Source organism: Escherichia sp. MOD1-EC6098 (assembly GCF_002965865.1).
Classification (GTDB): domain Bacteria; phylum Pseudomonadota; class Gammaproteobacteria; order Enterobacterales; family Enterobacteriaceae; genus Escherichia; species Escherichia marmotae.
In genome coordinates this window covers 1-56809 of sequence record NZ_PTSN01000025.1, presented here as the reverse complement: position 1 = coordinate 56809, position 56809 = coordinate 1, and the positions used below count along the sequence as shown (strand labels likewise).

Genomic DNA, 56809 nt, shown 5'->3' with positions numbered 1-56809 from the left:
GCCATTTCATCGCCATCCCGCCGAGCATACAGGCCTCGGAAGAACCAATGGTGTTGGTGCCAACGGCCTGACCGTTTTTCGGCGCAGGCGCGTGCCACAGATCAGCAACCATGTTTACGCAACGCAGATCAATTGCTGCGGACTGCGGATATTCTTCTTTATCGATCCAGTTTTTATTGATCGACAGATCCATCAGCTTATGAACATTTTCATCGTCCCAGGTCTGACAAAATGTGGCGAGGTTTTGTCGGGCATTGCCATCCAGGTATAATTCATCATTGATAATCTGGAAGGCGATATCATCGCGCATTTCATGCAGCGGAAAACGTTTCGATTCCGCGATAGTGGAAATTGCCTTTGCGCCAAAACGTGAATCGAGTAGTTCAGACCTTAAATCCGTTACTTGCTTCTTATCCATTTCAAACTCCTTAAAATGATTGGAACGCATTAAAAAAAGTAGGATTTATTGATAAAGTAAGCAAGCGTAAAGGCCTCGGTTTCAAATAACAAAATCCTAATTTTATTTTGTTGTTTGAAAATGGATTTTTTATTTTAACAAGTAAAAACAATAAGATAGGAAGATAATCAATGATAATATCACTCTTTTTATTGTTATTTTAGTCCGTTCTCTTACCCTCCGAAATTATCACATAAAAATTGGCCTTTAAAATATCATTATTAGTTCGCGGTTAATTTTTTGAAAAACTTTCAAAGGTTGTCAAACAAACACGTTAATTATACAGAATACCCCGCCAACAAAGTTGGCGGGGGTAAGTTATTATTTTGGCAGCAATACTCCAGTGTGGGTATTCGCGGGTTTACTCAGATATTCTTTAACTGTAGCATTAACATTTTCCACAGTCATATTCTTTAACACTTTCTCCTGCGTCATCCACACAGCAGGATCATCATATTGAATAATACTATTCACAATAGTGTTCGCTAATTGCTGAACGCTATTTTGCTGAATATCGAGGCTGCGTTGAATATTTTGCTGATATTCGTCCAGCTCTTGCTGACTGATCCCTTTAGTCAGACGTTTAGTCATTACCTCATTCGCCAATGTTAACAGTTCGCTATGACGTTCAGGTTGACAGGTGAAAGCCAGCAAATGGCTGATATCTTTGGCCTTAGGATCAACCGAGAGACGAGAAGAAACGCTGTATGCTCCGGATGCCTGTTCACGAATATTTATCCGCAGATCTTTTGCCAATGCGACGTTGAATGCATCCAGTGCCATGCGTGTCGCCAGGTTAATAGGTGTCCGGGGATCATACCGCGTCCACTGTGAAACTTGTGCTACAGGTTCATTTTGTTCTTTTACAGTAACAGCCGCGTTATCCGTCGCGCGGGTTAATGGTTTACCTGCTGCCAATGCTGAATCAGAACGTTTGATTGATCCTAAGTAACGCGTAATTAACGGCAGGAGTTTGTCTTCTGCCACATTACCGACAATCACAAAAGTGATATCTGCTGGGGAAGAAAACAACTGACGATCGGCAGCCAATGCGTCTGCGGCAGAAAACTGTGCAATCTGTTTTTCTTGCAGTAATTTCGTGCGCTCATCGGCATAGCGTGTTTCGTACATCTGCTGAGCGAATTTCTCTGCCGGGCGTTGATCGAGCGTTCTCAACGCTTGAATTTGAGCATTTTGTAACGATGACCAAATGTTGTCGTTAATTGTGCTGCGGGTGATCCGCTGGTTAATTAACTGAAAACCGGGTTCAGGATTATTAGCCCGTGCGCTAACAGACAGTAGTGTATTCAAGCCACTGACTTTACTGCTCATGGTCACTGAGTTTTCTGCGCTCCAGCGTTTCAGGCTGGAAGAGGAGAGATCGCCAACTCCGCTACCGCTAACGGCTTTATTTGCCAGCGCAATAAGTGATTTTTGTTCCGCAGGAAAACTCAAATCGCCTTTATCAGAGACGGCAATAATTTGCAGCTTTTCTTCTTCGCCCGTAGATTTTGCCAGAATGACGTTTGCGCCATTAGAAAGGGTCAGTGACGTCAGATTTTCAGCCAGTCTTTTTTGGCTGGTTATTTTTGCTTGCGGATCAGCGTTTACCGTTAAAGATAAATTTCTGCCAGGGAAGACATAAGCCGCCAGTTTTTTGTTGGCATATTCATTTTCCAGCGCCGTAATGGCTGCAGGAGATAATGCATTTTGGGCTGCAGTATCATTGTTGACCATTTGTTCCCAAAATGTGTCCTGGTTCTTTCTTAATTGCTGCCATTTTTTCGCCAGGCTTTGCACGGTAATTTGTGGCCACAGGCGTTTAGAAAGCTGGTATGTCTCTTCCGGTGAAAGGAATGGCGTATTATTTAACGAGCTGGATGCCAGGCGGCTGGTCAGCATCCGCAGATCGCGTTCAGCCTGTTGCTCAGCCGCATTTTTCAGCCAGGTCAGACGGGTGGCTTTTACATCATCAAGCTCTGCAACGGAAAAACCATGTTGGTCGATAGTTGCCAGTTCTGCCATTAATGCATTCGCAGCATCCTGCATATTATCGTCCCGCGCATTTACACGGAAAAACAGCGACTGATAATCAGGCGCAATTTTAATACTGCGCGCGGTGCCACCGGAAATAGTCTTCAACTCACCGGACTGGATCCGTTCCAGTAATCGCTGATTAAACAACTGAACCAACATGCTCCATTCTGCCTGTTCGACAAAGCTTTGTTCATCGGTCACCTGAACCATTGGCATGCGATAATAGAGTGCGATACCGTTCACCCGATTTTCTTTATCATTAATGATATTAAAGCGCCGGCGGTTTTCTGCTTCCGTTGGCCATACGCGATTTTCAGCCGCTTTGTTTGCCGGAAGTTTACCTAAATTTTCCTTTATCAACGCCAGCGCTTCTTTACTGTCGATATCACCAACGACGATAAAGGTCATATTATTCGGCTGATACCAGCGTTGATAAAATTGGCGCAGTTGTTCCGGCGCGACCGTTGCGACAATATCCATCAAACCGATCGGTTCACGGTCTAAATTGCGTGTATTTGCCAACAGGAAAGGGCGACGCGCCTGAGATGTGCGCCATTTAACATCCTGATGCGCGCGCCATTCCTCGGTAATTACGCCACGTTCAGCGTCTACTTCGTGTTTTTCAAAGGTGGCGGCATTGCTCCATTCACTGAAGATTGCCATCACTTTTTGCAAATTTTGTTTCTGCGTTGTTGGCAAACTTACCTGATACACCGTTTCGTCATAGCTGGTATAGGCATTAACATCGCGGCCAAAACGCAGCCCCATCGATTCAAAAGTTTCGATGACTTTATTACCAGGCCAGCTTTTTGTACCGTTAAACATCATATGCTCAACAAAATGCGCCACGCCGCGCTCGTTGTCCTCTTCCTGCAATGAACCGGTATGAATTTGCAGCCACAAATTCACTTGATCCTTAGGGTGTGAATGTGGATAGATCATATATCGCAAGCCATTTTCCAGTTGCCCGGTAATTAACTTGTCATCCTGTGGTAATGCCGCGGCAATAAGTCGTCCAGGAAGCAACAACAGTGTTGCCACTAAAGTCAGTAAGAAACAGAGGTTTCTCATAATCATCTCCATGCGAAAACCAGGTGAATTTACCCGGTAAAGTAAAATCCGAAGTTTTAAAATTTCATGCTGACATCAAGCCAGAAAGTACGACCGCTGGCGTAAGTCGCCACACCGGCGGTTGTTGTATCAACAGCGGTTTTGCTATCCAGCACATTCAGAATGTCGGCGCTAATCGTCAGGTTTTGCTGCTTAAGAAATTGGGGTGTCCAGGATAAACGGGTATCCCAGGTCAGGCTGTTATCCAGTTTCTCGTCAACGTACTGCTTGTAATCTGAATATTCGCTGATGTATTGCGCATTCGTCTTACTCAGAATGATGCGAGCTTTGCGTGCTTCTTGCCAGGCCAGTGTATTCGCCCACACCAGTCCGCTTGGTTGATGAGTGAAATCCATATTTAAGGAAATCTTTAACGGGTTATTAAAATCCGCCACCGGGACGCTGTCATAAGAGACAAGTTTACCGTTGTAAACTACCTTGTTATCATCGGTATTGCTCTCTTCATAACCATTATTCAATGACAAATTGCCTTTGCTCTTGATATAGCTGAAGACAATTTGCGGATTAATAGCCACCTGGCTGACATGCAGAGGTTCTGTCAGTTCAAAACTCACGTTGAACGAATGGGTTTTAGTTTTACCGTCATTGTTATACTCAGTAATCGTTGTTTTCGTTGTGCTGTCGGTACGACTACTTTTACTGATTTGATCATGCGCCTCACGGTAAACATAGTTTGCCCGCGCAATAACGTTATTACCGATCTTTTGCTGCAAACCTATTGCCAGTTCGTCATTATAGGGTGTTTTCAAATCCTGATAACGGGTGAGCGTTTTATTGCCTGAAATTGATTCTGTCCAACTATTACGGATGTCTCGTAACCCCATATCGAGAATATTTCCGCCATAATAGCGGTTATATCCGGCGGTAATTATTGAGGTTTGATCAGCGAAAATATCCCATTCCGTCATAAAGCGGGGAGAGATATTGTGGTTTGACAGGTAGTTGTCATAGTCATAACGCACGCCAGGCATCAGCGACACATTGCGCCAGCTAATACGATCCGCGATGTACAGCGTGTAGTTGTCAATTCCAAGGCTACCTTTACCTTTATGGTAAATGGTATGGTTAGTTTTCTTTCCTGCGGCATTAATTACATAAGATTCAGACTGATTATGGCGTTCAGTCCATGCATCGGAATAGATGTATTCCACACCGAAGTAAGGCTGATGCGAGAAATTGCCCATTTCAACTTTTTGCCAGTCAAGTCGTGTTTTGAAGGTGTAATTATCAACAGCCTGCGAAATATGCCCCAGCCCGCCACGGGTGCAACGTCCTGTAATATCACCATATGTGCATGAGAGTTCGGTGTACCAAATGTCATGGTCGTGACGGGTATAGTCACTGATATGATCCCAGCCGACAGTGGTATGCAGTTTGGCCCATACGAGTTGTGTGTCCATATCCCATGCCAGGCCATAAGATTTGTTGCCCATTTCGCGGTCAGACTCGGGGAAGGTGCTGGTATTATAATCCCGGCGAGAACCGGTATATTTAAAGGTTAAATCGTGGGTAAAACGCTCACTGGCAAACCAGGTAAATTTACTTAATGCTGTATCGATAACGTTTTTATACTGCGCCCGACCTGCAACAATACCGTCATTCGAAACATAATCTGCGCGGATAATGTCAGACTGGCGGCGGGAGAAACCAGCAGTCACGCCAAAGTTATCAGTGAGTTCCTGATTAAATGACAAGGTGTAAAAGTTCTTTTTAAAGTCGGGAGAATAATAAGTACTTCCTGAAGACCCCTGGTTAAATGCATTCTTGTTATTCTCATCGATATGAGACGTTAACCAGTCCGAACGCGTTGTGCGATAACTCAGCTTTACGCTGTCATCATCAGCATTAAAGCGTTTGATCCTTGCATCTATCACCCCACCATTAAAGTGACCAAATTCAACCGGAACAAAACTGTCATAAAGCGTGACATTGTCCAGTAAGCTGACATCAAGATAATAACCCTGTGACATCCCGCTAATATTGGTTGCACTGCTGGCATCCGATTCATTCGCCGGGTTCAGGTTATTGGTGGCGCTAATACCATCAATCAAATAGGCATTCTGGTAGGGCGATGCACCGTGAATGGATATTTTCTCCGGGCGGATCTCCCCCTGATTCAACGAGGTGCTTTGCGTTGAATCCATACGCACCGCTGGGTTTGTTTTTAATAAATCGCTGATATTGCCATTACCTGTCGGTAAACGCTCGATGCTTTCACTGGTGTAATGCGTGTTACCGTTTACGGGCACAGGGACAGGGGCATAGACTGTCATCTCTTCAAAAACAGGCATATACTTGTCTTTGTCGTCGACGGCCTGCGCCATATCAGCGCCAGCGCCACATAAAATGACGCCAGAAATAAGAACTCGCTTCATTTATTTTTATCTCCGTATAGCAGGGCATTTATCGTTTTTATAAAACCGCGCTAATGTCACAAATATCATCCGCCAGATCCCAAACACCAGGCTGATGGGTCACCATAATCACACCGCTTTCAGGTAATTTTTCGCGCACTAAACGCAGTAAACGGATAGCCTCTTGCTCCTCCAGATGTGACGTTGCTTCGTCGAGAAATATCCATTTCGGACGTCGTAAAATTAACCGAGCCAGCGCAATACGTTGTTTTTCGCCGCTGGAAAGAATATCTCCCCAACGATCGTGGTTATTAATGCGCGTAGCCAATTTACCCAGCCCAACCTGATGCAACACCTCGCTCAACGGCTCATCGTCTATAGGGTGCGGAAGTGCTTTACAAATGTTCTCTTTCAGTAAGCCGGTTTTGATTAACGGCGTTTGTGACACATACCAACTGTCTGCAGGAGAAGAAATATCACCTTTAAACCACGGCCAGCAGTGGGATAATGTTTTAAGCAGCGTTGTTTTTCCCGCACCAGAGTATCCTTTCAGCAGTAGCCATTTGCCTGGAGAAACATGAAAGTTCAGGTTTTCTAATATGACTTTATTATCGGGGGTACGGATACTGGCATCAGCAACCTGAACGGCATGATCGCAATTTTTGGGTTTATTTGTCGGGCGCTGTTCAGTAAGTTGATGAAATTCATACAACCGGTCGATAACCGCTGCCAGCTCTGCAAGTTCATCGTATTTATAAATAAACCAACTCAGATTGTTGGATACCAACATAAATGCCTGACGTGATTTCATCAGCCCACCTAAATTGATCTGCCCGCTGATAAACTGCGGTAGCAATAGAAAGTAGGGGAGAACACTAAGCGAGCGTGAATAAACATTCTGCCAATAGTCAAGCCAACGCTGACGATTCATTAAACGGTGCCAGTTGTCTTTTATTGTATGAAAATTGTCGCTCAACTCCTGACGTTGCAGCGTTTCAGCATTGTTTAATGCAATTAACTCCGCTTGCTTATTATGCTGCACAAGGTTAGTTCGAAAAGTCGCTTCGCTACGTTGCTTCTCCACATTAAGCGGGCGGATACGTTTACCCACTTTATGGGTAAACAACGTGCCACCAATAACAATGAGCACGACGGTATAAACCATATAACCCTGGATATTCCACTCCGTTCCTTTCATGCCCTTGATTATCAAGAGTATTGCAAAAGCATGTCTGAAGACGCTCCTCCAGAACAACAGATAATGATGGCTGAACCCCCCGGCCTGAGTCTGTGCCGGGTGTTCTGCTGAAGTCGTAAGAAGGATGATATGACCGGAGTGAATGCAGGAGTATTATTTATTACTCTCCATTCGTTTTGCGACATCCATAATGTGATAAAGGGGGACTTTATTTTTAGCGAGTTCAACCATTGCATTCATATATGGCACCATAGTTGTAAATAGGATTTTATAACCTTCACAGAAGTACGATACTACCTCATTATTCACTTTTGTGATGCGATGTTTAGGACAACCACCATTACAAATTGGCTTGTAAACACATTGCTGGCATTTTTTTGATATCAACTTTTTTTGTGCAGTCAACTGCACGCTTTTCATCGTTTTTAGTGCAGCGTTATTGATGTTGCCAATTTTATATTGCGGGTAGACAAAATGATCGCATTCATAAATATCACCATTACTTTCCACTACCAGATTGTCTTTACATGACTCCTGGAAAATACAGCTAGTATGCCCATTTCCCAGAAAACGGCTGACAAAACTTTCAAACTGGCGAATGAATATTTCACCAACATCATTTTTAACCCACTGCATAAAAATAGCTGACATAAACTTGCCATAGGCGGTGGGTGGAACAGAAAAATCGATGATACTGAACGTATTCTCACCATTGCCCGTAAAATCTACATTCGGTGTCCCCGTCTCCAGTAGTTCTATAAACTGCATATGCTTACTACCGATAGATTTTAAAAAGTTATAAACCTCAAGAGGATGTTGGACGTTAATATTGTTAATGACAGTTAGCGTATTAAACTCAACCTTATACTTCTTCAGACGATCAATTGCCGTCATGACTTTTTCAAATGTCCCATTACCAGAATTACTGCGTCTGTAACGATCATGTAATTCTTGCGGGCCATCAATTGAAATACCGACCAGAAACTTATGCTCTTTGAGAAAGGCGCACCATTCATTATTCAATAAAATACCATTGGTTTGTAACGCATTATGAATACCTTTTCCCCCAGCATAGCGTTGTTGGTAGTGAATAACCTTACGAAAAAAATCAAGACCCGCGAGAGTAGGTTCGCCGCCTTGCCAGGTAAAATAGACCTGATCACCTGAGGCAGCAATGTATTGTTTAATGAACTCTTTCAGAGTGCTGTCATCCATCCATTTTTCATGACTAAATTGCGACTCTTTTTCAAGATAAAAACAGTAATCACATTTGAGATTACATTGAAAACTGGAGGGCTTGGCTGTCACGTGCATTGCTATCTCACTCAATAAGGCGGCGGAAAATCTCCGCCGCATAAGGGGTTAGTTATTTGGCATCGCTAAGTGCTTTCTTAATATTGTTAAACTTCTCCTGATTCACCTGACTAAGCGGCGGTTGGCTGCTGTTGATAAACTCGCTTACCACACCTTGCATCTCTTTAACAACTTGTGGTTTAGCTGCAGCGAGATTCTCTTTTTGTTGTAGATCGGTGAGTTTGTACAAACCTAACTGGTTATTTTCCACGGTATAGACAAGAGAGTAATCATTATTTCTCACCGTATAAGAGAACTGGCTTAAGTCCTCGGTATTCGGATTGTGAGGATAATCATCTGACTCATGGCGGACAAATTTATGGTAATTATCCCAGAATGGAATATTTTCCTCATCAAACCAGTGAGAGTAGGACGTTACCCAGGTCAGGTTTTTATGGGGTTCGCCTTGCTTCTTATCTTGCAACCACGGGAGTAATGAAACGCCGTCCAGTTTAAGATCTTTTGGAATGTTGATATCGGCAGCATCCAGAGCAGTAGGGTAGAAATCCATAGCAGAAATTAACTTGTCATAATTTCCTGGCTGAAGTTTTCCTTTCCACCACATGAACATCGGCGTATGCGTTCCGCCAGGATAAGTCTGACTCTTATAGCCTTTTTGCGCACCATTTAGCGGTAGTGGGCCATCGATGACCGCACCATTATCAGACGTAAAGAGAATAATGGTGTTGTCGTACTGACCATTTTTCTTCAACTGTTCGAGAATCCGTTTTACACCTTGATCGACGGAGTAAACCGATGCGTAGTAATTATCTGCAGTTTGGCTACCGGTATTGAATTGCTTCTGATATTGCTCCGGTGCTGGATTGTCATTCGGCAGATGCGGCGCGTTATAAGCCAGATAAAGCATAAATGGTTGGTCGAGTGCTTTAGCCCGGTCAACAACACCAATTGCTTCGTCCGTTAACTGATCGCTGATATAACCCTTTGCAGGTACGCGTTCACGATTTTTGAACAGCGAAGGTGAGTTGTAATAGGCTGTTCCCGCTGCATGGAACCCCATAAAGTAATCGAAGCCGCGGTTTTGTGGTTGCCATTCTTCCGCGGAGAATGTGTTGAAGTTGTCATGATAGTCACGGGTTTGTTTATCTTCCGGAACCGGGACATTACTGATTTTAGACAGATGCCATTTACCCACAGCCGCGGTGTAATAGCCATGATTCTGGAATAATTCGGGCAGGAAAGTTTCTGTCAGGGGAATACCATCCTGAGCATCGGTATTGGAGTAAACACCAAAACGGGCAGGCGCTCGGCCCGTCATAATTGCAGCACGGGATGGACCAGAAACACCGTGAGCGACATAACCATTAGTAAAACGTACACCTTCATCCATTAAAGAAAGAAGAGTTGGCGTTGATTTTTGAGCCGCTTCGATGGCTTTATCAATACCTATTTTGTAGGTATTGACAACTTCCCTGTTTTCCATTGTTTTTGGATCAAAAGACCCTTTATCAAACGGTAGTTGTCCATACCCAAGATCATCCATGGTCAGTACGATAATATTCGGCTTTCCTTCGGTACTGTATTCAGTCGGCGTAAAATCCGAAAAAGCCACGTTAGTTTTTGTTGCTTTCAGTTTTACATCTTCTGCTGCATGAGCCGCGAATCCGGCCATACCTGATGCCAGTATTAAGGATATGGATGTGCTCACAACACTTTTTTTTAGTGCAGACGTCATAAAATTTCCTCTTTTTATTGTACTTAATTCCAAAGTAATTTTACGAAGAAAAATAAGTGAATGTAAGTGAAGTAAGTCACATTAAGGGACAGTAGATTTGACTAAAAATAAGCAAACTAAAGGCCATAATTGGTTGACAAATGAAAGATGTTAACTAAGTAAATTCTGATCGCCAAATAACTATCATATTGAAAAGATTAGACATTTTTGGTGTTGAGCGCAATACAAACATTATTGCTTCATATTTTTTATTGCAACTTTCCACTCCGGTGCATAAAGTTGTGATGTTCATCACAATATAAACTGATGCGTCGGGAAGATAAAAAGAGGGGCGCTTATAGATACTTTATTAATTAAGCGTTCTAATGCATGCTTTTATTTTATAATTTAAATGTTCTTGCTATTTTATCTCCTTATCACTGTGAAATATATTTCTATCAATAAAAGCCAAATTAGCTCTACCACAAAAAATATTTCATCTCACGCTGTTTAAATAATGAAGTTGCTTTGATTTTTTAGCAAAAAATAGAACGTAAGAATCTATTTTACGGCTTGCACAAAAAGCTAAATTTGCACTCACAAACAAAAATATAATCCCGGCCCTGTCATCCGGCGAGTAGTCGCAACCACTGAATATTCAGGGTGACGATGCGCTTTCTTTCATAAAGGTATTTCCTTTTCTGCGGAAAAGGAAATCGGGAAATACCCGGTTTTTCTGACAAGCAAACGTTTTATTTGCGTTTGCTTATGTTCGTTAATTCGTTCATCAGGAAATTATCTCAATGTCACGTTTAAAAAAGGCTTATAAACAACCACGTTTTCGTTATTCAGCCCTGGCCCACTGCGTGGCGTGGGCAAACATCTCTATTCAGGTTCTTTTCCCACTGGCTGTTACCTTTACACCGACAATGACGGCGCGAGCGCATAATGCGGCTCTGCCACGTCTAAGTACGGAAAATACTGCGGTTGCTACTGACAATAATGCAGACAAAAACATCGCGTCGTTTGCCGCGAATGCCGGTAAATTTTTAAGCAGTCAGCCGGATAGCGATGCGACACGCAATTTTGTTACCGGAATGGCCACAGCGAAGGCTACTCAGGAAATCCAGGAGTGGCTTGGCAAATATGGTACGGCTCGAGTCAAATTGAATGCCGATAAAGATTTCTCGCTGAAGGACTCTTCGCTGGAAATGCTTTATCCAATTTATGATACCCCGACAGATATGCTGTTCACTCAGGGGGCAATACATCGTACCGACGATCGTACTCAGTCAAATATTGGTTTCGGCTGGCGTCATTTTTCAGGCAATGACTGGATGGCGGGGCTGAACACATTTATCGATCATGATTTATCCCGTAGCCATACCCGCATTGGTGTTGGTGCGGAATACTGGCGCGATTATCTGAAACTGAGCGCCAACGGTTATATCCGGGCATCTGGCTGGAAAAAATCGCCGGATATTGAGGATTATCAGGAGCGTCCGGCTAATGGTTGGGATATCCGCGCCGAGGGCTATTTACCGGCCTGGCCGCAGCTTGGCGCAAGCCTGATGTATGAACAGTATTATGGCGATGAGGTAGGTCTGTTTGGTAAAGATAAACGCCAGAAAGATCCACATGCCATTTCTGCCGAGGTGAACTATACGCCAGTGCCTCTTCTGACACTGAGTGCAGAGCACAAACAGGGCAAGAGCGGTCAGAATGACACTCGCTTTGGCCTGGAAGTTAACTACCGGATTGGCGAACCTCTGGAGAAACAACTCGATACGGATAGCATTCGCGAGCGTCGGGTACTGGCAGGCAGCCGCTATGATCTGGTTGAACGTAATAACAATATCGTTCTTGAGTATCGCAAAGCTGAGGTGATCCGTATTGCCTTGCCAGACCGTATTGAAGGTAAGGGCGGGCAGACGGTGTCTCTTGGCCTCGTGGTCAGCAAAGCAACTCACGGCCTGAAAAATGTGCAATGGGAAGCGCCGTCTTTGCTGGCCGCAGGCGGTAAAATTACCGGTCAGGGTAACCAGTGGCAAGTGACGCTCCCGGCTTATCGTGCAGGCAAAGACAATTATTACGCGATCTCTGCGGTCGCATACGATAACAAAGGCAATGCCTCGAAACGCGTGCAGACAGCGGTGGTCATTACCGGAGCGGGTATGAGCGCCGATCGTACTACGTTAACGCTTGATGGCCAGAGCCGTATCCAAATGCTTGCTAACGGGAGTGCGCAAAAGCCGCTGGTTCTGTCTCTGCGAGACGCCGAGGGACAGCCAATCACGGGCATGAAAGATCAGATCAAAACTGAACTGACGTTTAAACCTGCCGGAAACATCGTAACGCGGGCCCTTAAGTCCGCTAAATCACAGGCACAGCCAACACTGGGTGAGATCACCGAAACAGAAGCCGGGGTGTACAAGTCTGTCTTCACCACCGGTACGCAATCAGGTGAAGCAACCATTACTGTGAGCGTTGATGGCATGAGCAAAACCGTCACGGCTGAACTGCGTGCCACTATGATGGATGTGACAAAATCGACTCTGAGTGTGAATGAGACGTCAGGTGATGTGATTGCCGATGGTCAGAAATCTTACACGTTGACGCTTACTGCGGTGGATACCGATGGCAACCCGGTGGAGGGAGAAGCCAGCCGTTTGCGCTTTGTTCCACAGGACAACAGCGGTGTTACCATTGGCACCATTTCGGAGATAAAGCCGGGGGTCTACAGCGCCACGGTTTCTTCGACCCGTGCCGGAAACATTGTTGTGCGTGCCTTTAGCGAGCAGTATCAGTTGGGCACGTTACAACAAACGCTGAAGTTTGTTGCCGGACCGCTTGATGCAGCGCGCTCAACCATCACTCTGAACCCGGATAAACCGGTGGTTGGCGGCACGCTTACGGTAACCTGGGCGGCAAAAGATGCCTATGACAACCCAGTGACCGGCCTTACTCCAGATACACCGTCATTAACGGGTGCAGCCGCTGCGGGTTCTTCAGTCTCAGGCTGGACGGATAATGGCGACGGGACGTGGATCGCGCAAATTTCTCTGGGTACTACGGCGGGTGAATTAATTGTTATGCCGAAGATCAACGGTCAGGATGCAGCAGCTAATGCGGCTAAAGTGACTGTGGTAGCTGATGCTTTATCTTCAGGCCAGTCGAAAGTATCCGTTGCAGCGGATCGCATTAAAGCAGGGGAAAGCACGACAGTGACGCTTGTGGCAAAAGATGCGCATGGTAACGCTATCAGCGGTCTTTCCCTGTCAGCAAGTCTGACGGGTGCCGCGTCTGAAGGAGCGACCGTTTCCAGTTGGACTGAGAAAGGCGACGGTTCCTATGTTGCTACGCTGACTACCGGCGGAAAGACGGGTGATCTTCACATCATGCCGCTATTCAACGGCCAGCCAGCAGCCACCGACGCTGCGCAGTTGACCGTTGTTGCGGGGGATCAGGCGGTTTCTAACTCAACGTTGACGGTAAAAGATAGCGTTCTTGCTGTTGAAAGCGCAACGGAACTGACTTTCTCCGCCAGAGATCAGTTTGGAAATGCGCTTACCGATATCGACACTGCTAAACTTGGCGTATCGCTTTCCGGTGATGCCGCGTCTGGTAGTTCAGTTACAGGCTGGAGCCATAAAGGCAACGGCGAATACACGGCTATTCTGCGTTCGGGAACACGGGCAGGCGCGTTGAACATTATGCCGCAGATTGATGGCAAAAACGCTACAGCAAAGGCAACTCCGATTAATGTTAAAGCGGGTACTGTTTCGGTTGACCACGCGGAAATGACGGTATCGAAAACGTCGATTACCGTTGGTGAAAGCGTCACACTGACGCTGACGATGACGGATAAATACGGCAACGCAATCACCGGCATTACGCCTGAAACACCACAATTTGGTGGTGATGCATACAACATCAACCAGCAGCGTCCATCCGTCAGTCAGTGGACGGATAAGGGCAATGGAACCTATACGGCGGTGCTGACTGCTGGCGCAACGGGAGTTGGTGAGCTGACTATCATGCCGCGAGTTGATGGCTCTGACGCTCTGAAACAGGCGGTTTCTGTCACCATTGCCGCCGGGGAGATGTCATTAGTGAACTCCACGTTCGTAGCTGATAACGATGCCCCGATGATCAAAACAACGACACAACTGATCTTCACGGCGAAGGATGCGAACGGTAACCCAGTCAGAGGTCTGAAACCTGATGCTCCAGAAATTAGTGGCGCAGCCAGCACAGGGACGGAGCAACCTTCGGCAGGAGCCTGGACGGAACAAAGTGATGGCACTTATGTTACGACGTTAACTATAGGCTCTGCAGCCGGCCAACTGGTTATCTGGCCGCGGGTGAATGGCAAAGATGCTGCTTCGCAACCGCTACTGCTGAACGTTGTGGGTAACGCATCTGAGGCTAACATTCACGATATTTCAGTGAATGTTGATAACCAACTGGCTGATGGACAGTCTGCCAACAAGGTTACTCTGACCGTAACGGATTCCTATGGTAACCCGTTGCAGGATCAAACTGTAACGCTGACTCTGCCGGAGGGAGTGAGCAGTAAGACGGGGAATAAGGTAACAACGAATGCTGCAGGTAAAGCCGATATTGAGCTGATATCAACCGTTGCCGGGGAACACAAAATCACGGCTTCGGTGAAAAACTCCCAGAAGACTGCCACGGTGAAGTTCAAAGCGGATGCCAAAACTGGCCAGGCAAGCCTTCAGGTTGATACCGCCCAAAAAGCAGCAAACGGCAATGATGCCTTTACGCTGACGGCAACTGTTGAGGATAAACACGGCAACCCTGTTCCCGGAACTATGGTCGCCTTTAATCTTCCCCGGGGCGTCACACCGCTTAATGACGAGAGTACCTGGGTGAAGACTAACGATGAAGGTAAAGCCGAGCTGCGTGTTGTTTCTGTGGTTGCAGGAACGTATGCAATCACAGCCACGGCAGGAAATGACCAGACTTCGGATGCGCAGAGCATCACGTTTGTGGCCGACAAGGCTACGGCAACCATCTCGAACATTGAGGTGATTGGCAACCGCGCACTGGCAGATGGTAAAGCCAAACAGACTTATAAAGTCACGGTTACTGATGCCAATAACAATATCGTGAAAGATAGTGAAGTGACGCTGAGCGCCGAGCCAGCAACGTTAGACCTGGAGCCGAACGGGACTGCAACAACCAATGAGCAGGGGCAGGCTGTATTCACCGCCTCTACCACTAAAGCGGCGATATATACGCTAACCGCGAAAGTGAATCGGACTGACGGTCAGGTATCGACGAAAACAGCCGAATCCAGATTCGTCGCGGATGATAAAAATGCGGTACTTGCGGTCTCTCCTGAACGAGTAGAGTCTCTGGTGGCAGATGGGGTGGCGACCGCAACACTGGAGATCTCTCTGATGTCGGCAGGCAACCCTGTTGGGGGGAGTATGTGGGTCGACATTCAGGCTCCGGAAGGGGTGACGGAGGATGATTACCAGTTCCTGCCATCGAAAGCCGATCATTTTGTGAGCGGAAAAATCACGCGTAAATTCAGTACTACTAAGCCAGGGGTATATACATTCACATTCAACACTCTGACGTATGGTGGGTACGAAATGCAGCCAGTGACGGTGACAATTAACGCAGTGGAGGCTGCTACTGAAGAAGGTGAGGAGGCAATAAAATAATTTCTCCAGGAATGAAAAATTCGCTGTAATAAAGAATAATGGCGTTGACACACACAACGCCATTATTTACTGAACACCTACCCTGATACTGATTAGACAGTAGCAGGGTAGGGTAATCCTCAATGAGATATAGATACAGGCTAAGCCGGGCGAACGGGGATAAAAATTTCGCAAACAACATAGTTGTTATTCTTTTCTACAAAAGTTTCATTGCAGTAAAAACGTTCGATATCACAACCGTTTACTCTGACTAACCCCCTGGCAGGCAGTTCTATCAGATAGAGGTTCCGCACCCAGTTCGCATAATACTCCCAATCTCCTTCATAGCGGAAAGAGGCATAAAGCCCTCCAGCCGTTATCCATTCCTTTGGCATCTCCGTATCCGCATGGTCGCATACTGTACCGGCGAAGGTTTCAACTGTGAGCAAGTCTACCGATTTTGTAGATGGTGTATATGTTGAGACGTAATAGATATCCGTCTTCAAATTCTGAAGACATCTGGATAAATGATTACGCCGCAGTTTTACTTCTTCATCTGGTGGTTTGTTAGAGATTTCAATGTCATATTTAAATGAATTACCCCAAATACGTGTCTCAGGTAAATTGATTAATCTGCAATCAGTCTTTTGGTACTGACGCGTTAATAAAGGAGGCAAGATGTTGGTGAGATCCCAAAAGTCACGGAGCCGATATTCTCTGGGAGAACATCCAAACAACTTTTTAAATTCGCGGCTGAATGACTGCTGTGAATCAAAATGCAAAGATAGTGCAATATCAAGCATTGATTTAGCTGTAAGTCTGACAAGAATGGCTGCCCGACAAAGTCTTCGTTTGCGGATGTATGATCCCAGGGGCATGTGCATGAAGTTTCTGAACAGAAGTTGAATATTGCGTCTACTGTAGCCAGATTTCTGTGCGATATCTTCGATTGAGATAGGGTGATCGAGATTGCACTCAATCCACTCCAGGAGCTGCTGTAAAATCTTCTGCCTGATCATAACATTCTCCATTTATCTTTAGTCACTTTGCACATTTTCCTTGCGACAATGACTTTGAGTATATCAAAAACAGAAATGCCCGAGGCTAAACAAACGATTGATAGTGCATCTTCATTTTGCCGGGTAATCGTGAATGCCATAAAAGTGGTTTTGGCCAATAACATGGGGGAGGTGTCATGAACATCACGCTATGAGGTGGCCACAGTGGCTGAGTGCATTCTGATACTATTCATTTAACATAATATACATTATGCGCACTAAGGTGCGCATATGCGTATTCTGGAGGTGTGTCATGGCTTGTACCCGTCCTTTGAACGCGTACCAGATGCCATCGGGGAAGATTTTTTTCACGCCGTCACGTGGCGCTAAATTCATTCAGTTGCCCTGCGGTCAGTGCATCGGTTGCCGTCTTGCTCATTCTCGTGACTGGGCGACCCGCTGCGTTCATGAAGCCCACATGCACGATCACAATTGTTTTATCACCCTGACTTATTCGCCTGAGAATTTACCTGAAGGCGGTACTCTCGTTCGTAAACATTTCACCGATTTTATGAAGCGTTTGCGTAAGGCTTTGGCTGTTGATGATATTTCGATTCGTTTTTTTGGCTGTGGTGAATATGGCTCTAAATTAGAGCGACCGCATTATCACGCGATTATTTTTGGATATGACTTTCCGGATAAGACATTACACAAGGCTGGAAGATTTAATTTATATAGGTCTTCGCTTCTTGAAAGATGTTGGACTTTTGGTTGGTCTGTTGTTGCTGCTTTTAGTTTTGAGTCGGCTGCTTACGTGGCGCGATACTGTGTTAAAAAAGTCACCGGTTCCCGTGCAGATGAGCATTATGGACATCGCATACCCGAGTTTTCGGCTATGAGCAACAGGCCTGGTATTGGCTATGATTTTTTTATGGAATATTACGATGACATAGTTAATTCAGATGCGTGTATTGGTCGCGGCGGTCGTCAGATAAAACCGCCCCGCTATTATGACAAGTTATTATCAGGCTGTGATTTTGAGAAGTTGCAGCAAAATAAAGAACGCCGACAGTTAAATGCCCAGGTATTAGACCCGTGGCGTTTGCAGGATTTGGATAAATTTAATCTGGTTAAATTCCAGCGAATGATGAGGAAATTAGAAAATGGCTCACTCTGATGCAGTTTATGTAATTCACGACAAGCTGATTAATGCTGATGTTTTTATGTTTATGGCCCAGCATGACGGTATTGCGAAAGGACATTTGCACGCGTTTTGTAACCGTATGCAGCGCACTGATTTTTCGTTGCACCGCGTGACTGCTTATGATTTTGCTGACCAGCAGCTGGTTCCGGTCGATATTGACCGTGTTTATGTTTGTGAAGCTACTCCGGCGTTCCTGAAGGATTCTGAAGATGCGTACATCGAAGCCTAAGTTCCATACCCGCTATAACCCGCCACCGTCGCCCGGCATCGTGTTTGAAGAACCGACGATGACCCAGCAGCATTTTCGCGACGAGTGCGACATTAACAAGATTGTTGAGCGTGCGATAAGAACGGGAGACACGACAGTCTTTACCAGTGCTCAACGTGCTGAATTCTACGATGCATCCGCGATTACTGATTACGTGGACGCAATGGCTTTAATTGACGACGTTCACGACGACTTTAAGAGCCTGCCGTCCACGATTCGCTCGATGTTTGGTAATAACGTTAAACAGTACGTTGAGTGGATGAGTAATCCAGCAAACTGGAATCAAGCGCGTGAGCTTGGATTGTTGAGCGGCGGAGAGGTTTCGGCGACCGAACCGAAGGTTCGCGAGTCGGAACCTGCTCCGGCGTCCCCGCGGGAGCGTTCCGGTGCTGAAATGAATAAAGCACCAGATGCAGGTTCCGAACCTGCCAAAACCTGAAGACGGCTCCGGCCCTTCAGCCTGGCACAGCGCCCTACTTGATGTAACTGTGCCAGGTGACACCGAAACTTACAGGCGGCTCCCACGAAGCCTGTAAAAAGGTGTCAGTTTATACAGTAGTTTGTATAGTATTTAAACAATTCCCTGAGGGGGGTTTATGAGTAAATTCGGTCGTAAAGTACCTAGTAATGCAAAAAGTCAGCATAATTTTTCAGTAATCCCGAGTGCCAATATTCAGCGTTCGGTCTTTAACCGCAGCTCTGGTTATAAAACCACTTTTGACGCTGGTTATTTGATTCCCGTGTTTCTGGATGAGGCTTTGCCGGGTGATACGTTCCACCTGAAAACGTCCGTACTGGCGCGTTTATCCACGCCAGTGGTGCCGTTTATGGATAACCTGCGACTGGACATCCAGTATTTTTCCGTGCCCTACCGTCTGGTCTGGGATAACTGGCAGAAGTTCAACGGTGAGCAGAAGAATCCAGGCGATTCGACGGATTACCTTATCCCGCAGATTAAAGCCCCTGCAGGCGGCTTCCCTGTAGGCTCCCTTGCCGATTATTTTGGTGTTCCCACAGGTGTGGAGAATATCAGTGTAAGCGCTCTGCCGTTCCGCGCTTATAACCTGATTTATAACGAGTGGTATCGTGATGAAAACCTGATTAATTCCGCCCCGCTTCCGCTTGGCGATGAGGAAGAAACAGGCCTCGCCAATTTCCCGCTGCGTAAGCGTGCCAAGCGTCACGATTACTTCACAAGTGCCCTGCCGTGGCCTCAGAAAGGTGAAGGCGTTGAGATTGGTTTAGGCGTTCCGCCGTCGTATACGCTGGAGTACCCTTATTACAAGGAAGGTATGGGATTTATTTCGTCTAACTATGGTGCGTCTGGAAATATTGGTCGTACTTTTCCGACGTATATTGCTCGTAGTAGTGTTGGTGATGATTCTTCATCTAACATTGGTAATGCTGCTTATTTTTCCGAAGGCCTGGAGAATGGTATTAATTTTCCGAATGCTCCGGCTCGTGGTCGCTATGATGTGCTTGGTGGTTTTGACCCCAATACACCTCCGGTTACGTTGAAGAAAGAAGGTGGTGAAGTTGTTGATAACCTCACGATTAACTCGCTGCGTCAGGCGTTCCAGCTTCAGCGGCTGCTTGAGCGTGATGCTCGCGGTGGTACGCGATACATTGAGATTATTCGCAGTCATTTTGGCGTCATTTCTCCTGATGCCCGTGTTCAGCGTCCTGAGTATCTTGGCTCTGGTTCGTTCGATATAAATATTAATCCCGTTCTTCAAAACTCCGCGACTACCGACGCCAGTCCGCAAGGTAACCTTGCCGCTTATGGCGTTTCAGGAGGTGTTAACCGTGGTTTTTCTCACTCTTTTGTTGAGCATTGCTTTGTTATTGGCCTTGTCTCCGTTCGAGCAGATTTGACCTACCAGCAAGGCATTCCGCGCATGTTCTCCCGTCAGACCCGCTTTGATTTCTACTGGCCTGCACTGGCCCACCTGGGCGAACAGGCTATTCTTAACAAAGAGATTTATGCGCAAGGTAACGCCAAGGATGATGAAGTCTTTGGCTACCAGGAACGTTATGCGGAGTACCGCTACCGACCGTCCCAGATTACTGGTAAATTGCGTTCTACCGACCCGCAATCCCTCGACGTGTGGCATTTAGCCCAGCGGTTCGACTCTCTGCCCGCACTGAATCAGGAGTTTATCGAGGAGAATCCACCGATGAAGCGCGTTCTCGCCGTACAGGACGAACCCCAGTTCATCATGGATGCGTTCTTTGACCTGAAGTGTGTGCGGCCTATGCCTGTTTACTCAGTACCAGGTCTTATTGACCATTTCTAAGTTACATTGTCACTTTTGGCCTCTGCGGAGGCCTTTTTTTCATGAGGTGAAATTATGGGCTTTTTATCATCTGCCGTTGGTGCTGTTGGTTCCATTGCCGGTTCTCTTCTCGGTGCCCACTCTGCCCAGCAGAACGCCGCACAGGCGAACAAGTTAACGATGGATTTGGCCAAAAACGGTATGCAGTACCGCGTACAGGATTTGCGAAAAGCTGGTCTTAACCCGATTCTGGCCGTTACTGGTTCCGGTGGTCTTGGTTCCGTCAGTTCGTCAGGTATTCAGGCCGCCCAGCCTGCCGATTTCTCAGGAGTGGTTAATTCTGCGGTTAGCGTATTTGACGCCTTAACGCGCCGTCAGCAGCAGGAAGTTGCCCGTGAAGGCATCATGTCTCAGATTGCGTTACAACGTAACCAGATTGCGAATAGCGCGGCTGATGTGAAGCTTAAAGAGGCTCAGGCTGCCCAGGCTATCCAGAGTGCCGATAACATGCGATCGCAGTCGAATCTGATTAATCAGCAGGTTTTGACCGAGGCTTCCCGCCGTGCCAATATTGAATCTCAGACAGGCCTTAATTCTGCACAGCGGATTAGAACACAGTATCAAACTATGCAGGATAAGGTTATTCATGACTATTTACAGACTGATGCCGGTAAGGCTTCTACGGTAGGTTCTTATGATGCAAAATCTGGCGGGCTTCCAGCTCTTGGTAATTATATTTTTGGTGCTGGCGCTCGTTTCTTTGGTGATAAAAGTTCTGCGAAAGCGGTAAGCAAGGGGGGACGCCTCCCCCCTAACCAGTTCCAGCAGCAATTGATTAACAACTATAGGAGGTAATTATGGCTCGTTCTCGCCGTCGTATGTCTAAGCGTTCTTCCCGTCGTTCGTTCCGTAAGTACGCAAAGACGCATAAACGTAACTTTAAAGCCCGCTCCATGCGTGGCGGCATTCGTCTTTGATTGACAAAGTTGATCGTAACGATCTATGATAATTATCGTAAGTCGTTGTTTTCGTTAAACTAAATATACATTATGCGCACCAAGGTTGTAGAGGCTCAATGCTAATGTCTATTTGTGGCTCATTTGTCCAGGCTATAGTTTCTCAGATCCCTATGTCTAGACAACGACCCACTTTTTCCTGATGAGGAGTTTTCTATGGCTATAAATGACGCCGGAATGTTCACCGTGAAAGAAATCAATCGCCTCAAAATCCTTCAGGATGTCATCGATCGCAATCTCCGTCCTGGACAGGCTGCCGAAATGCTGGGCATCACGCCACGTCATTGCAGCCGTCTGCTCAAACGTTATCGCCAGTATGGGCCGCTTGGCATGAACAACCAGAGTCGTGGCCGCACTGGTAACTGTCTGTTGCCTGCGTCACTGACAGATCAGGCACTCAGTATAATCCGGGAGCACTACCGTGGTTTTGGCCCCACGCTGGCGCGGGAAAAGCTGGAGGAAGTTCACGGTCTGGTCCTTGGAAAGGAAACCATCCGACGTCTCATGATAAACGCCGGACTCTGGATCCCCCGCAGACAACGCGCACCGAAAATTCATCAGCCTCGTTACCGGCGTCCTTGTACTGGCGAGCTGATACAAATTGATGGCTGCGACCACCACTGGTATCAACAAATCTCAGCGCTCACTGAACGAAGATGACCTACTTGAAGCCATGATAAAGCTTCAGGGAAGCTCTGAGGCCATCTTTGGTAAAAGGTGAACTTGGCGGAAACCTCGTACTAACTGACCAACGGCGATGTGTGCGCTATCTTTCGGCTATAGCAATCAAAGCCAGAGAAGATTTCTGAGAAATGCAAATAACTTCAATGATATTATATACAAAGGAAACCGAGGTAAAATTCGGGTGTCACAGAACCCCGAACCGCTCCGCGGCGATTTACTACTCCAGCATCTCACATCCTAAAGGCTAAAGTATGGACTTCTCTGAATATCAGACAGAAATAATTGAAGATATCAAATCATGTCTTGAAGGTTTACAGGTACAGCCAATTCTCTTTATGGGTGCAGGGGTATCTCAACGCTACTTGAAAGCTCCTGATTGGGAAAACCTGTTAAAGTATCTCGCTGAAACTTGCCCATTAATCACTCGCCCGTATGGTTACTACAGTCAAACAAGAAATGACAATAAACCATTGATAGCAAGTGATTTTTCTGAGTCATACGCTGAGTGGGCTTGGGATGTGGGGACATCTCGTTATCCTGAACAGTATTTCAATGGAAAAAGCTCTAAAGATATATATATCAAGCATGAGATTGCAACATTGTTGAATAACCTTTCAGACTCGGTTGATTTTTCAGCAATGGAGTACACTGAAGAAATTGAAAAGTTAAAAAAAGTAAGGCCCCATGCCATTATTACAACAAACTATGACGATCTGCTTGAAAAGATATTTGATAACTACCAACCGATAGTTGGCCATAATGTTGTGACTGTTAACTATACTACATACGGTGAAATCATGAAGATTCACGGCAGTAGTAAAGAACCAGAAAGCATCATTATAACAAATGAAGATTATGTTGAGTTTTATAAGCGTAAAAAGTATATCAGTGCAAAACTTTTAACATATTTCGTCGAGCATCCGTTGTTCTTCATTGGCTATAGTATTAATGATGAGAATATTAAAGCCATCCTGTCTGATATTGATGAGATAATTGCGCCGAATAACGCTTTGATTCCGAATATTTATTTGTTTTCGCGGTCGAGATTGTCTTGCTCGCTAAAACCGGCCAAACCCCATATCTCACTTAATTCCATATTCTCGGCTTAACCGACCGTGCAACCTCAACACATTGGTTTCAATTGCCGTCAACACGTTCTCCGGAAAATCTGCCGGTAATGAAGCCTTCACGTTATCCAATGCTGCGGGAATCATTCTGGCAAAGTCACTCAGGATTTCATGCATCTGCACTTCCGGGAATTTCAGTGCCTTTGCTGTCGCCAAAAAATGTCGCGGATATATTTTATCGATTTCCGTTTTTCTGCCTTTGGATGCGTTAAGCCCCATTGCCAGTTTGAGATCGCTGATATGTATTCCCGCGCCACCCAATACCGGAAATGCTGAAATGATGTCGTAAAATGGCGTGAGTCGATAACTGCCACCGGCCTGGATAAACACTGAGAAATTTTTCGCATGGCCGTCTGTCGAGCCAATCAACCACTGGAATACCTGGAATTTCATAAAATCATAACGATCGCGAAGCGCCTCGCTGGACCCCATCAAAAAAGCCATGATCCGCGCGATGCCAGGGCCTCCGTCAGATTCATATTTCACCGATGAAGGTAAACCGAATGTCTGACACATATCCTCCTGCGGCAAGCGAAGTAAAACCGTTCGTTCAGTATTCCAGCGTCTGTCAAAGCGTTCGACCGCTAACGCGCGCACCCTTCCCGCTTTAATGATTTCTGCGTCGGGAACATTCAACCCGAATTCTTTTGCCAGCAGCAGACAGTAATACTCATTATCAACACTCTGACTGAGATCGAGCGTCGCATTGGGCTGTCTGATTTCACCAATCGGCAATTTAATGATATGCGTCGTCGGCGTTATTCCTTTCGGAATGCACCAGTCATTGCCCATTCTGAGCAGCGCAGTCTTCTCCTGCGCGCCAGCAACCGAGATGCGAAAGTCATTTTCCTCCCTAATCATGCCTAGCGGGATATCTGCTTTATAAGCCGTTAATACTTCTTCAAGTCTGGCTTCAGTAAGCTTTTCCCATACCATTATTGGGCGCGTCACAGTTTCGTCTTCTGGTAATAACGTCACGGCGCCAACGCTATCTCGCCCTATTTCTGACAATAAATCAAACGGTTGCCTGGATTTAGCATGATAACGTTTAACGATGCGGTCGCGTACAATCGGGCTATCGGGTAACAGGTTATCGAAGAAGTTAAATACAGCATCAGAGGTGATATTCCCCCTCTGCAATGGCAGCGAAAGCGACAATGGCCTGGCATAACGGTTGGCCAACCACTCCGGCGCATACTTAAAGGTATGGGCACCGTTGGTCAGCTTCGTCAACTCGCCTACCCGCTGGTTGTTCATCCACGTGACAAGTTTTGGCATTACCACTCCAGATCTTGCTGATCGGTTGATTCTGGCGAGTCATTTTTCGTGTCGCATAGCGTCATTGAGAGATTAAGTGACTGTAATATCTTAAAAAATGTTGTTAGTGTGGTGTTGTCAGGGTTATTTTCGAAATTGGAAATAGTCGCCTGTTTTATGCCGATTTTTTTCGCCAGCTCGCTCTGCGTCCAGCCATTTTGCTGACGAACCAGTTTCATTGCATTTGCTAATTGCGTTGGGCTATAGATCATCGGAAAGCTCATCATGCCATACATCCACAAGAATTTTATCCGCTTTAGGGGATATTTTCAGTTTTATCCTTTAGTGAGGATAAAGTCAATCTGTAAACGCATTTTATCCGCTCTACGGGATAAATACTGCGATATCCCCGATCGCGGATAAAATGGAGGATTTAAAAAACGGCGCTGACGTGCCATTTGAGGTTGCTGATTTAAGCTGCATTACAAGCCTCATCACAGCGATCTCACCATTCTTGATGTACACTCGCGGCAAGTCTGGCACTTCGGGATCAGGTGCCTTTTCCCATGATTATATTTCTTTTCAATTTAATGGCATTCCTCAGTTCGATATTGAATTTAGCCTCGTCACTGAGGTTGTCCTTAAGATCAAGCGCAATGCGTTTTAATTCCGTAAATGCAAGCGGTCTTTGCCCATGTAAAAATTGAACGCCAGAACGTTCATAATACTTATCAATATGCTTTAACCTGTATTTTGCTAATTTTCTTATTTCACCTATAGACCCCTGCTGCCCATTGTCTATTAGGCGGTTGATTGTATACTCAACAAACTCTTTTTTATCTTCTCCGAAATAACTTAAAACTAACGGAAGTAAGAATCTTTGCATACAGATATCATATGAAAAAAACATAGAAAAATCGGAACCTAAAAGATCACAAGCCCCATCGAAATCGTTATATATAAAGATATAACGGTAAAAATCCTTAAACCTACTAATTATGCTTGCGTCGGTAACTTTATTTGCGCCAATATAGCAGCCATAAGGACTTCCTTTTGCAAAGTCAATGTTTTCTGTTGATTTGAAACTATCACATCCAGCGACTATAGCGAGTAGATTATTCATTGTATGTTTGTTTATCATTAAAAATAGATCATTCATCTCACTCCAGGATATATACTTTTTAATGCCAGGGAAAAACATTCCCTCATCGGGTGAGCCATGACACTCAAAATGCACTATCGGAATTAAACCTTTTTTTATGACTCCTTTTTCCAGCTCCTTAAAGAAAGATATTAGCATGGGGATATTATGGATCTTAACAAACACAATGGGGATGGGGACTTTCAAGCTTGAGATCGATTTAAATAGTTTTGAAGCGGTATTGCTTTTAAGTGTTATATCATCTGGTCTATTGGTGTTAATTTTGATGTCACTCGAGGAGTCAAGATCTTCATCACCTAAAACATCGATGATATATATAATGTTGAATGCAAATTTTCTCGTCATATTTTATATCGCTATATCCGATAGAGTTAGCGTCCAAAATGCCAGGAGTTTCACACAAAAAACTTCAAACCTGGTTCCTGTCCTAAGGATATCAAAAAAAAGTCACTTTGTGATTATTCACTATCCACAGATAGATATTAATTTTTAATATATTGCATGTTAATATATTTATATGAAATGAATAAAAACAACAAGAAGGAGGATTTATTTGTTTTAAATTGATTTTATGCGAAATTTACTCTTCCCTACCCCGTTAGGCTCTAATATTTTATTGATTAATAAATATCTCTGATGAATCTTGAGCAGCACGTAGTCAATCACTTTTAGGTATCCTTGATTTAATGCGCGTGTTCGGTGGATTGATGACGTGAGGCGAATTCATCAATTTTATCTACACTTGGGTTAACGCGCTGACGGGAGTAAAAAAATGGCTGACTGGAACCCCTCTTTATATTTGCACTTCACCGCCGAACGGTCGCGACCAGCGGTAGAACTGCTTGCCAGAGTTCCTCTGGAAAACGTCCGGCAAATAGCCGATCTCGGCTGCGGCCCAGGCAACAGCACCGCCCTGCTACATCAACGCTGGCCAACGGTAAAAATTACTGGCATTGATTCGTCTCCGGCGATGATTGCTGAAGCGCGTGCAGTGTTGCCAGAATGTCAGTTTGTTGAAGCAGATATCCGCAATTGGCAACCGGATCACGCATTCGATCTGATTTTCGCCAACGCCTCGTTGCAATGGTTGCCTGATCATTACGAACTGTTTCCACATCTTGTGTCGTTACTCAATCCGCATGGCGTACTGGCGGTACAAATGCCGGACAACTGGCTGGAGCCGACACATGTATTAATGCGCGAAGTCGCCTGGGAGCAGCATTATCCGGATCGTGGACGCGAACCACTGGCAGGCGTTCATGCTTACTACGATATTCTGAGTGAAACCGCATGTGAGGTTGATATCTGGCGAACCACCTACTATCACCAGATGCCATCTCACCAGGCGATTATTGACTGGGTGACCGCCACCGGATTACGCCCGTGGTTGCAGGATCTGACTGAGAGTGAACAGCAGCATTTTCTTACGCGCTACCATCAGATGCTGGAAGAGCAGTATCCACTGCAGGAGGATGGTCAAATACTGCTGGCATTTCCGCGCTTGTTCATTGTTGCCCGGCGAACAGAGTAATTGTTACGTCAACTGGTAATGGCGGTCGGGAAGAATCTTCGGCGGGATCTCCGTTTCATCGTTCATCTGCAACAGGTCAATTTCAATAGCGTTGCAGATGGCATCCAGCGGTAAATCATTGTTTTCTGTACCGAACGGGTCTTCTAACTCTTCCGCCAGACAATCAAGCGAAATGAAGGTGTAGGAAATCAGTACTGAGATAAAAGGCGTCATGTAATGCAGATCCACGACCAGCGCGAACGGTAGCATGATGCAAAACAGGTAAACGGTACGATGCAAAATGAGTGTGTAAGCAAAAGGAATTGGTGTATATGCGATGCGCTCACATCCTGCCAGCACCGCAGAAATATCATTGAGCCGATCGTTCAGACTAATAAATAGAATGTCAGAAAGTTGCCCATTCCGGCGCTGAACAGCTAACCACTTCCCCATCATCAGCAAAATATGATTAGCTGGGGAGTTTGTAGCCTGCACCCGCTGAAGATCTTCTTCATTGAGGTAATGTGCCAGCACTTTTGCCTGTGGCAGTTTGCGTAATGTCATGCGTAAACAGTGAGCAAAGGCAATTTGTAGCCGGACAAACTCCTTTACGCTTGCTGAATCGGGCAACGTCGTTTTTACTTCACGCAATAATGACCGTGAGGCAATCATCAACTGTCCCCACAGTTTGCGCGCTTCAACATAACGAGCGTACCCCGCGTTATTACGAAACCCCAGAAAAATGGCGATAGCAACACCGAGAATGCTGAACGGCGCGAGGGTAAATTTGATGCCCAGATGCGTATACCAGGGCAGCATGAAAATAACCGCGATAGAAAAAAGAAAGTTGAGTAGCAAGCGCGAGGATATTTTGGATAATACTGAACCGTGCCAGACAAAAATACGGCGCAACCAGTGTTGTTGTGGGCGAACAATCATGATTATCTTCAAACATGGAAAAGTCGCCCTATTAAACGTGATTGCGATCACGTTCTCAAGTGTCAATTTACAAATTACCTACAAGACTACAACAATCACAGATGCGACATGTGGCACCTGGTTATGATAAGGGTATATAGGATGTTGTAACTAATAATGCATAATAACAAACCCGGCCGAAACCGGGTTCAGAGATTGCGCCGTTAATTGCCTGATGCGCTGCGCTTATCAGCGCCTCCAACTAGCTATGTGATTTCAGTTAGTTGGAAAAGTGCGGCAGGATGCAGCATAAATGCCTTATCCGGCTTACAAAATAATGCAATTATTAGCACAACGGACGTACAGCTTCGCGCATCCCTTTTTCCAGAATCGCATCCAGGTCATTGGCCACCTGCTCTACCAGACCAGGCACTTGCGTCAGATCCTGCTCCCAGTGGTCTTTTTCTGCCAACACAATAGCAACCAGCGCCTGGGTGTCGATGACACGATCACGATGCTGACTCCACAATTGCTGATAACACTCCAGCCAGTGAGCATCATCCTGCACCGGATAGGTTTCACCGTTACGCTCACCGCGATAGAATGCAATCAGTGCCGCTAACGCGAAAGTGAGACGAGCCGGGAGTTTACCATTCGCCTTCTGCCCTGCCAGCAACTGCGGCAGGATGCGGGTACGGAACTTGGTCATACCGTTGAGCGCAATGGACAGCAACTGATGCTTAATGTACGGGTTACGGAAACGCCCGGTGACTGCACTGGCGAAAGATTCCAGCTCATCTCGCGGCAGATCCAGTACCGGAATAATCTCTTCATAAATGGCTTTTTCAACGAATGCACAGATTTCTGCATCGTTCATCGCTTCGCCTACAGTATCCAACCCAGCCTGAAACGCCACCGGCACCAGCGCGGTGTGAGCACCATTAAGGATTGCTACTTTGCGCTCTTTATACGGTTTAATATCGTCAACAATCAGTACGTTGAGCGGATATTTATCCAGACGCAATTCAGACGCTAAGGATTTCGGTCCCTGAATCACAAACAGGTAAAAGTGTTCAGCGGTGTCGAGGAAACCATCGTGATAACCGAGTTCTTCTTCCAGTTTCGCTACTTCATCACGCGGATAACCGGTAACGATACGGTCCACCAGCGTAGAACAGAAGCTGTTAGCTTTATCCAGCCATTGAACAAACGCTTCCGGTAGCTGCCACTCTTGCGCATAACGCAGCACCAGTTCACGCAGCGCATCACCATTATAATCAATCAGTTCACACGGAATGATGATCCAACCTTTATCCAGCGCACCGTTGAAATGGCTAAAACGTTCGAACAGCAAACGCGTCAGTTTTGCCGGATAGCTTACCGCTGGCGCATCATCAAATTTGTCGCCCGCATGATAGCTGATGCCCGCTTCGGTGGTGTTAGAGAAGACGAAACGCATTTCCGGATTGTGCGCCAGCTTCAGGAATTCATCGTAGTCACCGTAGACGCTAATTTCACGGTTTACAGAACGAATCAAACGCGCATCGCTGACTGCTTCGCCCTTCTCATTCAGGCCACGAATAATGGTGGTGTACAAACCATCCTGAGTGCTAAGTGACGGCGGGAATGAAGTTTCAATCGGACGAACAACGACCACACCAGAATTCAGATCGGTGTGCTCATTCAGGAGATCAATTTGCCAGTCAACAAAGGCGCGCAGAAAGTTACCTTCACCAAACTGAATGATACGTTCTGGATACTGTGCACCGGGAAAATCGCGACGATTTAGTGTTTTCACAATGGGTTCCCTTTTGATTAGTCATACAACCTGCTTGAATTGGTATAACAGATTAGCAAACTTTAATACGCTGAACCCCTGTTTTGATCAACTCGTGGTGATTAATTAGCAGGTTTAAGAGAAAAATGTGGCGCAGATCATGGTTCTGACGGTATTTATTCAACCGCCAGAGTGGTAGAACACATTATTCTGAAACAGCGGAAAAATAATAAAGCTGTCAGACAACTTCCTCACCATAACGCATGGTGCTGGTGCGGTTACGCCCATCTTTTTTCGAGCGATAGAGACACGTATCAGCTTCAACCATCAATTTATTGAAGTCATCAGTTAGTGTACTGTATGAAGCACATCCACTACCGACACCGATGCTGACCGTAAGATAGAGCGTCTTTTGTTGCCAGGTAAAAGGTTGAAGTTCGACAGCTTTGCGGATTTTCTCCGCCATCAATAGACCATCGACGGGATTCACTGAAGGTACAGCAACGGCAAACTCTTCTCCCCCCATCCGCGCCACCAGCCCTTTATCGCCCACAATTTTCTGAATATGCTGAGCAAATACGCTTAAGACTTTATCGCCACATTCATGACCATAGTTGTCGTTAATGCTTTTGAAATAGTCGATATCAAGCAGCATGACGGTCAGATGTTGTGTCTGTTGCAGCGATGGACTTTTCAGCGCCTCATAAAGACCGGATCGTGAGTACACCTGTGTCAGAAAATCAAAGTCGGCACGCAGAGAAACTTGCTTCATCAGTGAATTAATCGCCGCCACGCTAAAAGAAACCATAATTGGGCAAATGGCCATCGTGGCAATGCCCAGACGAGCGGAAAACATTTGCGGAATCGAGAACGGCGAACCAACAGCGATATCAATCACCGAATTAGCCACCAGCACGATTTCTACCGCTCCGGTGATAAAGGTCAACAGACACGTAGCCTGTGGCGTATAGCGCACCGCACACCAGATTAATGCCGGCAGCGGAAATGCCAGACTCCCTGCACCGCCAATCGCCACTGAGGCAATGACCGACACGATCAGCGCAATGACAGGCATCATCTGCTCTGCTTTAAAACGCGGTAATACTCCCGGAATTGCCAGCGTCAGCATACAAGGAACAATCAACACGCCTGTTGAGAATTGTTCACTAAACCAGTCAGCAAGCAAAGGCCAGAAATCAAGACTATCAATACTGACCGAACCAATCGCGCCGACGATGGCACATAATAAAGCGGCAATCAGACAGTAATTAAATAACCGTAAGGCACTTACTGGTTCATATTTATTTTTCCCCAGACGCTTATCCCGTACCACCAACAGAGCAACGGTCACAATAAACATCATATTGGATAAATTAATAACCAGCGAGACCAGCCCCCATTCGGTGGTCATGGCATCATAAGCCAGCATTGCCACGTAACAGATAGCATAGTAATGCAGACGATTAAGCCAGACATAGCGGGCAAATACCCCTGCCATTACACCATTGAGCGGCCAGAAAAGAGAGAGTTCATGAACCAGGCGTAGCTCTGCACCAATAAAATAGAACAGCGTCGTTAGCGCAAAAATTGCAATGCTATTACGTAGCAGATGACCTTCCTGGAACAAACGGAAAGTGGATATGGGGTGTACATACATTAATTATCTGTCCATACAATTGCGGATGGCAATTATCTCAACGCAATAAGTAAATTCTCATAAAGGATAGCATGTTCGCTGACAGCGGCGACAAGGAAAGATATCAGTCAGATGATCTTTTGGCTTTTACCACCATTCTTATGGCTGATTCATCTGTATAACCAGCCAGTGGTAGATAACCGTCACGATATAACGTTGTTGTTCCTCACTTAACGAAACACCCTGCGGAATGTTATGCCACTTAGCCAGACAACCACGGCAACAGGTCGCGGTGGCGTGCTGAGCGATAAACACCGGATGCCCACGCATGGGGGTTTGCTTACCATCGTTCGCCGGTAATGCCGGAGCAAGACGCTTAGCGACAAAATCCGCCGCATGTTGTTCTATAACCGGCGCGCCCTTCTCCAGACAATACTGACGCTCTTTCACACCCAAACGAAAGCGGGAGCGAAATTTTGAACGGGATAAACGCGCGAAGAGTGGATCAAGTGACTGCATTAATAAACCGAGCGTCCTAATTGTTTCGTCAATTGTTCAAGTACTGCGATACCGGCAAGAGAGTTGCCCGCATCATCCAGTTCCGGGCTCCATACCGCGATAGCCATTTCATGCGGGACGATCGCAACAATACCGCCGCCAACGCCAGATTTCGCCGGAAGCCCCACTCGCCAGGCGAATTCACCCGCGTTCTGGTACATTCCGCTCGTTGCCATCAGCGCATTAATTTGCCGTGCCTGCATCGGCGTTACTACTGGCTCATCGATATGAAAAGCCTTCCCCTGATTCGCCAGAAAGACAAACGTCCGCGCCAGCTCAACACAACTCATTTTCAGTGCGCAGTAATGAAAGTAGTTTTGCAGAACGGTAGTTACATCATGATGGAAATTACCAAACGACTTCATCAGCCAGGCGATCGCCGCATTTCTCGCAGAATGTTCAAACTCGGAACGCGCCACCACCGTATCGTAGGCAATATCAGACACGCCGCTTAAGCCGCGCACCACTTCCAGCATACGCTGCCGCGGGGCGCTTAACCGCCCTTGCAGCATATCGCAGACGACCAACGCACCGGCATTAATAAACGGATTGCGTGGAATGCCCTGCTCCATTTCCAGTTGCACCAGGGAATTGAACGGCGATCCAGACGGATCTTTGCCGACGCGTTGCCAGATCTCCTCTTCGGAGTAATGACGCATAGCGACAACGAGACTGAGCACTTTGGAAATAGATTGAATGGAAAAACGTTCTTGCGCGTCTCCGGCCTGAAAAAGCTGCCCATCAACGGTACAAATGGCAATCCCCAGGCGGGAGCCATCGACGGTTGCCAGTGCCGGAATATAATCTGCGACTTTACCCTGACCAATTAGCGGCCGCACTTGCCGCAAGATGTTTTCTAAAATTACATTATCCATGGCGACAGCCACACTCTGCTCCTTGCTCGCAGGTCTGAAAAGACCTGCGAGTATAACAGAGCTAAATATGTGACGTCAGATCCGGTCTTTCCACACCGTCTGGATATTACAGAACTCATGTAAACCGAAATGGGAAAGCTCACGACCAAAACCACTCTTCTTCACACCACCAAAGGCGACTCGCGCATCGCTGGCGCAAAAACCATTGATAAACACGCCACCGCATTCCAGACGTGCTGCCATCTGTCTGGCTCGTGTTTCGTCAGCGGTAAAGATCGTCGCAGAAAGACCGAACTCGCTGTCATTAGCCAGTTTCAGCGCATGTTCCGCATTTTTTGCTATGGTGATTGCGGCAACGGGGCCAAAAAGCTCTTCACGAAACGCCGTCATTTCGGGGGTGACATTAGCCAGAACCGTTGGCGGATAGTAGTTACCTTCCCCTGCCATCTTTTCTCCGCCCAGTAACAAACGCGCCCCCTGCGCCAGTGTTTTTTCCACCTGATGATGTAGCTCATCACGCAAATCAAAACGTGCCATCGGGCCGAGATCGTTCTCTTCGTCACGTGGATCGCCCATTTTTAACGCCGCTGCAGCCGCTACGAAACGTTCGGTAAATGCCGAAGCAATTCCCTCTTCGATGATAAAGCGTTTTGCCGCCGCACATACCTGCCCGGTATTCTGATAACGTCCGATAACCGCAGCTTTCACGGCCAGTTCCAGATCGGCATCGTTAAGCACAATAAACGGATCCGAACCACCCAGTTCCAGTACGCATTTTTTTAGCGCTGCGCCGGCCTGTGCGCCAATAGCCGCTCCCGCACGGACACTGCCGGTCACCGTGACCGCTGCAATACGCGGGTCTTTAATCATCCGGCTGACACCATCGTTGTCAGCATTCAGCCAACCATATACGCCTTGTGGGATACCGGCATCTTGAAATACCTGGGCAATTAACTGTGCACAACCTGACACATTCGGCGCATGTTTAAGTAAGTAACTGTTACCCGCAAGAATGATAGGAACAGCACCGCGCATGACCTGCCATAACGGGAAGTTCCACGGCATAACCGCAAGGATTGTCCCCATTGGGCGATATTCAATGACCGCTTGCTGGTTCTCAACCAGTGTAGGTTCAGCTTTCAGCATTGCCGGGCCATGCTCTGCATACCAGTCGCACAAATTCGCTGATTTCACCACTTCGGCACGCGCCTGTTTGATGGGCTTACCCATTTCACGGGTGATCATTTGCGCCATCTCTTCGCTACGCGTACGCAGAGCCTTAGCGATATCACGCAGTTTCTTCGCCCGGTAATCTATGCTCGTCTCGCGCCAGTCGCGATAGCCTGTCGCCGCAAGCTGAAGAGCGTTTTCAATATCGTCAGCACCAGCCCACGGCAGTGAAGAAAGTTGTTCACCATTGGCTGGATTTATCGAAATGGCATGGGTCGCCGGAGTGATGGTCATTGGGGTATCTCCTTCATGAGTCAGGGTAAAAAGATACGCAGATTTACTCTTACTTTAAAATGAATAATATTAAGCCACTTATTCACGAATTGAGAATACTATGGATCTAACCCAACTGGAGATGTTTAACGCCGTTGCTGAGGCAGGCAGCATTACCCAGGCTGCGGCAAAAGTGCATCGTGTACCTTCTAATCTCACGACCCGTATACGCCAACTGGAAACAGAACTCGGCGTTGAACTGTTTATTCGCGAGAATCAGCGGTTACGGCTTTCTCCCGCCGGGCATAATTTTTTACGCTATAGCCAACAAATTCTCGCGCTGGTGGATGAGGCGCGGAACGTTGTAGCTGGCGATGAGCCGCAAGGTCTGTTTTCTCTCGGGTCGCTGGAAAGCACCGCCGCTGTGCGTATTCCGGCAACGCTGGCTGAATTTAACCGTCGCTACCCTAAAATTCAGTTTTCACTCTCTACCGGCCCATCCGGCACCATGCTGGACGGTGTACTGGAGGGGAAACTGAATGCGGCATTTATCGATGGGCCAATCAGCCATACTGCCATCGACGGGATACCGGTTTACCGCGAGGAGTTGATGATCGTCACGCCACAAGGGCATATGCCAGTAACCCACGCCAGTCAGGTTAATGGCTGTAACATTTATGCCTTCCGTGCCAATTGCTCGTATCGCCGCCATTTTGAGCGCTGGTTTCATGCTGACGGCGCAGCGCCGGGGACTATTCATGAGATGGAGTCATATCACGGCATGCTGGCTTGTGTTATCGCGGGTGCAGGCATTGCGCTTATCCCTCGCTCTATGCTGGAAAGTATGCCAGGGCATCATCAGGTTGAAGCCTGGCCGTTAGGTGAGCAATGGCGTTGGTTAACAACCTGGCTGGTCTGGCGTCGCGGTGCGAAAACACGTCCGCTTGAGGCATTTATTGAGCTGCTGGATGTGCCAGACTAAGCATGATGAAAAAATTTTCTGCTCTGTATGTTGTACCTGCCACTCACGCAGTAGTTGGCACAACATGAAGCGGCAAAACGCGACACAGGTCACAAAGTCATTGTATTCAGATCATTAACCGTTTTAAGATCATTTCATTACCTTTTCGCAACTCACCCGATAATCTGTTATGACAACGAATATTGTTTCCCGCAAAGTGGCGTGGCTACGGGTAGTTACGCTGGCAGTCGCCGCCTTTATCTTCAATACCACTGAATTTGTTCCTGTTGGTCTGCTTTCTGACATTGCGCAAAGCTTCCATATGCAAACCGCACAAGTCGGTATCATGTTGACCATTTATGCGTGGGTAGTGGCGCTAATGTCACTGCCTTTTATGCTAATGACCAGTCAGGTCGAACGCCGCAAGTTGCTGATCTGCCTGTTTGTGGTGTTTATCGCCAGCCACATCCTGTCGTTTTTATCGTGGAGTTTTACCGTTCTGGTGATCAGCCGTATTGGCGTAGCTTTCGCTCATGCTATTTTCTGGTCGATTACGGCGTCACTGGCGATCCGTATGGCACCCGCCGGAAAGCGAGCGCAGGCATTGAGTTTAATTGCCACCGGCACAGCACTGGCAATGGTATTAGGTTTACCTATCGGGCGCATTGTGGGGCAATATTTCGGCTGGCGAACGACATTCCTCGCGATCGGTATCGGGGCGCTTCTTACCCTTCTGTGCCTCATCAAGCTACTGCCATTACTGCCCAGCGAACATTCCGGCTCATTAAAAAGCCTTCCGCAACTGTTCCGCCGCCCGGCATTGATAAGCATTTATTTGCTGACTGTGGTGGTCGTTACCGCCCATTACACGGCATACAGCTATATCGAACCTTTTGTGCAAAACGTTGCGGGATTCAGCGCCAACTTTGCCACGGCATTGCTGTTGATGCTCGGTGGCGCGGGCATTATTGGTAGCCTGATTTTCGGTAAGCTTGGTAACCAGTATGCATCTATTCTGGTCAGTGCTGCGATTGCGCTGTTGCTGGTGTGCCTGGCGTTACTGTTACCTTCGGCAAGTAGCGAGATACACCTCGGCGTACTGAGCATTTTCTGGGGGATCGCGATGATGATCATCGGGCTTGGGATGCAGGTTAAAGTGCTGGCGCTGGCACCGGATGCCACCGACGTTGCGATGGCGCTATTCTCCGGGATATTTAATATTGGCATTGGTGCCGGGGCGCTGGTGGGTAATCAGGTCAGTCTGCACTGGTCAATGTCGATGATTGGTTATGTGGGCGCAGTTCCGGCACTTGCCGCATTGATATGGTCGATCATAATATTCCGCCGCTGGCCTGTGGCACTCGAAGAACAGACACGATAATTGGAAGGCCCGAACGCGGTGCCGGATTCGGCGGGAACGCCTTATCCGGCCTACAAAACCACGCAAATTCAATACATTGCAGAGATCAGGCCTGATAAGCGTAGCGCATCAGGCAATTTTGCTTTTGTTATCAGTCTCAAAGGCCCATTCGGGCCTTTTTTAATGGTAAGTTTTAATAATTTCCAGGATGCCGTTAATAATAAACTGCACACCCATACAAACCAGTAAGAACCCCATCAGGCGGGAGATCGCTTCAATTCCTCCCTTGCCCACCAGCCGCATAATGGCACCAGAGCTACGCAGACTTCCCCATAAAATGACCGCCACCAGGAAAAAGATCAGCGGCGGCGCAACCATCAGTACCCAGTCCGCGAAAGTTGAGCTCTGACGCACAGTGGACGCCGAGCTAATGATCATCGCAATGGTTCCCGGCCCGGCGGTACTTGGCATTGCCAGCGGCACAAAAGCAATATTGGTGCTGGGTTCATCTTCCAGTTCTTCCGATTTACTTTTTGCCTCCGGAGAGTCCGTTGCCTTTTGCTGTGGAAAGAGCATACGAAAACCGATAAACGCAACGATTAGTCCGCCTGCAATCCGCAGACCGGGAATCGAAATGCCGAAGGTATCCATCACCAGTTGCCCGGCGTAATACGCCACCATCATGATGGCAAATACATACACTGAGGCCATCAACGACTGGCGATTACGTTCGGCACTGTTCATGTTGCCCGCCAGACCGAGAAACAACGCTACGGTAGTAAGCGGGTTAGCTAACGGCAGTAACACCACCAGCCCCAGACCAATCGCTTTAAACAAATCTAACATTGGTGATTGTTATCCTGTGTCTCTTAGTTATCAGCGAAAAGTATAAAGGGTAAACAAGGAGAAAGTTTCACTCTTTAACTTTCCTTGCATTGCGCTGACCAAAACTTGAACCGATTTAGCAAAACGTGGCATCTGCCAACCCATTCATTTGACTTATACTTGCCTGGGCAATATTATCCCCCGCAACTAATTACTTGCCAGGGCAACTAATGTGAAAAGTACCAGCGACCTGTTCAATGAAATCATCCCATTGGGTCGCTTAATCTATATGGTTAATCAGAAGAAAGACCGTCTGCTTAACGATTATCTGTCACCGCTGGATATCACTGCGGCACAGTTTAAGGTGCTCTGCTCTATCCGCTGCGCAGCGTGCATTACACCGGTCGAGCTGAAAAAAGTGTTGTCGGTCGACCTGGGAGCACTGACCCGTATGCTGGATCGCCTGGTCTGTAAAGGTTGGGTGGAACGGTTGCCTAACCCGAATGACAAGCGCGGCGTGCTGGTAAAGCTCACCGCCAGCGGCGCGGCAATATGTGAACAATGCCATCAATTAGTTGGCCAGGACCTGCATCAAGAATTAACAAAAAACCTGACGGCGGACGAAGTGGCAACGCTTGAGCATTTGCTTAAGAAAGTCCTGCCGTAAACAAAAAAAGAGGTATGACGATGTCCAGACGCAATACTGACGCTATTACTATTCATAGCATTTTGGACTGGATCGAGGACAACCTGGAATCACCACTGTCACTGGAAAAAGTGTCAGAGCGTTCAGGTTACTCCAAATGGCACCTGCAACGGATGTTTAAAAAAGAAACTGGCCATTCATTAGGTCAATACATCCGCAGCCGTAAAATGACGGAAATCGCGCAAAAGCTGAAAGAAAGTAACGAGCCAATACTCTATCTGGCAGAACGTTATGGTTTCGAGTCCCAGCAAACCCTGACCCGCACCTTCAAAAACTATTTTGATGTTCCGCCGCATAAATATCGGATGGCGAATATACAGGGCGAATCGCGCTTTTTACATCCATTGAATCATTACAATAGTTAGTTAAAACGTGACAACGTCACTTGAGGCAATCATGAAACCACTTTTATCCGCAATAGCAACCGCGCTTATTCTCTTTTCCGCGCAGGGATTTGCGGAACAAACTACGCAGCCGGTCGTTACTCCCTGCGGCGATGAAGTGATTGTTCCTCCATCGCAGGAACAACCCCCTTTCGATTTAAATCACATGGGGACAGGCAGTGATAAGTCGGATGCGCTGGGCGTGCCTTATTATAATCAACACACCATGTAATTAATTCTGGCCCCGGGATATCGGGGCTTATTAGCCTCTCACCTTCACCGCTTTACGCCAGCGCAAACCAAACACATTGATATACAGCCCACCCATTATCAGCACCGCACCGAAAAATTGCAGACCCGTTAATCGTTCATCCAGCAATAATGCCGCACTTGCCAGACCAACTACCGGCACCAGTAACGATAACGGTGCAACACGCCAGGTTTCATAGCGACCCAGCAGCGTCCCCCAGATCCCATAACCGACAATTGTCGCCACAAACGCCAGATACATCAGAGATAAAATGGTGATCATGTCGATAGTGACCAGGCTGTGAATCATGGTTGCAGAACCATCGAGAATGAGTGAAGCGACAAAGAACGGAATAATGGGAATTAATGCACTCCATATCACCAGCGACATCACCGCCGGACGCGATGAATGCGACATGATCTTTTTATTGAAGATGTTGCCACACGCCCAGCTAAATGCTGCCGCCAGGGTCAACATAAAGCCGAGCATCGCTACATGCTGACCGTTCAGGCTATCTTCGATTAACACCAGTACACCAAAAATCGCTAAGGCGATCCCCGCCAGTTGTTTGCCATGCAGTCGCTCACCGAAAGTAAACGCGCCAAGCACGATAGTAAAAAACGCCTGAGCCTGTAATACCAGCGAGGCCAGTCCAGCCGGCATACCGAAGTTAATGGCGCAGAAGAGAAAGGCAAACTGCGCAAAACTGATGGTTAAACCATACCCCAGCAGTAAATTCAGCGGTACTTTCGGCCGTGCGACAAAAAAGATAGCCGGGAAAGCGACCAGCATAAAGCGCATACCGGCCAGCATCAGCGGTGGCATGTTGTGAAGTCCCACTTTGATGACCACAAAATTAAGCCCCCACACCACCACAACCAGTAGCGCCAATAACCCATCTTTTCGCGACATTCTACCGCCTCTGAATTTTCATCTTTTGTAAGCAATCAACTTAGCTGAATTTACTTTTCTTTAACAGTTGATTCGTTAGCCATCGTTTCCGACGGCATTAATGGCAAATAAGTCGCTATACTTCGGATTTTTGCCATGCTATTTCTTTACATCTCGAAAACAAAACATAACAAAACGCACCGCCGGACAGCCAAATGAACTTATCCCTGAGACGCTCTACCTGCGCCCTTCTCGCCTCATCGTTGTTATTAACCATCGGACGGGGCGCCACGCTACCGTTTATGACCATTTATTTGAGTCGCCAGTACGGTCTGGGAGTCGATCTGATCGGTTATGCGATGACAATTGCACTAACCATCGGCGTGGTTTTTAGCCTTGGATTTGGCATTCTGGCGGATAAGTTCGACAAGAAACGTTATATGTTACTGGCAATTACCGCCTTCGCCAGCGGTTTTATCGCCATTCCCCTGGTGGACAGCGTAACGCTGGTGGTGCTGTTCTTTGCTCTCATCAACTGCGCCTATTCCGTTTTTGCTACCGTGTTGAAAGCCTGGTTTGCCGATAATCTTTCATCCACCAGCAAAACGAAGATCTTCTCGATCAACTACACCATGCTCAACATTGGCTGGACCATTGGCCCACCGCTCGGCACGCTATTGGTGATGCAAAGCATCAATCTGCCCTTTTGGCTGGCCGCCATCTGTTCCGCGTTCCCCATGCTTTTCATTCAAATTTGGGTAAAGCGCAGCGAGAAAATCATCGCCACAGAGGCGGGTAGCGTCTGGTCGCCAAAAGTTTTGTTACAGGATAAAGCTCTGCTGTGGTTCACCTGCTCTGCTTTTCTTGCTTCTTTCGTGAGCGGTGCTTTTGCCTCGTGCATTTCACAATATGTGATGGTGATTGCTGATGGCGATTTTGCCGAAAAGGTGGTCGCGGTTGTTCTTCCGGTTAATGCTGCGATGGTGGTTACGTTGCAATATTCCGTGGGTCGTCGCATTAATCCGACCAACATTCGCGCATTAATGACGGTGGGCACCCTCTGTTTTGTCGTCGGTCTGATCGGGTTTATCTTTTCCGGCAACAGCCTGCTACTTTGGGGAATTTCAGCCGCGGTATTTACCCTCGGTGAGATCATTTATGCCCCTGGTGAGTACATGTTGATTGACCATATTGCGCCGCCGGGGATGAAAGCCAGTTATTTTTCCGCCCAGTCATTAGGCTGGCTTGGCGCAGCGATAAATCCACTGGTGAGTGGTATCGTGCTCACTACCATGCCGCCTTCCTCGCTGTTTGTCATCTTAGCGTTGGTGATCATTGCGGCGTGGATGCTGATGTTAAAAGGTATTCGCACCAGAACGTGGGGGCAGCCGGTGCTTTGTTGACGGACGAGCCGTGCCAGTGTGGTACGGCGCTGCGGATTATTTTCCTGCGACAACGGCGATTAATACGCGTACAGGATTATCTGCAAAATTCGGCTTTTAACATCGATAAAATTGCCGAGCTGACGGGGTTTAGTCATTCAGCGTTACTGCGTCATCATTTTCACCAGCTTTTTTTATTATCCCCTTCACAATATCGGAAAAACAACCGACCACCATCACATTAACCACCTAATTCAGCCTTCGTTTAGGTTACCTCTGCTAATATCTTCCTCATTGAGATGAAAATTAAGGTAAGCGAGGAAATACACCACACCATAAACGGAGGCAAATAATGCTGGGTAATATGAATGTTTTTATCGCCGTACTGGGAATAATTTTATTTTCTGGTTTTCTGGCCGCGTATTTCAGCCACAAATGGGATGACTAATGAACGGAGATAATCCCTCACCTAACCGGCCCCTTGTTACAGTTGTGTACAAGGGGCCTGATTTTTCTGACGGCGAAAAAAAACCGCCAGTAAACCGGCGGTGAATGCTTGCATGGATTGATTTGTGTTTTGCTTTTACGCTAACAGGCATTTTCCTGCACTGGTAGCGGATCGCTGACACAGTAGCATCACGTTTCTCAATGAATGTTAAACGATGTTTAAACTCGAGTAATCACGCTCTGTTCATCAATAAACATGCAGCGGTTTCTTCCGGTCTGCTTACCTTCATACATTGCTCTGTCTGCTCTTCCGATTACCGCATCCAGCGACTCTTCAGGAAATGCCCGGCTGACTCCAGCGGTCACGGTTATGTTGATATGCCCGTCAGAATGTGCAATTGCGTGGTTATCGACTAACTGGCAAATACGAACTCCGGCACGGCATGCCTCTTCATCATTAGCAGCTTTGACGATGATGATAAATTCTTCGCCGCCATAGCGATAAACCGTTTCGTAATCACGCGTCCAGGTAGCTAAGTAAGTTGCCAGCGTGCGTAATACCACATCACCTATTAAATGCCCGTAGGTATCATTAACCAATTTAAATCGGTCTATATCCAGCAATATTAAATAGAGATTCAACGGCTCAGCATTGCGTAATTGATGATCAAAGGACTCATCAAGAACCCGACGACCGGGTAAGCCAGTCAGAACATCCATATTGCTACGAATAGTTAAAAGGTAAATTTTGTAATCGGTTAATGCCGCGGTAAAAGAAAGTAACCCGTCCTGAAATGCGTCAAAATGCGCTTCCTGCCAGCGATTTTCGACAATAGCCAGCATTAACTCCCGTCCGCAGATATGCATATGCTGATGCGCAGAATCCATTAGCCGAACGTAAGGTAATTCATCGTTATCGAGTGGCCCCAGATGATCAATCCACTGACCAAACTGGCACAGCCCATAAGAATGGTTATCTGTAATTTCTGGCTTACTGGCATCTTTCGCTACCACGCTGTGAAACATACTCACCAGCCACTGGTAATGGGCATCAATAGCCTTATTGAGATCTAACAAGATGGCATCGATTTCCGTTGTCTTCTTGATCATTGCCACTCCTTTTTCACAGTTCCTTGTGCGTTCTATTGTAACGGGAGAAAAGAAAACTTATGTCAACAATTCCATAGAAAAATATTTACTAATGGATAAAAACATAACCGCGTGATTTAAAACAAAATACGCAGAAAAAAATAATTAATTCTGGCAAAACAGGTTCAATTTAAGCCAGAAGATATAATACTGATTATGCCGAAGGGGGGAAAACAATGGCCAGATGGATTAGAGCATCTGGCAGTATTATAATTCTACAAATGTACGGAGATACCGAATAACAATTCCAGACATAGCAGTGGGAAACTAAAAACAGAAATGAATAACATAGTATATATTGCCCCAGGCAAGAATCAGTCCGGGGCAATATGGGAGAGTTAAACATCCAGCCCGCGATGTTGCAACATTGGTGCAATCTGTGGTGCCTTACCGCGCCATTGACGATACAGACGTTCTAAATCTTCGCTGTTGCCTTTGGAGAGGATTGCCTCGCGAAAATATTGCCCATTTTCACGCGTTAATCCGCCCTGCTCAACAAACCACTGATAACCATCGTCTGCCAGCATTTGCGTCCACAGATACGCGTAGTAACCCGCCGCATATCCGCCGCTAAAAATGTGGGCGAAATAACTGCTGCGATAACGTGGCGGTACAGCAGGAAGATCCATATTTTCCGCCACCAGCGCCCGCTGTTCGAAATCGTCCACATCCTGCATCGCCTCATTCTCTTGCAAACAGTGCCAACGCATATCGAGAAGCGCAGCACTAAGCAGTTCGCTCATCTCATAGCCTTTATTGAACAGGCTGGCATTGCGCATTTTCTGTTGCAGAGTTTCCGGCATGGCTTCTCTGGTTTGATAATGTCGGGCATAGCGGGCGAACACCTGCGGATGCGTTGCCCAGTGTTCGTTGATTTGCGACGGAAATTCAACAAAATCACGCGGCGTATTGGTGCCGGAAAGCGTGGCATAACGCTGGCAGGCAAACAGACCATGCAATGTATGTCCAAACTCATGGAATAAGGTAATAACGTCATCCCACAGCAACAAGGCAGGCTCACCAGCAGCGGGTTTTTGATAATTGCAAACGTTATAAATTACCGGGCGCGTTTCATTGAGCGTAGATTGCTCGACAAAATTACCCATCCACGCGCCGCCACTTTTTGAATCACGGGCGAAGAAGTCACCGTAAAATAGCGCCAGTCCAACACCGTTATGATCAAAGATTTCCCAGACCCGCACATCCGGGTGATATACCGGTATATCAAACCGTTCGACAAACTTAATGCCGAAAAGCTGATTGGCGGTCCAGAATACCCCTTCATTCAGTACCGTGTTTAATTCAAAATAAGGTTTGAGTTGCGCCTCATCAAGATCGAATTTCTCACGACGTACCTGTTCGGCGTAAAACGCCCAGTCCCACGGCTGTGCGCTAAAACCGTCTTGCTGTTTTCCGATAACCGCCTGAATAGACGCTAATTCATCGCTCGCACGCTGACGCGCCGCCGGAACAATTTCCCGCATAAAGTTGAGTGCCGCTTCTGGCGTTTTTGCCATCTGGTCGGCTATTTTCCATGCGGCATAATGAGGGAAGCCAAGTAATGTTGCCTGTTGCGCGCGGATCTCCACCAGCCGTTGAATGATAGCGCGGGTATCGTTGGCATCATTTTTTTCCGCACGCGTCCAGGCTGCAGTGAACAGTTTTTCACGTGTGGAACGATCGCGGAGTTCCGCAAGCGCCGGTTGTTGCGTAGTATTCAGCAGCGGGATAAGCCATTTGTTATCCAGACCTTTCTCGCGAGCCGCCCCGGCCGCCAGGGCAATCTCTTGCTCACTCATGCCTGCCAGTTGCTGAATATCGTCAACCACCACTCCACCGGATTTGTTCGCAGCTAATAAGCGCTGGTTAAACTGACTGGTCAGCGTCGCGGCTTCGGTGTTCAGCACTTTTAATTTTGCTTTATCCGCATCTTCAAGTTGGGCTCCGGCAAGGACAAAACGCTGATGAATAACGTCAACCAGTCTAATGGATTCACTATCAAGCCCCAGGGATCCGCGGCGCTGCCAGACTGCATCCACCCGCGCGAATAATTCGCCGTTCAGATAGATATCATTAGCCAGTTCCGCCAGTTCGGCGGAAAACTGTTCATCAAGACGCTGTAACTCATCGTTGGTATGCGCCGCTGTCATGGCAAAAAAGACGCTGGTGACGCGGGTAAGCAATTCACCGCTCTGTTCCAGCGCCAAAATCGTGTTAGTGAAATCAGGTGTCTGCGGGTTGATCGTGATAGCGGTAATCTCAGCCCGCTTTTGCCGCATCCCCTCGTCGAAAGCCGGACGATAGTGATGATCTGCAATTTGATCAAAACGGGGAGCCAGATACGGCAGTGTGCTTTGCACAAGGAAAGGGTTCATTGTTGTCATTTTCTTCTCCTGAACGCGAGGTGTCCCATAGCGTAGGCTGACTGGTAACGGAGTGCAAACCAGTATTACCTGCTCTTAAGCATCACGTGCTATGTTAAGGGACACACAAAAGCGTTGAGGAACAGTGAGATGATCGTTTTAGTAACTGGAGCAACGGCAGGTTTTGGTGAATGCATTACTCGTCGTTTTATTCAACAAGGCCATAAAGTTATCGCTACGGGTCGACGCCAGGAGCGGTTGCAGGAGTTAAAAGACGAGCTGGGCGATAACCTTTATATCGCCCAGCTCGATGTTCGTAATCGCGCCGCTATTGAAGAGATGATGGAATCGCTTCCTGCCGATTGGCGTGACATTGATATTCTGGTGAATAACGCCGGGCTGGCGCTGGGTATGGAACCTGCACATAAAGCCAGTGTCGAAGACTGGGAAACAATGATTGATACCAACAATAAAGGCCTGGTGTATATGACGCGTGCCGTGCTGCCTGGCATGGTTGAGCGTAATCGTGGTCATATTATTAACATTGGTTCAACGGCAGGTAGCTGGCCATATGCTGGTGGCAACGTTTATGGCGCAACAAAAGCATTCGTTCGTCAATTCAGCCTGAATCTGCGTACTGACCTGCATGGCACTGCGGTTCGTGTCACTGACATCGAGCCAGGTCTGGTCGGCGGTACTGAATTTTCCAATGTCCGCTTTAAAGGCGATGACGGTAAAGCGGAAAAAACCTATCAAAACACCGTTGCGCTGACGCCAGAAGATGTCTGTGAAGCCGTCTGGTGGGTGGCGACTCTCCCGGCTCACGTTAACATCAATACTCTGGAAATGATGCCAGTTACCCAGAGCTATGCCGGACTGAATATCCATCGCCATTAATTTTTATACCCGGCCTAACCGCCGGGTTATTGTTTGTCACAAAAAAGTGGTAGACTTGCTCAGTTAACCCACTCAAAAGCAAGAACGAATGACCGTCGAAACACAACTCAATCCCACGCAACCAGTCAATCAACAGATTTATCGTATTCTCCGTCGCGACATTGTGCATTGTCTGATTGCACCGGGTACGCCGTTATCGGAAAAAGAAGTTTCTGTTCGTTTCAATGTGTCGCGCCAGCCAGTTCGTGAAGCCTTCATTAAGCTGGCGGAAAATGGCCTGATTCAAATTCGCCCGCAACGTGGCAGCTACGTCAATAAAATCTCCATGACTCAGGTACGCAACGGTAGTTTTATCCGCCAGGCCATTGAGTGCGCCGTAGTCCGCAGAGCGGCGACCATGATTACCGATAGCCAGTGCTACCTGCTTGAGCAAAATCTCCACCAGCAACGTATAGCCATTGAACGCAAACAACTGGATGATTTTTTTGAACTTGATGATAACTTCCACCAAATCCTGACGCAGATTGCCGACTGTCAGCTCGCGTGGGACACCATTGAAAACCTGAAAGCGACCATTGACCGGGTACGCTATATGAGTTTTGACCACGTCTCGCCACCAGATATGTTGTTGCGCCAACACATGGATATTTTTACTGCGCTACAAAAGCATGATGTCACTGCGGTAGAAAAAGCAATGACACTGCATTTGCAGGAAATAAGTGAATCCGTGCAGCAAATCCGCCAGGAAAACAGCGACTGGTTTAGCGAAGAGTAATTCATGTCCTCTCATCCCACCCGGGATGAGACTCCATTCCCTTCTTCTGGTTCATGCAAGCATCAAAAAAGATGTGAACTTGATCATAAACAAAAAAATATTCACTCGACAGGAGTATTTATATTGCGCCCGTTACGTGGGCTTCGACTGTAAATCAGAAAGGAGAAAACACCTATGACGACCTACGATCGTAACCGTAACGCAATCACCACTGGCAGCCGTGTTATGGTTAGCGGCACCGGTCACACTGGCAAGATCCTGTCGATTGATACTGAAGGTCTGACCGCAGAGCAAATCCGCCGCGGAAAAACCGTGGTTGTTGAAGGTTGTGATGAAAAACTCGCGCCTCTGGACCTGATTCGTCTCGGCATGAACTAAGCGTGTGAATGCCGCCGATGGCGGCATTGCTGTTTTTACGCCACGGTATATTTTGCCACGGTTGCTTTCGCGCCTTCAGTCATAAAGACAAATACGCCTCTGTTACTTTATCTGTGAATAAAGCATTGTTCGGCAAATCGTTACCAAAGATCGCCTCAATCGCTATCAATGCCCGCACGCGTTCTTTCCCTTCCTCACTATTTTGTACGGTCTGCTGGATCACAGACAATAACGGGTCGCTGATCTCAATTGGATTACCCAGCTCATCTACACCGCCGACATAACGCATCCAACCCGCGACACCAAGCGCCAGGAGATTAAATGAACTGCCATGCGCCAAATGCCAGCGCACAGAATCCAGCATACGTTGCGGCAGTTTCTGACTACCATCCATCGCAATCTGCCAGGTCCGATGGCGTAAAGCAGGGTTACTGTAGCGCTCAATCAATCGGTTAGCATAATCTTGCAGAGCCACCCCCTGCACTTTCAGCGTCGGTGCCTGTTCCTGCAACATTAATGTAAGCGCTGCACGGCGATAATTATCATCTTCCATACAATCATTAATATGCTGATAACCCGCCAGATATCCCAGATAAGCCAGGAAGGAATGGCTGCCGTTGAGCATGCGCAGTTTCATCTCTTCATATGGCAGTACATCACTAACCAGTTCGGCTCCCGCTTTTTCCCATTCCGGGCGTCCGGCAACAAAGTTATCTTCAATCACCCACTGGCGGAAAGGTTCACAGGCAACACCTGCCGGATCACGCACACCGGCGAGTTGTTCGATTTTATCCAGTGTTTCTGCCGTGACCGCGGGTACAATGCGATCCACCATTGTCGATGGGAAAGTCACGTTTTCTACAATCCATTGCGCCAGTTTTTCGTCGACAGCACGCGCATAAGAAGTGACAACGTCACGCATAACATGACCATTCTCAGGCATGTTATCGCATGACATCACCGTAAATGCCTGTAACCCTGCCGCTTTACGTCGTGCCAACGCCTCGACGATAACCCCTGGTGCCGTTTTGGGCTGGTGAGGATTGTTCAGATCAGCGACGATCATTGGGTGATCCAACATTAACTGGCCGCTCGCCGGTGAGTGGAAATAACCTTTCTCCGTAATTGTCAGGGAGACAATAGCAATTTGCGGTTCACACATGGCAGCCAGTACCGCTTCCAAACCGTCGATTTGCACATGCAGCGCTTTTTTCACTACGCCAATGACACGAGCAGTCCAGGCATCTGCGGACATCTCCGCAACGGTATAGAGATTATCTTGCTGTTTTAGATCGACGATTTGCTGTTCCCCGCCGATTAAGTTGACCTCATAATATCCCCAGTCACTGCAATGTTCAGCGGCAAGAATATCGGCATACACGCCTTGATGCGCGCGATGAAATGCGCCAAAACCTAAATGAACAATTCGAGGTATCAAATTATTACGCTCATAGACAGGAAGCGTAGCCTTCGCTGATAACAAATTATTTCCCATGACAATTCCTTTAATTTAAATTTGGCAAGATGAGATGAATGGCTTGTTATATGAATAAAAAATCCCTTCTCCGTAAAAGAAGGGATTCAGGATTTACAGACTTCTTGAAGGTTGCGCAGATCTTACAATACGTGGTTGATCTTCCGCGGCATCTTCCAACGCACTCAGATCGCGGTCTTTAACTTCTGGCATTTTCAGCGCGGAAATTAATCCGATAACAGAATAAGCCATAATCATTATTGCAATCGGATACCAAGATTCGGTCATGGTGCAGAAAATACCTGCCAGAATAGGACCAAAACCTGAAGCAACAAGACCACCTATTTCTTTGGATATTGCCATTCGGGTAAAGCGACTTTTACAGCCGAACATTTCTGCCATAGTAATGTTTTCCAGGGCAAATAATCCCAACACCGCACAGTTGTGAATTACAATCAACGCAACCATGATGGTACTTGGAGCATAGCTTTTATCTACGATAATAGAAAGCATTGGCCACGCCAGTACAATGGCTGAAGTATTCATAATGATATAGGGAATACGACGGCCAATTTTATCGGATAACCAACCGAGGAAAGGTATCGTCATAAAACCAATAATGGAACTGATCATTAATGCATCTGTTGGAATTGCTTTATTGAACAGCAGAGTCTGCACTAAATATCCGGCAAGGAAGGTTTGAATCAAACCTGAGTTTCCTGCCTGTCCAAAACGCAGACCCGTTGCCAGCCAAAAAGACTTACTCTGGAACATACTGCCAGAAGGAACAGCTTTTGGCGCAGGCTGCTTACTGTCATTAACTTTCTCAAAAACCGGGCTTTCTTTCAGGTTCATGCGCAACCAGATAGCAAAGACCATCACCACAACACTAGCGAGAAACGGAATACGCCATCCCCATGCCAGCAACTCTTCTTTGCTGAGAATAAAGAACATAAAGGCCCAGATTGCCGTTGCACTCAAAGTACCGCAGTTCGTTCCCATCGCGACGAATGAGGAGATAATGCCGCGTTTGCCTTTCGGCGCATATTCCGCCAGCATCGTACCAGCTCCGGAAATCTCAGCACCAGCCCCCAACCCCTGAATAATACGTAGAGTCACCAGCAAGATTGGCGCAAAAACACCAATCTGTGCATAAGTCGGCAACACACCAATTAGGGTAGTACAGATCCCCATCATAGTGATGGTAATAAAGAGAACTTTTTTACGCCCTATTCTGTCGCCCATTTTGCCAAAAATAAATGCCCCAACAATGCGTGCTACATAACCAGCACCGTAGGTTCCCATTGCCAGAATTAACGCCATTGCGGCTGATGATTCCGGAAAAAATATTTCATGAAATACTAACGCTGCACCGAGCGAGTACAACTGAAAATCCATAATTCACAGGTGTTTTTTCCCATCCTGTGGTTTCCTTGGCGTTTTCTAGGTTTTTTCAGATAGTTGCATTTTTTAAAAAGCATCCTAAGTTCGATCTCAGTGTCTATCTGGGGCCTATTTCTGTCCCATATATGCCCCAAAAAAACTCCCCAACAGATAAGTAGTTTTTTCATGGATTTACGCGTAAAATCAATAACGGCTGGAAATCATTCAATACTCGCACTATCGAAAAATTTACCAGCCAACCGCAGCACGTTCTTGCATAAGGCGTGTCTGCGGTTTTTCAACTATTCAGATACATCACTCCCATCACATTCATTCCTCCGCATCAAAGGCATATAGGCTATATCACCTTGATATTTTTCTTCTTCAGATAAAAACTGTTATCTATGTATACTTTTAAACCCAATCCGTGTAGAGTCTCTGCATAAGATAGTTTGCAGTTGCCACTTCAGCTTGCGCCATAAACCGCCTGATTTTTGCCGCCATCTGTTAGCATTCCTGTATACCTGAAACGACAATGTTTATCTACGAACTTTAAGAACACCCAGGATAAAAATTGTCAACTATATAATATATAACACATTACTAATTCGAGGCTATATGAACAGCATACTGATAATCACTTCGCTCCTTATCATATTCAGCATTTTTAGTCATGCTCTAATAAAATTAGGGATTGGCATATCCAATAACCCAGACAAAACCGATGTATAAGTCAACATATCCTGAATCAGACATACAATATCGCAATGAAAATCAATAATATTTTAAGGAATATATTCATGAAATCAAAAGACACCCTAAAGTGGTTCCCTGCGCAGCTTCCTGAAGTCAGAATTATCCTAGGGGATGCTGTCGTGGAAGTAGCAAAACAGGGAAGACCTATCAATACCAGAACATTGCTTGATTACATTGAAGGAAACATAAAGAAAAAGTCATGGCTGGATAACAAAGAATTATTACAAACAGCGATATCAGTTCTTAAAGACAACAAAAATTTAAATGGTAAAATGTAATATAATAAACTTACTTTTTTATCATTTTTCCACTTTAACAACATTTTGCTCCACTTTTCCACGACCAAACAACTTGAAATCTGGTTAAAATAACACGCAACACTATTCTTCTTCCTTGAGTCCGCCCGGAACTCGAAAAACAAACCGAGTTAAGGCCATTTTTCACAAAATCGATTTTGGGTCTCACCAAAATTACGGGGTTGCATACGCATTCGTTTATTTTCGAACGTGTACATACAAATATGCACAAAAATAATCAAAATTATTTTATGAGATGCATTATGATATGTACACCAATTTCGTATAGAAGATCTCACTATGTCTCGAATTTATGCTTACTGTCGGGTATCAACTCTGGAACAGACAACCAAAAATCAACGTCGGGAAATCGAAAGTGCAGGTTTTAACATCAAATCTCAGCAAATAATTGAAGAACAAATTAGCGGCTCAGCAGCAACCAGTGAGCGTCCTGGTTTTAACCAGTTGCTTGATCGACTGAAAAGAGGTGATGAATTGATTGTCACAAAACTGGATCGCCTCGGTTGTAATCCAATGGATATCAGTAAAACGGTGGAACAACTGACCAAAGCAGGTATCAAAGTGCATTGCTTAGCATTGGGGGGCGTTGACCTGACCAGTCCACCAGGAAAAATGATGATGCAAGTAATTTCAGCAGTCGCTGAATTTGAGCGAGACCTTTTACTTGAGCGTACTCATTCAGGGATATTAAGAGCACGGGGCGCAGGAAAGCGATTTGGTCGCCCACCTGTGTTAAATGATGAACAAATACAGAGGGTACTAGAGCAAATTAAGTCAGGTATAAATATAAGTGACATTGCCCAAGAATTCAAAACCTCGCGGCAAACCATTTTAAGAGCTAAAGCAAAAAATCAGACACCTGATATATAAAAATAATCTCGGTGTGAGATTTCTTACGTTTTCCAAGCCCTCCTTCCTAGCCTTAAATGGAAAGATACTTCTAATTATAGAATTTATATATCTTACCCTACGGTAGTGCTGGCCATTCAATATCCGGTACTACTGATGTATCAACACGGTTCAGCAACACCCGATACTTTTTCCTGGCTTCCAGCAACGGGGTTTCTTCCTCCGTTGCATATACAGCTCACCTTTTTTCACCCACGATTAACCAACAGCCAGACCAGCAGACACGCCACCACCGGCACAGCAAAATCCATCAGGCTTGCCACATCCCACGCGCGCGGATCAAAACCGCCCCACCACGGCATATTCATTCGCTTGCCATGCCCGAACATTTCAATCCAGCGATATTCTGCCTGGGTGTGTTCACGCGCAATGAAGAACGTACAACCGGCTATCGCCCCGTAAGCCCAGTTCCCGGTAAAAAGACCAATCAGTAGCTGCGCAGCCACAGCACAAAGCGCATGAAGGAAAGGTGTTATATCCATTTTCATCCTACCCAATAAAACGGGGCGCTCGGCCCCTTAATATTATTTAGACGCAAGCGCCGCCTCAATTGCAGATAATCTTTGTCTTAATTCTGCGTTTTCTTCTTCCAGTGCTGTTATTCTGTCGTCTGACTCTCTGGCTACCTGAACAAGCAAGCCAGTAACACCAGAATAATCTACTGTGTAATAACGTTCACCTTCTTCACCTTCCGATCCGCTTGCACCGTCCTGATATTTCATTGCGGAACCTACAACTTCTGGGATTGCTTCCAGAGCTTCCTGTGCAATGACACCAGCATAGGGCATACCGTTTTCTTTAAGCGTGTATGTATAGCCGTTCATTTTACGGATGCGGTCGGTTGCATTATCGATCACCTGAATGTTGTCTTTCAGATCCCGGTCGGAATGCTGGTTAAATGCGGTGGCATGACATGCACCATTAACGCTTAACATATAGGTGTTATCGGTATTTTTCTGCGCATAGAACATATAAGCGCCACCATCAACACCGACTTCATAAACAACAGGACGGCTGGTGTTGCCCCACAATTGAGCAGTAACACCAGCATAAGCGGTTCCCTGTGTGTTTAATGTCATGGTTGACCCATGATTGGCATATTTGATCTGTAATGTGTCGGTGTAATCAAATTTAATAAGCGCGTTACTTCCACGCTTGCTGTATGACATAAGGCAGTTACCCATTTTGAGGTATCCGCTGTCACCGGGAAAAATCATCGTACCGCCATAAAGGTTGGTAAAGTCCCAGCAAATGTTTGTCCCGTTATCGTTCAGGTTAAGGCGCGCCATTGCGTTACCTGGACTGTCTATCCATTTTTTGAGGTATAGTTCGCAATACGCATCCTCAACACCTGCCGTCCTGTGAGTTGAGCGGAGTTTTCTCCCAAATATAGCTCCGCTAGTTGGCAATACCTGCTGATACCATGAAGCAGACCAGTCACCAACGATTTCATCTTTGCTGTCTACATATAATTTTGTTGCGTAGCTTCCTTGATCGTTTTTTAATTTGCTAACGTCGGATTTTAGCGTTTTGATGTCATCAGGAATTACTGTCGATGTAGCCATTTTTCTTCCTCACATCCAGCCACGAAGTTGATGCTCAACAGCAACCACGTATTCATCGAATAATGACGATATTTGCGAATCATTAATGATGCGCACGTTTACAAAATATCCGTCTTCCTTAACACATACCGGTTCGCCATCTTCAGTCAGTTCTCCGGTTTCTTTGTACACGTTACCTATCACGTCAATAAGAATATCATCCTGCATCGACTCGTCATCATAATAGCCAGTGCTATCCATAAAGGCCGAAAAGTCGGCCCTGTCGGCAAATTTGAGTGTTAAATCTTTCATTAGATTGACTCCCCCACCTGAGCATCAGTCAATGCCTTGTGCCATATTCTGAAATTCCTGACATGACCAAATAAATGACGTAACCCGGCTGTAGTCTGGCCTCCAATACGGATAATTGCGGTGTTCTGAATACAGGACCATGTGGTTTTTGTTTCGCTGGATATATGCCCGTTACTTACTGAGCACGTAGACTGCTCTGACTTTACACGCATCCCCATAACCATTTTTTCAAGCGATGCGTTTTCGTTTACCCGTCTGTTAGCTCCTCCAATATCGCAATAAGGAAATCCGTCGTAATCTGTTGAACGACCGAAACCAAGAATAATAGCCGCTCCGGTTTGATGACCGCCGGTATCAAAAACACGTGGCGCTGCATTTGGCGTTTTATACCAGTTCTTATGTACCTCACAAAGAACCGTAAAAGGAAGATTATAAAGATTATTCTTAATTGGAACTGTAACTATATCGCTTGCGCGGGTCGCCGCCGTCGCTCCTGATATAATAAAAGATGATACACAAGGCCCATCTTCTACTTGTGGGGTGGCCAGATAAATATAGTCACCAGATACGGTTGCCCCGCTCTGCTTAGGAGAATACTGTATCTGAGAGCCTATTTTTAACTCCCCATCAATTGCCTGAATTGTTGCCTCTGCAAAAATCCATCCGGTAGCTTCGTCCTTTCTGACTCTCGCTGTAATCCTTGAGGCAGCACCGCCTGTCATATTAATTTCAAGCGTTTGTGTATCAATATACGCATCACCAAGAAAAGTTGTTGCGCTACCGTCATATTTATCAAACCGGATACGCAACCTTACCTGCAGTTCTGTTTTAAAACGACATGAGGTTGTCACGTGTTTATTATCGCCTGAGACATCAACTGACTTTGTTGCAGCAATTGATGCCATATTAATGGCTGAGGTTTGCCCAATCAGAGAATCGTTGCAGACAAACTTTCCATAGGTAAAACCAAAATTATCCGTCCCTGTTTCGGGCACATCCATATTTGACGATCGCCCCCAACTGGCAGGGCTTTCCGAATTGAGCATGTAGTTTGTTCTTTGCCCCTCAATAAGCAGGCCATCACGTTCAAATCGTGGCTCGTCAATGGCAGCCTCTGTCAGCACACCAGATTTGTTAATATAGGTTGCTTTCGATGCACGTTTAAACTTAACAATCTTGTCGCCAGGCATCGTTATTTCATCGTCACCAATAACAATTTTTTTATATGACGGCGAAAAGCCCGTAATCATATCCAGCGAATCGTTAAATGGTATCCACACATCAGGCAGCGGCTGTAAGACATATTTATACGGCTCCGCAGCCTGGCTTGCGTACTCTCTGGCTGCATCTTCGCTTGCTTTAGCTGCCGTCTGGCTTGCTGCCGATGCTTTCGCTGAGTTCGCAGCCGCTGTTTCGCTCACCTTTGCGTTGGTTTCACTGGTTTTTGCTGCTTTTTGACTGTTAGCTGATGCAGTGGCAGAAGCAGCCGCCGCGCTTGCAGAACTGGCTGCGGCACTCTCGCTTTGAGCCGCTGCATCCTGACTGCTTTTCGCCGCAGTTTCACTGGCTTTGGCATTCGTTTCGCTGGTCTTCGCTGCCGTCTGGCTGGACTTTGCGTTAGTTTCACTCGTCTTCGCAGCTTTCTGGCTGTTAGCCGTAGCAGTTGCTGATCCAGCTGCTGAAGTCGCAGAACCGGCTGCCGCGCTCTCGCTTTGGGCTGCTGCAACCTGGCTGTTTTTTGCCGCAGTTTCACTGGCTTTAGCATTCGTTTCGCTGGTCTTCGCTGCCGTCTGGCTGGACTTTGCGTTGGTTTCGCTCGTCTTTGCGGCTGTCTCGCTATTTTTCGCGTTGGTTTCTGATTTTTTAGCTGCTGTTGCGGAGTTTGCCGATGCAGTCTGCGAGGCCGCTGCCGCCTGTGCGCTGTTAGCTGCATTCGTTTCTGAGGTTTTCGCCGCGTTCTTCGATGATGCCGCTGCAGTTTCGGATTTCTTTGCCGCCGCTGCGCTCTGAGAGGCGGCTTCAGCGTTGCGTGCCGCTTCTTCCACCATTTCCTCAAAACGACGCAATGCCTCCGGCATGACATCATCTTCCGTCATGGCACCGAGAAAATCATTCAGCGTACCTGGTCTGGAACCTTCATAGACGGTAATGGTTCCGGCATGTGAAGGCGGAAAACCTTCAACAAGCAGGATAACGCTGTACTGGCCATACTCAACATCCATGCTGTAACGCCCGGCTTCATCCGGATTTTCAGAGGCCACCGTGTTCACCAGTACCGTGGTGCTGTTACGCTTTGCCTTCAGTTGAATAGTGCAGTTCTGTATTGGTTTTCCCGCACCATCTTTCAGCACACCTGAAATCTGTACTGCCATACTCACTCCACAAATAAAAAAGGCGCCATTTCTGGCGCCCGTATTGGGGTTATAAATATTTCAACGGATACTGATACCGGAAGCAGCTTTTTTGGTCACAATCACCGTACAGTCTGTGATGTTACCTGCGCCCTGATTGCCTTTCTGGAAAATCTTAAACTCCAGAGTGACGTTACCACCACCACTCGGCATATCAATAACCGCACTGTAACTACCGGGAATGGCTCCTTTAGTTTCTCTGGATGCGATTAATACGCCATTTTTGCGAACTTCAAAACCATAACCCGTGTATCGCGTGCCTCCTGGGTTATTTCCGCTCCCCGGATCGTCATACGCTATACCGTTAAAAATAATGGGCGGAATAATAATCTGGCGGTCAAAGTTAT

General features: G+C 46.7%; 46 protein-coding genes and 6 pseudogenes. 24 read left to right on the top strand and 28 right to left on the bottom strand.

What is annotated here, in order from left to right; genetic code table 11:
• From C0K55_RS21625 to C0K55_RS21600, 6 genes and pseudogenes are all read right to left on the bottom strand, one after another.
• A partial coding sequence (locus C0K55_RS21625; protein ID WP_105269224.1) for a pyridoxal-dependent decarboxylase occupies nt 1-418 on the bottom strand: 418 nt, incomplete at its 3' end.
• Nucleotides 419-778: 360 nt separating this feature from the next.
• A complete protein-coding gene (locus C0K55_RS21620; RefSeq protein WP_061090848.1) occupies nt 779-3565 on the bottom strand; it encodes a M16 family metallopeptidase in 2787 nt (928 codons plus the stop codon).
• A 56-nt stretch (nt 3566-3621) separates the two neighbouring features.
• Complete coding sequence (locus C0K55_RS21615; protein WP_105266525.1) at nt 3622-6000, bottom strand: TonB-dependent receptor plug domain-containing protein; 2379 nt, start codon at nt 5998-6000, stop codon at nt 3622-3624.
• Nucleotides 6001-6037: 37 nt separating this feature from the next.
• Nucleotides 6038-7174, bottom strand: a pseudogene (locus tag C0K55_RS21610) (ABC transporter ATP-binding protein/permease); the annotation flags it as partial.
• 156 nt (nt 7175-7330) lie between these two features.
• Nucleotides 7331-8491 (bottom strand): anaerobic sulfatase maturase, encoded by a 1161-nt coding sequence (locus C0K55_RS21605; RefSeq protein ID WP_000558514.1) that lies wholly within the window; start codon nt 8489-8491, stop codon nt 7331-7333.
• 52 nt (nt 8492-8543) lie between these two features.
• Nucleotides 8544-10226: a sulfatase-like hydrolase/transferase gene (locus C0K55_RS21600; protein WP_105266526.1), complete on the bottom strand. Its 1683-nt coding sequence runs from the start codon at nt 10224-10226 to the stop codon at nt 8544-8546.
• 782 nt (nt 10227-11008) lie between these two features.
• On the opposite strand from C0K55_RS21600, the gene C0K55_RS21590 reads away from it, so the two are divergent.
• Entirely contained in the window at nt 11009-15901 is a 4893-nt protein-coding gene (locus C0K55_RS21590) for an invasin domain 3-containing protein (protein WP_105266527.1), read from the top strand.
• 140 nt (nt 15902-16041) lie between these two features.
• Here the strand turns inward: C0K55_RS21590 and C0K55_RS21580 are convergent, their stop codons facing one another.
• The gene (locus C0K55_RS21580) at nt 16042-16899 is read right to left on the bottom strand and encodes a helix-turn-helix domain-containing protein (RefSeq protein WP_001516370.1); all 858 of its coding nucleotides are present in this window, start codon (nt 16897-16899) and stop codon (nt 16042-16044) included.
• 292 nt (nt 16900-17191) lie between these two features.
• On the opposite strand from C0K55_RS21580, the gene C0K55_RS26375 reads away from it, so the two are divergent.
• The 7 genes and pseudogenes from C0K55_RS26375 to C0K55_RS21540 all read left to right on the top strand — a co-directional run bounded on the left by C0K55_RS26375 (nt 17192) and on the right by C0K55_RS21540 (nt 23435).
• Nucleotides 17192-18055: a rolling circle replication-associated protein gene (locus C0K55_RS26375; RefSeq protein ID WP_201798112.1), complete on the top strand. Its 864-nt coding sequence runs from the start codon at nt 17192-17194 to the stop codon at nt 18053-18055.
• Nucleotides 18042-18311 (top strand): hypothetical protein, encoded by a 270-nt coding sequence (locus C0K55_RS21570; RefSeq protein ID WP_053877785.1) that lies wholly within the window; start codon nt 18042-18044, stop codon nt 18309-18311. The genes C0K55_RS26375 and C0K55_RS21570 overlap by 14 nt, the downstream gene beginning before the upstream one ends.
• Nucleotides 18292-18789 carry a hypothetical protein gene (locus C0K55_RS21565; protein WP_105266528.1) on the top strand — a complete coding sequence of 166 codons (498 nt, stop codon included), beginning with the start codon at nt 18292-18294 and terminating at the stop codon, nt 18787-18789. Before C0K55_RS21570 ends, C0K55_RS21565 begins: the two co-directional genes overlap by 20 nt.
• Before the next feature lie 157 nt (nt 18790-18946).
• Nucleotides 18947-20647 carry a major capsid protein gene (locus C0K55_RS21560; RefSeq protein WP_105266529.1) on the top strand — a complete coding sequence of 567 codons (1701 nt, stop codon included), beginning with the start codon at nt 18947-18949 and terminating at the stop codon, nt 20645-20647.
• 54 nt (nt 20648-20701) lie between these two features.
• Nucleotides 20702-21481, top strand: coding sequence for a hypothetical protein (locus tag C0K55_RS21555; RefSeq protein WP_105266530.1), 780 nt, complete (start codon nt 20702-20704; stop codon nt 21479-21481).
• A gap of 317 nt (nt 21482-21798) precedes the next feature.
• A pseudogene (locus C0K55_RS21545) lies at nt 21799-22272 on the top strand (helix-turn-helix domain-containing protein); the annotation flags it as partial.
• A 305-nt stretch (nt 22273-22577) separates the two neighbouring features.
• Nucleotides 22578-23435 carry an SIR2 family protein gene (locus C0K55_RS21540; RefSeq protein WP_236942249.1) on the top strand — a complete coding sequence of 286 codons (858 nt, stop codon included), beginning with the start codon at nt 22578-22580 and terminating at the stop codon, nt 23433-23435.
• Here the strand turns inward: C0K55_RS21540 and hipA are convergent.
• The 3 genes from hipA to C0K55_RS21525 all read right to left on the bottom strand — a co-directional run bounded on the left by hipA (nt 23409) and on the right by C0K55_RS21525 (nt 26217).
• Nucleotides 23409-24731, bottom strand: coding sequence for a type II toxin-antitoxin system serine/threonine protein kinase toxin HipA (hipA, locus tag C0K55_RS21535; RefSeq protein WP_001125477.1), 1323 nt, complete (start codon nt 24729-24731; stop codon nt 23409-23411). The genes C0K55_RS21540 and hipA overlap by 27 nt on opposite strands.
• Nucleotides 24731-24997, bottom strand: coding sequence for a type II toxin-antitoxin system antitoxin HipB (gene hipB, locus C0K55_RS21530; protein ID WP_001516368.1), 267 nt, complete (start codon nt 24995-24997; stop codon nt 24731-24733). Before hipB ends, hipA begins: the two co-directional genes overlap by 1 nt.
• Nucleotides 24998-25260: 263 nt before the next feature.
• The gene (locus C0K55_RS21525; protein WP_105266531.1) at nt 25261-26217 is read right to left on the bottom strand and encodes a hypothetical protein; all 957 of its coding nucleotides are present in this window, start codon (nt 26215-26217) and stop codon (nt 25261-25263) included.
• A 427-nt stretch (nt 26218-26644) separates the two neighbouring features.
• On the opposite strand from C0K55_RS21525, the gene tam reads away from it, so the two are divergent.
• The gene (tam, locus tag C0K55_RS21520; RefSeq protein ID WP_016262005.1) at nt 26645-27403 is read left to right on the top strand and encodes a trans-aconitate 2-methyltransferase; all 759 of its coding nucleotides are present in this window, start codon (nt 26645-26647) and stop codon (nt 27401-27403) included.
• A 3-nt stretch (nt 27404-27406) separates the two neighbouring features.
• Here the strand turns inward: tam and C0K55_RS21515 are convergent, their stop codons facing one another.
• The 6 genes from C0K55_RS21515 to sad form a co-directional block, all read right to left on the bottom strand.
• Nucleotides 27407-28321, bottom strand: a complete 915-nt coding sequence (locus C0K55_RS21515; RefSeq protein ID WP_001516366.1) for a bestrophin family protein — start codon at nt 28319-28321, stop codon at nt 27407-27409.
• Nucleotides 28322-28646: 325 nt separating this feature from the next.
• Nucleotides 28647-30098 (bottom strand): tagaturonate reductase, encoded by a 1452-nt coding sequence (gene uxaB, locus C0K55_RS21505; RefSeq protein ID WP_016248689.1) that lies wholly within the window; start codon nt 30096-30098, stop codon nt 28647-28649.
• A 217-nt stretch (nt 30099-30315) separates the two neighbouring features.
• A complete protein-coding gene (locus C0K55_RS21500; protein ID WP_001516364.1) occupies nt 30316-31734 on the bottom strand; it encodes a sensor domain-containing diguanylate cyclase in 1419 nt (472 codons plus the stop codon).
• A 138-nt stretch (nt 31735-31872) separates the two neighbouring features.
• Nucleotides 31873-32232 (bottom strand): DUF4186 domain-containing protein, encoded by a 360-nt coding sequence (locus C0K55_RS21490; protein ID WP_001191034.1) that lies wholly within the window; start codon nt 32230-32232, stop codon nt 31873-31875.
• Nucleotides 32232-33158, bottom strand: a complete 927-nt coding sequence (gene glsB / locus C0K55_RS21485) for a glutaminase B (RefSeq protein WP_000257432.1) — start codon at nt 33156-33158, stop codon at nt 32232-32234. The genes C0K55_RS21490 and glsB overlap by 1 nt, the downstream gene beginning before the upstream one ends.
• 63 nt (nt 33159-33221) lie before the next feature.
• A complete protein-coding gene (gene sad, locus C0K55_RS21480) occupies nt 33222-34610 on the bottom strand; it encodes a succinate-semialdehyde dehydrogenase (protein ID WP_001516363.1) in 1389 nt (462 codons plus the stop codon).
• Nucleotides 34611-34710: 100 nt separating this feature from the next.
• On the opposite strand from sad, the gene ptrR reads away from it, so the two are divergent.
• Together ptrR and ydeA are read left to right on the top strand one after the other, a co-directional pair.
• On the top strand, nt 34711-35571 hold the full coding sequence (gene ptrR / locus C0K55_RS21475) for a putrescine utilization regulator PtrR (protein ID WP_016248687.1): 861 nt from the start codon (nt 34711-34713) through the stop codon (nt 35569-35571).
• A 169-nt stretch (nt 35572-35740) separates the two neighbouring features.
• The gene (gene ydeA / locus C0K55_RS21470) at nt 35741-36931 is read left to right on the top strand and encodes an L-arabinose MFS transporter (protein ID WP_000210461.1); all 1191 of its coding nucleotides are present in this window, start codon (nt 35741-35743) and stop codon (nt 36929-36931) included.
• 159 nt (nt 36932-37090) lie between these two features.
• On the opposite strand, the gene marC is transcribed toward ydeA, so the two are convergent.
• Nucleotides 37091-37756, bottom strand: a complete 666-nt coding sequence (marC, locus tag C0K55_RS21465) for an NAAT family transporter MarC (RefSeq protein WP_000885037.1) — start codon at nt 37754-37756, stop codon at nt 37091-37093.
• Between the two features lie 211 nt (nt 37757-37967).
• On the opposite strand from marC, the gene marR reads away from it, so the two are divergent.
• The 3 genes from marR to marB are packed head-to-tail and all read left to right on the top strand — an operon-like array spanning nt 37968 to nt 39056.
• On the top strand, nt 37968-38402 hold the full coding sequence (marR, locus tag C0K55_RS21460) for a multiple antibiotic resistance transcriptional regulator MarR (RefSeq protein ID WP_000843428.1): 435 nt from the start codon (nt 37968-37970) through the stop codon (nt 38400-38402).
• Nucleotides 38403-38422: 20 nt separating this feature from the next.
• A complete protein-coding gene (marA, locus tag C0K55_RS21455) occupies nt 38423-38806 on the top strand; it encodes an MDR efflux pump AcrAB transcriptional activator MarA (RefSeq protein WP_000091195.1) in 384 nt (127 codons plus the stop codon).
• Between the two features lie 31 nt (nt 38807-38837).
• Nucleotides 38838-39056: a multiple antibiotic resistance protein MarB gene (marB, locus tag C0K55_RS21450; protein ID WP_000803534.1), complete on the top strand. Its 219-nt coding sequence runs from the start codon at nt 38838-38840 to the stop codon at nt 39054-39056.
• 30 nt (nt 39057-39086) lie between these two features.
• Here the strand turns inward: marB and eamA are convergent, their stop codons facing one another.
• Complete coding sequence (eamA, locus tag C0K55_RS21445; protein ID WP_000087186.1) at nt 39087-39986, bottom strand: O-acetylserine/cysteine exporter; 900 nt, start codon at nt 39984-39986, stop codon at nt 39087-39089.
• Nucleotides 39987-40180: 194 nt separating this feature from the next.
• On the opposite strand from eamA, the gene ydeE reads away from it, so the two are divergent.
• The 4 genes and pseudogenes from ydeE to mgtT all read left to right on the top strand — a co-directional run bounded on the left by ydeE (nt 40181) and on the right by mgtT (nt 41899).
• Complete coding sequence (gene ydeE / locus C0K55_RS21440; RefSeq protein WP_001054142.1) at nt 40181-41368, top strand: efflux MFS transporter YdeE; 1188 nt, start codon at nt 40181-40183, stop codon at nt 41366-41368.
• 41 nt (nt 41369-41409) lie between these two features.
• Nucleotides 41410-41592: pseudogene (locus C0K55_RS27230) on the top strand (helix-turn-helix domain-containing protein); the annotation flags it as partial.
• A 107-nt stretch (nt 41593-41699) separates the two neighbouring features.
• Complete coding sequence (gene mgtS, locus C0K55_RS21430) at nt 41700-41795, top strand: protein MgtS (RefSeq protein ID WP_000901364.1); 96 nt, start codon at nt 41700-41702, stop codon at nt 41793-41795.
• On the top strand, nt 41795-41899 hold the full coding sequence (gene mgtT / locus C0K55_RS26740; protein WP_214678605.1) for a protein MgtT: 105 nt from the start codon (nt 41795-41797) through the stop codon (nt 41897-41899). Before mgtS ends, mgtT begins: the two co-directional genes overlap by 1 nt.
• Before the next feature lie 114 nt (nt 41900-42013).
• Here the strand turns inward: mgtT and dgcZ are convergent, their stop codons facing one another.
• Nucleotides 42014-42904 (bottom strand): diguanylate cyclase DgcZ, encoded by an 891-nt coding sequence (gene dgcZ, locus C0K55_RS21425; protein ID WP_000592792.1) that lies wholly within the window; start codon nt 42902-42904, stop codon nt 42014-42016.
• Nucleotides 42905-43281: 377 nt separating this feature from the next.
• Nucleotides 43282-45327 carry a peptidyl-dipeptidase Dcp gene (gene dcp / locus C0K55_RS21420; RefSeq protein WP_105266532.1) on the bottom strand — a complete coding sequence of 682 codons (2046 nt, stop codon included), beginning with the start codon at nt 45325-45327 and terminating at the stop codon, nt 43282-43284.
• 129 nt (nt 45328-45456) lie between these two features.
• Between dcp and ydfG the strand changes: the two genes are divergently transcribed.
• The 3 genes from ydfG (at nt 45457) to ydfZ (ending at nt 47356) form a co-directional block, all read left to right on the top strand.
• A complete protein-coding gene (ydfG, locus tag C0K55_RS21415; RefSeq protein WP_000636576.1) occupies nt 45457-46203 on the top strand; it encodes a bifunctional NADP-dependent 3-hydroxy acid dehydrogenase/3-hydroxypropionate dehydrogenase YdfG in 747 nt (248 codons plus the stop codon).
• 88 nt (nt 46204-46291) lie between these two features.
• On the top strand, nt 46292-46978 hold the full coding sequence (locus C0K55_RS21410) for a GntR family transcriptional regulator (RefSeq protein ID WP_000215557.1): 687 nt from the start codon (nt 46292-46294) through the stop codon (nt 46976-46978).
• A 174-nt stretch (nt 46979-47152) separates the two neighbouring features.
• Entirely contained in the window at nt 47153-47356 is a 204-nt protein-coding gene (ydfZ, locus tag C0K55_RS21405) for a putative selenium delivery protein YdfZ (protein WP_000214710.1), read from the top strand.
• A gap of 35 nt (nt 47357-47391) precedes the next feature.
• Here ydfZ and C0K55_RS21400 read toward each other — a convergent pair.
• Nucleotides 47392-48851: pseudogene (locus C0K55_RS21400) on the bottom strand (mannitol dehydrogenase family protein).
• Between the two features lie 93 nt (nt 48852-48944).
• Nucleotides 48945-50228: pseudogene (gene ydfJ / locus C0K55_RS21395) on the bottom strand (MHS family MFS transporter YdfJ); the annotation flags it as partial.
• A gap of 603 nt (nt 50229-50831) precedes the next feature.
• On the opposite strand from ydfJ, the gene C0K55_RS26015 reads away from it, so the two are divergent.
• From C0K55_RS26015 to C0K55_RS21380, 3 genes are all read left to right on the top strand, one after another.
• The gene (locus tag C0K55_RS26015; protein WP_120795384.1) at nt 50832-50945 is read left to right on the top strand and encodes a YnaM/YnfT family protein; all 114 of its coding nucleotides are present in this window, start codon (nt 50832-50834) and stop codon (nt 50943-50945) included.
• Between the two features lie 68 nt (nt 50946-51013).
• Nucleotides 51014-51247 carry a cold shock protein YdfK gene (ydfK, locus tag C0K55_RS21385; protein ID WP_000836765.1) on the top strand — a complete coding sequence of 78 codons (234 nt, stop codon included), beginning with the start codon at nt 51014-51016 and terminating at the stop codon, nt 51245-51247.
• 318 nt (nt 51248-51565) lie between these two features.
• Nucleotides 51566-52156: a recombinase family protein gene (locus tag C0K55_RS21380; RefSeq protein WP_000087134.1), complete on the top strand. Its 591-nt coding sequence runs from the start codon at nt 51566-51568 to the stop codon at nt 52154-52156.
• A gap of 97 nt (nt 52157-52253) precedes the next feature.
• Here the strand turns inward: C0K55_RS21380 and C0K55_RS21375 are convergent.
• The 6 genes and pseudogenes from C0K55_RS21375 to C0K55_RS21350 all read right to left on the bottom strand — a co-directional run.
• Nucleotides 52254-52364, bottom strand: a pseudogene (locus C0K55_RS21375) (tail fiber assembly protein); the annotation flags it as partial.
• 19 nt (nt 52365-52383) lie between these two features.
• Nucleotides 52384-52677 carry a hypothetical protein gene (locus tag C0K55_RS21370; RefSeq protein ID WP_000355601.1) on the bottom strand — a complete coding sequence of 98 codons (294 nt, stop codon included), beginning with the start codon at nt 52675-52677 and terminating at the stop codon, nt 52384-52386.
• Between the two features lie 42 nt (nt 52678-52719).
• Entirely contained in the window at nt 52720-53760 is a 1041-nt protein-coding gene (locus C0K55_RS21365) for a tail fiber domain-containing protein (RefSeq protein WP_001353819.1), read from the bottom strand.
• 9 nt (nt 53761-53769) lie between these two features.
• Nucleotides 53770-54051 carry a hypothetical protein gene (locus tag C0K55_RS21360; RefSeq protein ID WP_000654143.1) on the bottom strand — a complete coding sequence of 94 codons (282 nt, stop codon included), beginning with the start codon at nt 54049-54051 and terminating at the stop codon, nt 53770-53772.
• Nucleotides 54051-56423 (bottom strand): prophage tail fiber N-terminal domain-containing protein, encoded by a 2373-nt coding sequence (locus C0K55_RS21355; protein WP_000290533.1) that lies wholly within the window; start codon nt 56421-56423, stop codon nt 54051-54053. Before C0K55_RS21355 ends, C0K55_RS21360 begins: the two co-directional genes overlap by 1 nt.
• Nucleotides 56424-56483: 60 nt before the next feature.
• Nucleotides 56484-56809, bottom strand: a 326-nt coding sequence (locus C0K55_RS21350; protein ID WP_442899387.1) for a phage tail tip domain-containing protein, incomplete at its 5' end; no start/stop codon positions are given.

What these genes read in the sequence shown, in the direction of transcription:
- C0K55_RS21620 (WP_061090848.1), bottom strand. Translation starts at nt 3,565, where the DNA reads ATGAGAAACCTCTGTTTCTTACTGACTTTAGTGGCAACACTGTTGTTG.
- C0K55_RS21615 (WP_105266525.1), bottom strand. Translation starts at nt 6,000, where the DNA reads ATGAAGCGAGTTCTTATTTCTGGCGTCATTTTATGTGGCGCTGGCGCT.
- C0K55_RS21605 (WP_000558514.1), bottom strand. Translation starts at nt 8,491, where the DNA reads ATGCACGTGACAGCCAAGCCCTCCAGTTTTCAATGTAATCTCAAATGT.
- C0K55_RS21600 (WP_105266526.1), bottom strand. Translation starts at nt 10,226, where the DNA reads ATGACGTCTGCACTAAAAAAAAGTGTTGTGAGCACATCCATATCCTTA.
- C0K55_RS21590 (WP_105266527.1), top strand. Translation starts at nt 11,009, where the DNA reads ATGTCACGTTTAAAAAAGGCTTATAAACAACCACGTTTTCGTTATTCA.
- C0K55_RS21580 (WP_001516370.1), bottom strand. Translation starts at nt 16,899, where the DNA reads ATGATCAGGCAGAAGATTTTACAGCAGCTCCTGGAGTGGATTGAGTGC.
- C0K55_RS26375 (WP_201798112.1), top strand. Translation starts at nt 17,192, where the DNA reads ATGGCTTGTACCCGTCCTTTGAACGCGTACCAGATGCCATCGGGGAAG.
- C0K55_RS21570 (WP_053877785.1), top strand. Translation starts at nt 18,042, where the DNA reads ATGGCTCACTCTGATGCAGTTTATGTAATTCACGACAAGCTGATTAAT.
- C0K55_RS21565 (WP_105266528.1), top strand. Translation starts at nt 18,292, where the DNA reads ATGCGTACATCGAAGCCTAAGTTCCATACCCGCTATAACCCGCCACCG.
- C0K55_RS21560 (WP_105266529.1), top strand. Translation starts at nt 18,947, where the DNA reads ATGAGTAAATTCGGTCGTAAAGTACCTAGTAATGCAAAAAGTCAGCAT.
- C0K55_RS21555 (WP_105266530.1), top strand. Translation starts at nt 20,702, where the DNA reads ATGGGCTTTTTATCATCTGCCGTTGGTGCTGTTGGTTCCATTGCCGGT.
- C0K55_RS21540 (WP_236942249.1), top strand. Translation starts at nt 22,578, where the DNA reads ATGGACTTCTCTGAATATCAGACAGAAATAATTGAAGATATCAAATCA.
- hipA (WP_001125477.1), bottom strand. Translation starts at nt 24,731, where the DNA reads ATGCCAAAACTTGTCACGTGGATGAACAACCAGCGGGTAGGCGAGTTG.
- hipB (WP_001516368.1), bottom strand. Translation starts at nt 24,997, where the DNA reads ATGATGAGCTTTCCGATGATCTATAGCCCAACGCAATTAGCAAATGCA.
- C0K55_RS21525 (WP_105266531.1), bottom strand. Translation starts at nt 26,217, where the DNA reads ATGACGAGAAAATTTGCATTCAACATTATATATATCATCGATGTTTTA.
- tam (WP_016262005.1), top strand. Translation starts at nt 26,645, where the DNA reads ATGGCTGACTGGAACCCCTCTTTATATTTGCACTTCACCGCCGAACGG.
- C0K55_RS21515 (WP_001516366.1), bottom strand. Translation starts at nt 28,321, where the DNA reads ATGATTGTTCGCCCACAACAACACTGGTTGCGCCGTATTTTTGTCTGG.
- C0K55_RS21500 (WP_001516364.1), bottom strand. Translation starts at nt 31,734, where the DNA reads ATGTATGTACACCCCATATCCACTTTCCGTTTGTTCCAGGAAGGTCAT.
- C0K55_RS21490 (WP_001191034.1), bottom strand. Translation starts at nt 32,232, where the DNA reads ATGCAGTCACTTGATCCACTCTTCGCGCGTTTATCCCGTTCAAAATTT.
- sad (WP_001516363.1), bottom strand. Translation starts at nt 34,610, where the DNA reads ATGACCATCACTCCGGCGACCCATGCCATTTCGATAAATCCAGCCAAT.
- ptrR (WP_016248687.1), top strand. Translation starts at nt 34,711, where the DNA reads ATGGATCTAACCCAACTGGAGATGTTTAACGCCGTTGCTGAGGCAGGC.
- ydeA (WP_000210461.1), top strand. Translation starts at nt 35,741, where the DNA reads ATGACAACGAATATTGTTTCCCGCAAAGTGGCGTGGCTACGGGTAGTT.
- marC (WP_000885037.1), bottom strand. Translation starts at nt 37,756, where the DNA reads ATGTTAGATTTGTTTAAAGCGATTGGTCTGGGGCTGGTGGTGTTACTG.
- marA (WP_000091195.1), top strand. Translation starts at nt 38,423, where the DNA reads ATGTCCAGACGCAATACTGACGCTATTACTATTCATAGCATTTTGGAC.
- marB (WP_000803534.1), top strand. Translation starts at nt 38,838, where the DNA reads ATGAAACCACTTTTATCCGCAATAGCAACCGCGCTTATTCTCTTTTCC.
- eamA (WP_000087186.1), bottom strand. Translation starts at nt 39,986, where the DNA reads ATGTCGCGAAAAGATGGGTTATTGGCGCTACTGGTTGTGGTGGTGTGG.
- ydeE (WP_001054142.1), top strand. Translation starts at nt 40,181, where the DNA reads ATGAACTTATCCCTGAGACGCTCTACCTGCGCCCTTCTCGCCTCATCG.
- mgtS (WP_000901364.1), top strand. Translation starts at nt 41,700, where the DNA reads ATGCTGGGTAATATGAATGTTTTTATCGCCGTACTGGGAATAATTTTA.
- mgtT (WP_214678605.1), top strand. Translation starts at nt 41,795, where the DNA reads ATGAACGGAGATAATCCCTCACCTAACCGGCCCCTTGTTACAGTTGTG.
- dgcZ (WP_000592792.1), bottom strand. Translation starts at nt 42,904, where the DNA reads ATGATCAAGAAGACAACGGAAATCGATGCCATCTTGTTAGATCTCAAT.
- dcp (WP_105266532.1), bottom strand. Translation starts at nt 45,327, where the DNA reads ATGACAACAATGAACCCTTTCCTTGTGCAAAGCACACTGCCGTATCTG.
- ydfG (WP_000636576.1), top strand. Translation starts at nt 45,457, where the DNA reads ATGATCGTTTTAGTAACTGGAGCAACGGCAGGTTTTGGTGAATGCATT.
- C0K55_RS21410 (WP_000215557.1), top strand. Translation starts at nt 46,292, where the DNA reads ATGACCGTCGAAACACAACTCAATCCCACGCAACCAGTCAATCAACAG.
- ydfZ (WP_000214710.1), top strand. Translation starts at nt 47,153, where the DNA reads ATGACGACCTACGATCGTAACCGTAACGCAATCACCACTGGCAGCCGT.
- C0K55_RS26015 (WP_120795384.1), top strand. Translation starts at nt 50,832, where the DNA reads ATGAACAGCATACTGATAATCACTTCGCTCCTTATCATATTCAGCATT.
- ydfK (WP_000836765.1), top strand. Translation starts at nt 51,014, where the DNA reads ATGAAATCAAAAGACACCCTAAAGTGGTTCCCTGCGCAGCTTCCTGAA.
- C0K55_RS21380 (WP_000087134.1), top strand. Translation starts at nt 51,566, where the DNA reads ATGTCTCGAATTTATGCTTACTGTCGGGTATCAACTCTGGAACAGACA.
- C0K55_RS21370 (WP_000355601.1), bottom strand. Translation starts at nt 52,677, where the DNA reads ATGGATATAACACCTTTCCTTCATGCGCTTTGTGCTGTGGCTGCGCAG.
- C0K55_RS21365 (WP_001353819.1), bottom strand. Translation starts at nt 53,760, where the DNA reads ATGGCTACATCGACAGTAATTCCTGATGACATCAAAACGCTAAAATCC.
- C0K55_RS21360 (WP_000654143.1), bottom strand. Translation starts at nt 54,051, where the DNA reads ATGAAAGATTTAACACTCAAATTTGCCGACAGGGCCGACTTTTCGGCC.
- C0K55_RS21355 (WP_000290533.1), bottom strand. Translation starts at nt 56,423, where the DNA reads ATGGCAGTACAGATTTCAGGTGTGCTGAAAGATGGTGCGGGAAAACCA.